Origin of the sequence: Endozoicomonas sp. (genome assembly GCF_965196975.1) — a bacterium.
In the GTDB taxonomy this organism is placed as follows: Bacteria; Pseudomonadota; Gammaproteobacteria; order Pseudomonadales; family Endozoicomonadaceae; genus Endozoicomonas.
In genome coordinates this window covers 2,476,160-2,533,830 of the sequence record NZ_OZ239981.1, presented here as the reverse complement: position 1 = coordinate 2,533,830, position 57,671 = coordinate 2,476,160, and the positions used below count along the sequence as shown (strand labels likewise).

Here is a 57,671-nt window from a genome sequence, read left to right as displayed (position 1 = left end):
TTAAAGCTGAGGCTGGTTATGGTTACTGCGCTTCCAAGGACAAGAAGTTCTATGGCTTTCAGGGGCATTTGCTGGTTGAAGCACGAGGGATTCCTGTGGGTTTTACTCTGACCGCAGCGAACGTAGATGAGCGTGATGCAGCCTATGACATGCTCGAGACCATTTCTGGCCTCTTGCTTGGCGATAAGGGCTATATAAGGCCTGAGTTTAAAGCTGATTGTCAGGAATTAGGTATTGGTCTTCAGACGCCACTGAGAAAAAACATGCAAGATGAACGTCCGAAGTCGTTTGTAAAGCTGGTATTACGGGTACGACGGAGAATAGAAACAGTGATAGGTCAATTGACAGAGCGCTTTGAAATAGAAAAGTGCCATTGTCGAGATAGATGGCATATGACATCACGTATCGCTCGGAAGTTACTGGCACATAATATTGGTTCTTATCTGAATATAATTGCTGGTCGTCCTGCAATACAGTTTGAGAACCTTATTTCCGAAGATTAAAAAACGGAAAGCAAATAATTGCGTGATTTTGAAGATACAACTTGGACTTACCATCATGCTAGCCCGGATATTTCATAAACGTGCTCCCGTTCTCGCTTGTCCTTTGCCGCCCTAAGGGAGTTTTGCTCGGTCGACCGTACTCCCCGGTACGGCACTCCCTCACAAAATCCCTTAGGGCGACAAAGTCCTGCCCGAGATTCGGGGCAGTTTATGAAATATCCGGGCTAGTAATTTGAGATAGTTTCAGACAAAGTCGCACATCGCGTATTTTTTTAAAGTATATAGAGCTTTCTGGATTTTTTTATGATGCCATATATCATCCTGATCACTAAAAGCAAAGTAGTTATAAGGCTCATTAATTTCACTTAATGCATTTAAGAAGTTTTTTGCAAAACCAATATTTCTTTCTCTTACACCTATGCTTATTTTTGTAAAATCTACCTGACTGGTTTTTAAAACGTCTAAATTAACTGTTGAATTGGAAGCATCATCAAAAATGAATACGTGAATAAAGGGATGCGTTTGATTAAATATTGATTCAAGCTGATCGGAAATATAGTCTTCACCATTATAGTACCCAAGGATGATCGCCAGTTGATCCTCACTCTCATTACCAATGGTTTTACTATAGTCGTTATCATGTTTGGTAGGACTATTTCTGCTTTGATTGCACGAAACTTCTTTCAAATTTAAATCAGAAATGAGGTTGCTACTATGGCTCTGTTTAAAATATGGGATAATAGAATCCTTATAGGGCATAATGTGCTCACTCCAAAGTACAGGCCGCACTTTCGGTGATATTTCTACTTTGGCTGTATAGCTCTTTTAAAATTGATTTAACTGCCAGTGCTCTTAATATAGAGGATATTAAAATAGATAGGCATGACCTTCGATAGCGCTAACTAATGACCAGCGCATCTGTCGTATGTGCTTTGCTAAGATACTTCAAGCGGAAGATCTTCCCCGTTAACATGGGTTGTAGCTTAGAATGAGTTTTAAATTTTCGCTAGCAAACATGATTTAATTTTCAGAACTTTCTATTATATACAGTAAAGGTGTTTGTAATCAGGATTGAGGTGTGCCCATCCTTTGGTTATGAAGTCAGGATGAGCAATTATACGTCACATATTTTATGTTAATGTGCGCTGGCTAAAGGCATCTTTTTCTGTAGCTGCTGCCCCAGTCGGGCCAGCTTTTGCACAGGAATCGGCAGCTGCTCTAACTCAAGGCTATCCAGCAGGTTTTTTACCCCAAGCCCCAGTTCAGTATCACCCTCAATCATCAGGCTGCGCTGGAAGAACAGAGTGTCCGGGTCTTCCTGTCGGCTGGCCAGCTTCAGGAAGGCTTTGCTGTCACCCTGAAACTCAACATCATGCATTTGAACATCAAAGCGTCGTGGACTGGTAGCGGTCAGCTGACTGCCATCAAAACTGATATAGAAGCTGACGTCTATGTCGGTAATGTGAATTTTCAGGCAGCGATCTTCCAGAAAGTCAAAATCGCCTTCTTCTATTGGCGTATGGAAGATATGGTTGATGGCTCTGGTCAGTGGCTTGTTGACCAAGGTGGCTGGCAACAGCTTTACCGGCAGTCCAAGTAACTCAATACCTGGCTTTTTGAATCTCTCCCGACCATTAATACCTGGAAGAGGAAGTCTAAAAGATGGCAGCAGACTCAATGACAGCTCCTTCTCATATTGCTCACTTTTTCGAATTTTTGAATGGAGGCCTGATCAAGGCGGTATAGCTCATCCAGCAAGCGCAGTTGCAGAGAACCAGGGCCCGGGCAATCCATGCTGGCCAGTTCGCCAGCAATGCCAAGACAGGTAAGGCCTGATACGGCCGCCGTCAGTGGTGTATCGCATATGGCAAGAAAGGCGCCAATGATGGCGGTTGCTGTACAACCGGTGCCGGTTACTTTTGCCATCATAGGATGACCGTTATTGATTTTGTAAACTTCGTAGCCATCGGTGACATAATCGGTAGCCCCGGTGACGGCAATGATCAGCTGATGTTCACGGGCCTTTTCCTGAATAAAGTGCAGAGTAGACTCACTGCTACTGCTGCTGTCGACTCCTTTCCCCTCATTGGCGCCAGTAAACAGGGCTTTTATCTCGGAGGCGTTGCCCCGTACTACCGATGGCTTGTTTTCAAGGAGCTGTTTATTACTAGTCAGTCGGAAGGCGGTTGCACCTGCACCTACCGGGTCGAGAATCCAGGGTTTACCGAGTTGAGATGCAGTTTCTGTTGCCAGCATCATGCTTTTCAGACTGGAGCTGGTCAGCGTTCCACTGTTGATCACCAGACTGCTGGTAATGCCTACCATGTCTGCAACTTCTTCAATGGCGTGGGCCATGATCGGGGATGCACCAATGGCCAGAAGGGCATTGGCCGTTGTGTTGGTGACCACATCGTTGGTGATGTTGTGAACCAGCGGCTGATTTTCTCTCAGTTCATTGAGTGAATGAATAATGTGTTCTTGCATAGGAAAGGCCTTTTTATCCATGTTCAATAATAATGATGTCGGGTGAACAGTGAATTGACATTGGTCACTGTTAAGAGCTGCTTAAGTTTTATTCTGAGGCAGATCTGGGTGTTCAGTCTGGTTCAGAAAAACGTTATATGCCTGGGAGGCTGTTGTACTCAGCTCATAGGATTGTCCTGTTTCACAAAGGGGGCAGAGCTCCATCAACGGGGCTTTACCAGTGACAAATGATTTCAATAGTAGATCACTTGTTATCATGGTTTTTATTTCCAGTGACTATTTCTGTTTATAGTAATTATGCTGAAGTTATACCCTGTAACTGTTCTAAATATGGATTTATAAGCTATTGTATTTTGCTATATCTAGCGATATTTTTTATCACGAAACTACTGCTGTTTTTATTCAGTTTTCTGCTCATCAGTTATCCAGTCAGACCTCAGATTTTACCTGCGGAAAGGTCTTCAGAACCTTTTCCTGAACGTAACTATTCAGCACCCAGCAAAGGCGTATTGTTGTAATTTCGAACCGCTTTAAGAAGCGCCTGAAATATGTTCAACCCCTGCTTTTTAGCAGATGATAAATAGCTTCGGATTCGGGTAAACATGGTACCTCCGTCTTCGCTTCTGAAGCAGCCTGAGATCTTCTGCTTAAGTTTGGCCATCCTGGCATCACGTTCACTGCCATTGTTATCGAAGGGAATTGAAAAGTCCGACATGAAGCGCAACGTTTCAACCTTAAACTCAATAAGCCTTTTGAACAGGTTGTAGGCCTTGGTATTCCTGACCTTCTTACGTCCAAGCACCTGTCGTTGTTTTTCCATATAAGCGGTTTCCTTCGTGAGAGCCCTTTGAAGGATTTGGTCGTATATCGTCTCAATGCGAAGCTGTATTGCACCAGGCATTTGAGTCAGACCGGCTGCTTTGTATTTCTTGCAGAAGTGCCAGGAGAGCGTAAGCAATTTCATCAGCCGCAGAGCCAGCTTATTCGCATCCCTATCGACAACTCCCTGAAGCTCTCTCAGATGATGGGCATTACAAAGCACATGCACTGCCGCATAGGCAAAGTAGGACTTCCAATGATCGTGAACCAGAATGCCTGCAAAAGTCAGCAGGATGCCCATTGCATCCATTGCTTCACAACCTCGCCTTTCTGAGAGGTAGTAAAGCGTCCATTGGTCATCTCGCATAATGTGTAACCACCACAGTGAACCGTCAACCCGCATGCCAGTTTCATCCGCTCCTGCAACCGGACTTTCTTGTAAAGCATCGCGGATACTCTGCTCAGTAGAGGCCAGGTTCTCATGGGTATAGGCAACAAAATTGGCAACAGAGCCTGCGCTGACACTCATGCAATAAATAGTATTGAAATACTCAGACACCCGGTGATATGGGATGAAGTGATACTGGTTTAAATGAACAGCCATTGCCTGAGTCACTTCTCCGTATTGAGCAGCGGCTTTCACTCCTTGGGGAAACTCAGCGGTGTTCCGTTTACCACAAGGACATACTTTAACGTCTGCCCAGTACGCGGTAACTTCAAATTCTCCGGGTCTACCTGGATCAAAAACCTGTCGCTCAATGTATTTGGTGGGTTTAATATCGATAAGCGAAGACTGGCAACAGCAACATTTTTCAACCTTCAGATGCCTGACATAATCGGGTAAGGCGACACGTCTCAAACAAGAGCCTTGATGACCTTTCTGGCCACCTGGTTTATTGCCTGAAGATGGTCTAAGGCTTTTGGGGTTCGGTGTTTCCTGTGAGGAGCAGGGGGCTTCTTTGGAAGATGTATCACCTTTATCACTCCCTTTTTTACTGGGCTTTTGATAACCATCTGACGATGGTGGCTTACTACTGTTTTGACTGTTTTTATTAACCCTTTCTTCCAGTTCGCTGCAACGTTCCCGTAAAAGCGCATTCTCGGTCCGAAGCTCTTCATTCTCTTTAAGGAGAGCTTCGGTAAACGGAGTAGCTGGGAAGTCTGGTTCCATACTGGAGATTTGTTAGAAAAATTGAGTATAAGATGATGGTCGAAAAATCAGAAAATTCCAGATTTATATGAAGGGTGCTGAATAGTTACTTATTTTTTTTTCCTGACTGTATAGTTATTTTCCGAAACGAGTCGGCATAAGCTTATGTATATGTCGACGTATGCCCGATGGAGATGTACGGGCGCTGCCGCATTCGGCTGCACAACCTGTTTCAGGGCTTTCGCCCTGCGTCTTCTCTGGAGTATCAGTCCATTCCGCCTACCCGGTGGTCTGGTCTGAAAGGAAATTACTGCCTGGTTTGGATACCCTCCACCAGTGAGAGTGTGTTGACTTTTTGAATGAATTGTCAACGCACCCGGCATTAAGAACAAAATCTCCATGCGCTCATGTCACCCATGAGCCTGGCCTGAACATTCTATTCAATTTGTGACGGCTGTTATGGGGTATAACAAGCTGTATCACGTATCGACCGTATCTGTCGTAAGTCAAGCTGTATCACGTATCGACCGTATCTGTCGTAAGTCAAGCTGCTCTGCGCTGCCCTTCGTGGGTGGGCCATCGTTATCCGGTGTCCGACTGCGTCTTTGAATCATGACTTGCGAGTTTCAGAAGTACCTTCTGAAGCTATCACCGATAAGGATCAGGACTGAGCATCACAAGGGGGAGGCATGTCCTTACTGGAAGTAGAAGGGCTGCGCATCGAGTTTCCATCTCGTCATGGCACCGCTGTAGCTGTCAAAGGGGTTTCATTTACCCTCGAAAAAGGGGAAATACTGGGTCTTGTCGGTGAGTCCGGCGCCGGAAAATCCACCGTTGGAAATGCGGTCATTGACTTGCTGAGCCCTCCTGGCGTGGTCGCTGGTGGCAACATTAAGCTGGATGGTCAGGCCATCAGTGGTCTCAGTGGAGAAGCCATTCGCCGGATCCGTGGTCGTCGTATCGGGTTTATTTTTCAGGACCCAATGACTTCTCTTAACCCACTTTTGACCATTGAAACTCAGATGGTGGAAACCATCATGGTCAATCTGGGGCTTGACAAAGCTACGGCCTATGAAAAATCAATTGAATTGCTGGCCTCTGTTGGAATTTCAGAGCCAGAGGTACGTATCAAGCAGTACCCTCACCAGTTTTCTGGAGGTATGCGACAGCGCGTAGTTATTGCAATTGCTCTGTCCGGCGATCCTGAGCTGATTATTGCCGACGAACCCACCACGGCGCTTGATGTATCTATTCAGAATCAGATCCTCGAATTGATCCGTAAGCTCTGTAAGGAAAGGGAAGTTGGCTGCCTTCTGGTCACCCACGATATGGGCGTTATTGCCAATGTGACGGATCGTGTAGCCGTTATGTACATGGGGGACCTGGTGGAACTGGGTTCTACCGAACAGATTCTATGTCGCCCCGAACACCCTTATACCAAAAGCCTGATCAGTGCAGTGCCCAGAACCGATATCAAACTGCACCGTTTTCCCAGGGTTGAGTACATTGAAAAAGAGCAGGGCCGCCATATTGATGTGAAGAATCACTGGCTGGGCCAGAAAGAGAGTCTTTCTGAGTTTAATGCAGAGATCAGCGGCAACGCTCTGTTGAAAGTGAAAGACGTTAACCTTCGTTTTGAAACCCAGTCGGCGTTCTTTGAAAAAAACCGCCGTTATGTTCAGGCATCCAACCAGGTGTCATTTGAGGTGCGCCCTGGTGAAACCTTTGGTCTGGTAGGAGAGTCCGGATCCGGTAAGTCGACGATTGCACGGGTTATTGCCGGCCTTTATCCACCGGATTCTGGATTGATTGAGTTTGCTGGTCAGGATATTACCCGACTGACAGAAAAACAGCGTAAGCCATTTCGCCGTCAGATCCAGATGGTGTTTCAAAACCCCTATTCCAGTATGAATGCTCGGATGACGGTGCAGGACATCATTGCCGAGCCCATTCGTTTTCATAAGCTGGCTGAATCAGAGCGCCAGATCAATAGTATTGTGGCCGATCTTCTGGATCACGTTGGCCTGGGACGTGCGGCAGGGGTCAAGTATCCCCATGAATTTTCCGGTGGTCAGCGTCAGCGAATCTCTATTGCCAGAGCTTTGGCAACGCGCCCCAGGTTTCTGATCTGTGATGAGCCAACCTCGGCGTTGGACGTATCGGTACAGGCCCAGATACTCAACCTGTTAAAAGACCTTCAGGAAGAGCTTGGTCTGACCATGCTGTTCATCAGTCACGATCTGCCGGTGATTCTTCAGATGTGTGACCGGATTGGTGTGATGAAGATGGGGACACTGGTTGAAGTGGGGGATACCGACCGGATCTTCAGTGATCCACACCATGAATACACTCAGCATCTGATCAATATGATGCCAAGAGTTGAGAGTCTGTCCCGCAGTGGGCTGGATATTGAATCCAGCGTTGCAGCGCATTCTTAAAAGCATGGATTGTTGTTGACATGGAGTTGTATGTCACCTTTCTGGATGGAAGGTGGCAATAATTTTAAACAGTGAAACACCTGTAATGGGGGAACGATGAAAAAAACCATGAAAAAGCTTGCTGGTGCGATTCTGGCAGCATCACTGGCGGTAGGAGCCCAGGCCGCCACGCTGAAAATGGCATACGACTCGGATCCGGTATCTCTGGATCCACATGAGCAGCTGTCTGGTGCAACGTTGCAGTTGTCTCACCTGGTGTTTGATCCACTGGTCCGCTGGGATGACAACCTTCAGTTTGAGCCGCGTCTGGCTGAAAAGTGGGAGCGTATTGACGACAAGACCATGCGCTTTACCCTGCGTAAAGGCGTTAAATTTCACAGCGGTAATGCGTTGACGTCTGCCGATGTCAAATGGACTTTTGAGCGACTGGTCAGCAGTCCGGACTTCAAAGCGGTGTTCGAGCCTTTTGAAACCGTGAAGGTTGTTGACGACTATACCTTTGATCTGGTGACAAAAGAGGCGTTCCCTCTGGTATTGAACTCTGCTACCTACATCTTCCCGATGGACAGCAAGTTCTATGCGGGTCTGGATAGTAAAGGTCAGGAGAAGTCTCTGCTGAAGAAGCACGGTGACACCTATGCCTCCAAAAATGCTTCTGGTACCGGCCCGTTCATCGTAACCGAGCGTCAGCAGGGTGTTCGTGTTGATTTCGAACGTTTTGATGGTTACTGGGATAAGAAATCTCCGGGTAATGTGGACGAGATTGTTCTTACACCCATTAAAGAAGGCCCAACTCGTGTAGCTGCTCTGCTGTCAGGTGACGTGGACTTTATCTTCCCTGTACCGCCTAACGATCATAACCGCATCAAGAAGTCTGCCAATACGGACCTGGTTACACTGGGTGGTACCCGTATCATCAGTTTCCAGCTGAATCAGGAGCGTGTTGAAGCGTTCAAGGACAAGCGTGTTCGTCAGGCCATTAACTATGCCATCAATAATGACGGCATCGTTAAGAAAATCATGAAAGGCTTTGCGACACCTGCCGGTCAGCAGGGACCAAAAGGTTACGCAGGCTACGTTGACGACCTGCAGCCACGCTATGACCTGAAAAAGGCCAAGCAGCTGATGAAAGAAGCCGGTTATGAAAATGGCTTCTCTATCACCATGATGGCGCCAAACAACCGTTATGTGAACGATGCCAAGATCGCTCAGGCGGTGGCTTCCATGCTGTCAAAAATCAACATCAAGGTGGATCTGAAAACGCTGCCGAAAGCTCAATACTGGCCTGAGTTTGATGAGCGTTCTGCTGACATGATGATGATTGGCTGGCACTCCGACACTGAAGATTCCGCCAACTTTACTGAGTACCTGACTGCCTGTGCCGATTCGGTTTCCGGCTGGGGACAGTACAACTCCGGTAACTACTGCAACGAAGCGGTAGATACTCTGGTTAAGAAGGCTGGTTCTGAAACGGATCCAACAGTGCGAGCACAGATCCTGCAGGACGTTGAACGCACCCTTTATGAAGAAGCTGCCTTTGTTCCTCTGCACTGGCAGAACCTTGCCTGGGGTGCCAGCAAGAACGTAGCCGTCAAGGACGTGGTTAACGTGATGAACTTCCCTTACCTGGGAGACCTGGTGATCAAGGAGTAAGCCTTAGTATTACTCTTTGATTAGCCTTCGCAGCTCGGTGATCTTGAAGACATTGCCGGCCTGCGAAGGCAGGCAATTATAAGTGCATTGTTCGCTATTGCTTTTGTAGGCTATGGGCATCTGAAGGTTATTTATGCTGTTATTTTTAATGCGTAGGCTTATGCAAGGGCTGATAGTGATGTTTGTCATCAGCATTATCAGCTTTTCCATACAGGACAATCTGGGGGATCCACTCCGGGAGCTGGTAGGGCAATCGGTTTCGGAAGCCGAGCGTGAAAGGTTGCGTGATGAAATGGGGCTTAACGATCCGTTCCTCACTCAATACACAAGATTTATGGGCAAAGCGTTACAGGGCGATCTGGGGCAATCTTATTTTTTCAAAGAACCTGCGCTTGACGTTATCTTTGCCAAAATGCCAGCCACTCTTGAGCTGGTGTTTGCAGCGAGTTTAATCATTATTCTGGTTTCCATTCCAGCGGGTGTGTATTGTGCCATCAGACCAAACAGCTGGTTTACAAAACTTATTCTCGGGTTCAGTATTCTTGGTATTTCTGTCCCTGTCTTTCTTACCGCTATCTTCAGTATTTACCTTTTCTCTATTGAGCTGGGCTGGCTGCCATCTTATGGCCGGGGTGAGCTGGTACCGGTTATTGGTGGCTGGGAGAGTGGCCTGTTTACCAAAGATGGCCTGTTGCACCTGATACTGCCTGCCATCTCACTGGCCAGCATTATGCTGCCACTGTTTATTCGACTGATTCGCTCTGAAATGTCAGAAGTCCTGCATACCGAGTATGTAAAGTTTGCCAAAGCGAAAGGTTTGAAAAAGGCGCGTATCTACTTCCTCCATGCCCTGAAGAACACCATGTTGCCCGTTATTACCGTGGGCGGTGTTCAGATCGGAACCATGGTCGCTTATACCATTCTCACTGAGACGGTCTTCCAGTGGCCTGGCATGGGCTTCCTGTTTCTGGAAGCGGTCAATCGTGTGGATACTCCGCTGATTGTTGCCTACCTGATCGTTGTGGGTGCCATATTCGTGGTAGTGAATACACTGGTAGACCTGCTTTATGGCCTGATTAATCCGACCGTTAGACTGGCGAGGAGTGCCCAATGAGTGAATTGATATCAAACGCGCCGGTTGATCAGGGATTAGCTGAGGTGAGGGAAAGAACGCGCTGGGAGCGTTTCAAAAACTCTACCTTCTGGTACAGCTTCACCCGTGACAAGGTGGCGATGATCTGTGCCCTGATTTTCGCACTCTTTGTTGGGGCTGCGCTGCTGGCTCCAATCCTGGCACCAACGAATCCATACGATCTTTCGACCATCGATATCATGGATTCTGAGCTGCCTCCTTCCTGGGCAGAAGAGGGTGATGAGCGTTTTCTGCTGGGTACTGATGACCAGGGGCGGGACCTGTTCAGTACGATTCTCTATGGTATGAGAATCTCGCTGGCCATTGGGCTTTTTGCTGTGATGTTGCAGGCTTTTCTTGGCATTGTTCTGGGGCTTGCTGCTGGTTACTTTGGTGGACGTTTGGACAGCTTCTTGATGCGGGTGGCCGATATTCAGCTTTCGTTCTCAACCATGATGGTGGCCATTATTGTTCTGGCGGTTTTCCAGGCATCGTTTGGATCGGAGCTCTACAGCAAGCTGGCCATGTTGATGCTGATACTGGTCATCGGTATTGCTGAGTGGCCGCAGTATGCCCGTACTGTGAGGGCCTCTGTGCTGGCAGAAAAGAAGAAGGAGTATGTAGAGGCGGCCCGGGTAATGGGGTTTGGATCCGGACGTATTATGTTCCGGCATATTCTGCCGAATACACTGTCGCCTATCCTGGTGATCTCTACGGTGCAGATTGCTAATGCGATCATCAGTGAGGCAGCATTGTCGTTCCTGGGGCTTGGTATGCCGGTATCGCAACCTTCACTGGGATCGCTGATTTCCAGTGGTTTTGAGTATATCTTCTCTGGCAGCTGGTGGATTACGGTCATTCCAGGGGTTGTACTGGTGGTTCTGGTGCTGGTACTCAATCTTCTGGGTGACTGGCTGAGAGATGTGCTGAATCCAAAGCTATATAAGGGTTAGTTACTTATATGAGTTGTTCGTTATCGTGCTAAAAGGATGCAGCCACAACGACATTGAGGCACAAAGAAATAATGGCTCTGCTTGTTACTTATATCAGTAGAGCGCAAAAGTCTTTGTGCCTTTGTATTTTTATGGATTAGGGACGATTACTTTTTCTGCGGCAGGTGTGACTCCACCAGCCACGTTAGCTTATCAATCTCCCGTGTTCTAGCAGTTAGAAGATCTACAGATATAGGGTCTCCATTCTCTTCCATATTGGCCATGGCCTGCAGTGCCTGGCTGGTCACAAAGGCCAGGCGTTGACCAATTACTTCAATGTGTTCATCAATTGAACTGAATGATTTTGGGTATGTGGGCAGCGAACTTTTTTCCGCTACCTTCTGCAGAGTGCCTTCCGGTTTATGCCCGAGCTGGGCGATTCGCTCGGCAATATCATCAACGGTATCTTCGATGACCTCTGCAACTTCATCAAACAATCGGTGAACAGAAAGAAACTCACGGCCTGCCATGGTCCAGTGAGACTCTTTGATCTGCATGTTCAGATCAATGGCACTGTAGAGGAGCTTCTGAAGCTCCTGTGCGGAATATTGCTTAACATTTTCAGGCAAGGTTTCGTAAGTATGGGACATGGTGTGACTCCAGTTACTACTTTTCCCCGGGGAATTCATGACAATGGATAGGGGCGCTGCCAGCAACAGTTGATAAATTTCTGATCCATAAGACAGTGGACAGATAGCCTGGCAAACTATTATAGAACTTACGCATTGACAGCTCTGATAAAAGATGGTCTCAGCCAGTCTTTACCATCAGAGAAGCTCTTAATGAAGTCCCAAATAGCATCCTTGAGCGCATCATTCTTAACGCGATAGATGCTACTGAGAGATTCAGATACTTTCTTGGCCTGAAGGCAGGCATACCCAAAGATAGAGGCAAAAATATGGTTCCTGACCTGCTGCTTTCCTCTCACCTGAAAGCGCTCAATACTGCAGAGTTGTTTCAGCGCCCGGTGATACTCTTCGATCGCCCAATGGTGCAGGTGAAGTTCATTAAAGCCTACCTGTGGTGATACCTCTGATCCAGCATGGGGTGTGTAGACGACGTAATGGCGCAGCTCGTTTTTTAGCCGCGTCCGGTACAAACGCACAGAACCAAAATTACGTAGCCAAACGGTTATTCCCTCTTCAGGAATCTCCAGGCTCTGCACTTGTTGGTAGTCACCCTTTTGGATAGAAACAGTACGGTTGCTTTTAACGGCAAACATAAAACCCAGACCGTTGTTTTTCACAGTCTTCAGGTTTGCGGCACTGCTATACCAGGAATCCCCCGTAACAAATGCAGGTCGTAAGCCCCATACAAGTACTTCTTTCAGCATCTCGAGAAAATAATCATTTTTGGACTTTCCGTCCGCAGAGTCATAGATACGGAAATTGACAGGAAGGCTATAGCCTTTGATATCGGTGTAATAGAGCGTTATGAGATTAATGCCCTTGACGGCTTTATGATGCTTGCCCGAGTAATGATAGCCGATGAATGCCGTGTAGTTACTGTACGGCTTATCCAGCACCGTATCATCAACCGATAGCGTGCCCCCATCAAGAATCAGCCTTGCGGCTACTTCCATGAAAAGGTCATTGGGAGCAAAGTCTTCACGTTGTAGAAAACGGTTAACGCTGTGGTGTGACATATCTCCGATCTCACTAAGGCGAGTACAGGTTGCTGATTTCGGCTCACACAATAGAAACCCTGTATATTTCGGCAAATCACACCCAGATGTTGTAGGTCTTGTTATCTTTCTACGCACGACGACATCCGCTATTTTTTGCTGATCTAGCAATTTTTACAGCTGCCTGTCAATGCGAAAGTCCTATATTAGAAGAAAATAGGAGAGAAATATCAGTTTGTACAAAAATGGGAGTAAGTCACAGCAATGAAGCTCCAGGCTGGTTTTTATTGTCTTATGTCTACCTATGCGTCATTTTTGTAAATCTTTCTTTGTTTCTCATTTATTGCTTTCATAACCTTGTGATACTCTTGTCTTTCTCTAAATTTGTTACCGTTTTCTTTCGTATAGGTAGAAGAGAAAAATCATGATCAAAGAAGTAGCGATGAGCAAGCGTGTTGCTGTTTTGCTGGCAGATGGGTTCGAAGAGGCAGAAGCCGTTGCCTTTATTGATATCATGCGTCGTCTGGATATCAATGTGGATGTTCTGGCCTGCAAAGATGAAGTAAAGCTCAATAGTTACTTTAAAGTGAACATCACTGCAGACTTCACCCTGAGCGAGAAGTTTGAAGAGAATTACGACGCTGTGATGATGCCAGGTGGTCCTGAGGGGACCGCCAACCTGACCAGCAATACAATGGTGATCGATTTCCTGAAGCGCCACATTGAAATGGGTAAGTACATCTGCCCACTCTGCTCTTCAGGCGCTAAAGTCGTTGCTGCGAATGGTCTGTTTGGTAAGCACAAGTACGTTTCTGGTCCAAACCTTTATAAGAACTTTGATGACGGCGTTCATGTTGATCAGAAAGTCGTTGTGGATGGCCAGTTTATCAGCGGCAAGGGGCTGGGCGTAGTGTTTGATTTTGCCTTTATTGTGGCAGAGCACTTGATTGGTCAGGGTACGGAAAAAGGCTCTGCCCGCTGGCAGGCTCTGCATATTGATTACGATGGCTGGCCTTACGCAGAATAAGCCTGATTCCTTCAGGGCATTAAGAAAGGACCACTTGGTTATAGATACAAGTGGTCTTTTTATTTCATAAGTAACTGTACAAAGAAGTGCTTTCTATTCGCTGCTTTGTTGATCTGTGTTAACAATACTGACTTATAAATTGGTTATTATCTGCTCAAATAATGGCTTTATGATGATCAACTTATTCAGATATGTCCCGTATAGCGTTGTTGTACCAGGGGTGTGAAGGTCAGACCCGAAAAATTGCTGAAAGAATTAGTTACTGCCTGACTCAGGCTGGTCATGAGACGTTTGTCAGCTCTATTGCTGATCTGAACAACGGCTTTTCTCTTGAGTCCTATGACGGTGTCATTCTTGGTTGTTCAATTCGCTATGGCAAGCACCATAACGAATGCTACCAGTTTATTAAGAAATACAGTGACCTGCTGGCAGCCATTCCGAGCTATTTCTTTTCCGTTAACCTGACAGCTCGAAAGCCTGCACGACGGGATCCTCATAACAACCGTTATCTGCAGAAATTCCTGAAACAGATTTCATGGACTCCTGATCGGGTAGAGGTGTTTGCTGGTGCGCTGTTGTACACGCAATACCGTTGGGTGGATAAGCAGATGATCCGGTTAATTATGAAACTGACTGATGGTCCTACCGACATTACTCAGAATACTGAGTTTACAGACTGGAAGCGGGTTAAGACTTTTGCAGAACAGTTAGGACAGGATTTTCAGAACATAAGCCGCCCGATGGCGACTTATGAAAGAGTGGTGGTTAAAGAGACTTCAGTCACTAGTATCTGATAAACAGGGTTCACTATCTGTGACTAGTGACAAGAGGATGCTAAAGCCATAGATTATAGGCATGGTGAGGGCTGTTCCCAGAATTATAAAATCCATAATGACGTCCTGTTCTTGTTATGATGATGCAGTTTGATTTTTTTGGAGTTGGGCGCTGATTTGTGCATATTATCCCTCCAAAAAATAGGTTATTGATAGTTAGTATAGTCTTAAGTGGTCGGTCACGACCTGCTGTTTCTTTTTCTTCTCTTTTCAGTTGATTTTCATAGCCTACGTGACTGTTTTATTAAAAGTCAAAATGCCGATACTTATTGCTGGGCAGGATGATAAAAGGAGAAAGTTTCAATGCATCTCGCTACCGGTTTTTTTCTTCTGGCGTTTTCTTTGATGGTGAATGCAGAAGGTTTGCAGAGCCAGCTGACACCCGGAGGTATTTTTGTCGGTCATGCATCACCGGGGAGTCGGATAGTTTACGACGACCAGGAAGTCAGAGTAGCGAAAGATGGGCGCTTTATTCTTGGCTTTGGTCGTGATGCGAAACTTGAGCAGTTCTATACAGAACATTTTGCCAGTGGCGAGCTGAAGAGATTTTATTTAACCCTGAAACCGAGGGAGTATAATATTCAGCGGTTAACAGGGGTTGCCAAAAAATACGTATCACCGGATGAAAGGGTGCTATCACGTATCCGCAAAGAAGCTGAACAGGTACGTGAAGCCAGAGTTCCAGATACGGACCAGGAAGATTTTTTTAACGGCTTTGGCTGGCCGGTAAAAGGACGCATCAGTGGTGTCTACGGCAGTCAACGGGTTTATAACGGTAAACCGGGACGTCCCCACTATGGTCTGGATATTGCCGTACCCACCGGCACACCGGTCGCGGCACCAGCGGATGGTATCGTGCGGCTGGTGGACTCAGACCTCTACTATTCCGGTGGTACGATCATTATTGATCATGGTCATGGCCTTTTCTCCAGTTTTCTCCACCTCAGTAAAGTTTCTGTGAAAGGCGGTACAACTATTAAACGAGGGCAGGTTATCGGTGAAGTGGGGGCTACTGGCCGGGTTACCGGGGCACATCTTGACTGGCGTTATAACTGGTTTGATAAGCGGCTTGATCCTGCGTTGCTCACTCATGGGGATCCATAGAATGCAGAAGCTTAGTTCTTTTGTCCACCAGCCAGGGCAATAATTTTTTCACGGATTTTCCGGTGGGTCGTGCTGCTTTCCCAGTAGGATGGCCAGCAAATCCCTCCCTTCGCCGTAGGAGGTGTTCCAGGTAGTCTACGAGCAACAATCGACTTGCTGATAGAGTACCATCTTGCGGCCTCAAGGCTGGCAATCAGCAATGTATTTGTTTCATTTATCAGCGCCAGGGCAGGTTCAAGCTCTTGAAAGAAAAAATGATAATCTGGAGCGATTCCAGCTTGTTGAAAGTATTGCTGGCACTGAACAGAAGCGCTGAACCCCGTACTGATAGAGACCATTGGGTAAGATTGCAGCTCTTCAACAGTAAGTGCTTCACTGGTTTGTCTGGCCAGTGGGTGGCTTTCTGACATCAGGCACTCAATTTGAACTGACCTTAATGGAACTTCCGTAACCTGAATATTACTTAGCAGCGGTAATAGGCCCAGATAAAGATCAATTTCCCCCATGTCCATCTTCTCTTGAACCTGATCATCAATGGGTAGGAACGTAAAAGATATTTTCTGATCCACAGTGTCTGAACTGCTAATAATTTTGGTGAGATGGGTGTTCAGAATCTGATTGCTACTGGCAATTCGAAGATTCAATGTGGGCAGATCATTACTCTCAGCTGTGTTACTGAACAAAGAGTAGACTCTGGCCAGGGTGTCGGATGCTTCTTTGCTGAGTATTTCTGCCCTGGGCGTCAGCCGTGTGCTGCCACCACTTCGTATCAGTAATGGATCGCGAAAGTGTTCTCTGAGATTTGCCAGATGTTTACTGACCGCCGGTTGTGATATGTGTAACTCTCGGGCCGCTGCGGCAGAGCTTCGTGTTTTAAGCAGTGTGTCCAGTATTTTCAGCAGATTGATGTTTAATTGCGATGGTTTCATTAACTGCCTTGGTGAGAATATCTCTTATGCAAGGGTTGTCACTTAAGTTTATTCGGTGATTCCCTATCAAAAAGACAGCTTCTTAACTGCAGGTTAAGGAGCTATAAGAACAAGTGACTTTATCTGTTTTTGGTTTTCTATACCATTACTTTCACTGGTTTATAGAGATGGGTATGCATTGTGAAAGTGGCTGATTAAATCTGCCCTGCCATTGGTGTATACACAATTTCTGATTAGAAGGGTGCTCTCTCTGAATGATTGAAACAATAGTGCTCTATTTTCACAGCTACTATGGGAACACCACTCATAATAGTTAACTGTCATGCCCGCTTCTGTTATTTCCAGCTCTACCAAAAGCATCGTTTTGCAAATTGAAGTTTCTATAGATTCAGGCAACATGCTGAATCTTGAAGATAGTTTACAGCGTGCACTCAATGAAGCCGGGCAGCTTGGAACAAAAGAGTTATTGGGGCTATTTGAATCACCCAATAAAGAACCTATCGTCGTTAATCAGCAGAAGTGGAACTACAAAGGAAAGGTTCTTAAGCACTATGAAACCTTATACGGTCGTATACCTTTGGAGCGCTCCGTATATCAGGGTGTCAGAGGTGGCAGTACTCTGGCAGCACTTGATCTTCGTGCCGGTATTATTGGTTCAGCTACCCCCAAATTTGCCAAGTCTATCGCCTGGAAATACAGCCAGATGCCAGCGCCTGCGGTAAAAGAAGATTTTGAGACCAACCATCAAAGGACGCTTTCAAATTCTTATATCAAGCATTTATCGGACAGAGTAGGTGCATTAATTGAAGACCAGCAAGACACTCACTACCACCTTCCTCCACTAAAAGAGCCTGTTGAAACAATAGCCATTGGTCTGGATGGAACCTGCATGCTGCTTTGTGAAGAAGGCTGGAGGGAAGCCATGTGTGGGACATTGAGCCTATATTCTGCAGATGGAGACAGGCTCCACACGATATATACAGCCAGTTCGCCAGAGTATGGTAAACAAAGCTTTATGAGCAAGCTCGACGAGGAGATTGCAGATCTAAAACGACTCTACCCAAATGCCACATACATCGGGGTAGCTGACGGGGCTAGAGAAAACTGGAGTTATTTGAAACAACATACCTCTGGGCAGATACTCGATTTTTATCATGCATCTGAATATTTAGCTGGAGCAGCGGAAGCACTGTTTCCAACCAGTAAGGCGAAGCGACACCAGTGGCTTGAAGACAGGCTACATAGTTTGAAAAACAAGCGTGGAGCAGCCAAAAAAATCCTTCAGGAAATTGAATCAGCCGAGCTCCCGAAAAAGACAATCGCACTGACAGAGAAGCGCTACAAAGCTGTGAGCTATTTTACAAACAATCACCAGTTAATGAATTATCATCAGGCGCTTAAACGCCATTGGCCAATAGGTTCAGGAGTTACTGAAGCGGCTTGTAAGACTCTGGTAAAGCAACGATTATGTGGTTCTGGAATGAGGTGGAAAGCAACAGGAGCGGAAGTGCTTTTGACAACAAGAGCACTGATCCAGAGTAAGGGGCGCTGGGAACAACTTTGGTCTGAGTTCATGACTGGAAAGGTTGAAGCTAACCTATGAGTCAGTTATCAAATTGAGAGAGCACCCGATTAGAAAATAATCATTAAAAAGTAAGTGCTCTCAAAATATGCACAGGCTAACACCTGCTTTGCATAACAATTTTTAAAGTTGAGTGATTGATTCTCATAGGGGTTCATATGAAAAAGAGTATTCTGACCGTTGTTGTTGCTGCTGCCCTGACTACTGGTTGTGCAACTTCAGGAAGCTCTGAGGCAGTTTCTTATAATGCGTTACAAACAAAAGGTCAGGAACTGTATACACAGTCAATTGTGGATGGTGGAACTTATGAACCATCACTTATTGAGGATGTTGAAATCATTCGTACGGCTGTTAATACAGCATTTCTGGCAGCCAGACCGGCTTATGAAAACTATATTAATCAATTAATTAATGAGCCAGTGCTCGGTAATTACTTTTCAGCAGTAGAAGCTGCAGAGTCCGATGAAGATAAGCGTGCAGTGTACGATGCTCTGACCATGGAGGACCGTAAAGTGATTGATGATTTCAATAGTTCAACAATGGGCAATGAAATCATGGGCAGTCTTGGTGACGCCGCTAAAGTGGCATTGAAAAATATTGCCATGTTTAAGTCCATGAATACTTCAGACATGGTCAGCGGTGTTGGTTTTAAGGAAATGATGAGTGAGAAAAACAAACTGGCTTTGACCATAGAGCAGATTGATTATCTGAATGACACGATCATCTCTGCTTATACCAATTACAAAGTGGTTTCTGCTTTTAGAAGTGCACAATAAGTTTATGCATCACATCTATGGTCACAACATTCTCTCATATTGTGACCATAGATGCCTTCCACTTTTCTCAAGATCAGAAAAATGAAAAAGTCATTTCTCACTATAATGTTGGCGGTTACTCTGGTGGGCTGTAAAACCACTGGAGGCCTGAAAATAAATACAGAAGCTGATATAGAGTCCAATTCGAAAATCGAAAAGGTAGATAGCTCTGCATTGATGGATAGCCGTAATATCGAGTTGCCGGGAAACTACGATGTGCGTGCATTTAACCGAATTCGTATTTCTGCCTACATTGATCGCCTGAATTTTGAAAAAGATGCACTGATTACTGAAATTGATAATGGCATTATTGCTAAGTTATTAGAAAATGAATTAGCCCGTACCAAACGTTTTGAAGTGTTGACCAGAAACTGTGATGCCTGCGATTATGAAGTGGCTTTTCAGGCAGAAAATACCCGTATGGAAGGTGCAATTGAAATAGGGAATCAGTTAAACCCAGAATTTTTGCTTCAGTCTTCTATTTCTCTGGGGTCAGTTATTAAGAAAAAAAGTGATCACAATGAAATTGTTTTTAGAAGTCTGGTCACCACAAAAATAGTCGATCCTTCTACGGGACAGATTATTCACTCATTCGAGCCCATTCGGCATAACATGCCAGCCAAGCGATTCTTTGCAATCGAGGGTAAATACCTCGGTGGTTTTGATTATCGAAAACAGAATGAATTGCAGGAAGCCTATAAAGAAGCGGCGCAGAAAGCCATTCAGGTGCTGGTAAATAGAACGATGGATTACTACCCCGTGGGTGGGCGTGTCACCAACTACCGTAATGGTCGATTTGCTATTGATGCCGGTATCAACCAGGGGTTCGCCATCAAACAGCCAGTTGTTCTGTTCCTCAGTGACGATGGCCTGGATATCCCTATTGCTTCTGGTGAGGTAACGCCTAAGCAGGAAGGTGGTTCCGGTGTCATGTATATCTGGAAGAAAGGTGACCCGGACGCCGAAGGCGTTAAGAAAAAGCTGGAAGCGATGGGGAAAGAATACCTCAAGCGCAATAAGGTATATGCCGTTTCAGTAGGCACTCCCGACAGTTGGAAGTTCTGATCTATGAGAAAAGCTCTGCTTCCAGTGTTGCGTCAGCTCATCATGATGGTGCTGTTTCTACACCCCTCATGGGGGTACTCCGCCCCGATGGATGATGTTTTTACACTTCTCGACTCTGGTGGCGGTGTGAGAAGTGGCCACGAAAAAGACGGTGGCTATTACATCGCTGCTCTGGGCTTTTCCAATCGTTCTTCAAAAGCGAAAGCTTACGAAGATGCTCGGCTGGAGGCTTTGCGCTACCTGAATGACATGGTGAATGGGATCACGATGTCAGGCAGTACTTACACTTCCACGGAATATATATCCGAAAGCAGTCGGGCGGGAGCCAGTGAGTATTCCAGTGACGTATTTCGAGATGTTGTTGATGTGGTGTTCAAAGGTCATTTGTCCGCCGCAAAAACCTTGAAAAAAGGAATGTATGATGGTCAGTACTTTGTTGCTATCAGTATTTCTGAAAAGGATTTGGCGCATCTAGCCAGACTGCGCGCTGGCTCCAATGGAGGCGCTGCAGGCGGAACGACGGTCGTGATTGCTACTGACCAGATAGGAACTGTTGCCGATTTCAGTCAAAAGGCTCAGGAGGTAGAGGCCAAAGGTTTGGCTCCTATGAAACATGGGGAGCAACAGGCAAGAGCATTAGCTTTGCAGGATGCAATGAGGAATGCTGTTCAACAGGCGCAGGGAGTGATGCTACAGGGCAAGTCTGGGGCATTTAACGAAGCTCTGGCATTTGCCATCTCCACCAAAACTGAAGGCTATGTCGGGGGGGATGAGATTCTGGATGAAGATATCAGCCGTGGTAATTATTACGTAGTCTTACTTGCCCAGGTCAATGCCGGGCAACTGCTCAATGATGTTAACTTTTATCTTGATATTCTCGGGCAACCTGTTTTTTCTGTCGATTCCGGGGCAGAAGGAAAAATTGACTGGCTGGTAAATGAGCTTGAACGTCTTGGTTTCTCTATTCATGCCAGAGAGGCAGGCTCAACGCATACGTTTTACTTGAAGCAAACACAGAAAGAGGTCAGAAACCATAACGGTAAAACCGGCATTGAAACTTCTCTGTCCTTAAGCCTGAAAGACCGCAGCACTGGTGAAATTCTTTTTACCATTGTTAATGACCCGTTAAAAGCGCGTATTTATGTGTCGCCTCTTGAGAGAGCACAGCAGGTTTCCCAGGTTTCCGCTTATCGTCGATTGCAAAAGCAGCTGGGGCCTGAAGTCATCCAGTCTCTGGCAAGGTATGCAGAGCGGGGACAGGTCTACCCGATTGAAATTCACAATGCCCGACGCTCTGACTGGCAGTTGTTCAAATTCACGCTCGAGAATGGTACTGGGGGGACAGTCGAGGGCTGGGAATGGCAGAAAGAAGGCAAGGTGATGGTGCTTAACTACCGTTATTCCGGGCCATTGAGTGAAGCGATGGATCAAGGGTTGGAGCAGCTCTATAAAACCTACCGAACAGAAGGTAAAGGTCGACGGCCGATAGCTCTGGAAATTAATGATCGCAGGGCTTCATTCAGGATGGTGCAGTAATGAAATCGGGAATAAAAAGTCGATTGTCACAGGCATGTCTTCTGCTGTTCTTCATCTCTGTACAGGTTGATGCCGACCGTTTTGATGCGGAAAAAGCGTTGACCATTTATAAAGAACTGGTTGCCAGTGAGCCTTCGGGCAGTTATGTCCGGCAAGGATGGCTTTTCTTTGTCAGTGATCAGGCCTGTTTTAAAGAAAAGCAGAAATATGCGGGGTCTAAAGAGTCAAAGGCTGCCACAGCACAGGCAATGGTCATGATGTCTGAATACTACCTCGCTCTGGAGTCGTCACTGTCCAGAGAGAATATGGGAGGGGAAGGGCGTCTTTGGGATGATCTTTATCTTCAGTATCAGAAGCAGCTGCAGGCAAGAAGTCAATCACTCTCCATTGCCGGTCATCGTATTCTTGATAAAGACATGGGTGGATGTACAAGACGTGTTGTTTACGCGCTTCCAGAGGTGGCACTGAATAGAGTACAAAGCAGTGCTCATGCTCCCGTTGATCTAAAGAAACTGGAGGTTGGGCTATTTCAAACGGCGTTTGAACAGCAGGATTCTGCTCGACTGGCAGAATACTTTCATAACCTGGAACTGTATGAACTTGCTATTGCGTTTACAGCCACTCAGCAGCAAGCACAGGACTGGCTTTATCCCTCCAGTATCAGTTGGTATGACGATGGTTTGATGATGTCCGATCGGCTGGATCAGTGTCAGCTGGAAAAAAATGACTCACCACTGACTTTAAACCGGCAGTTACTCGCTTTTCTCAAAGCATCATACTGTGGTCGTGAGATTGATTGGGCGCAGAGTGATTTAACGTATTTGGCTAATATCAAGATGGATTCAGGCCGGTTCTCAAATGTGCTGAATACTCACGACCAACAGCATTTGATCAAGCTGGTTATAGAGCAGAGAGGCTTTGTGCTCTTCAAAAAGCCAGCGTTATTAACCGAGGGCACTGTCTCTTTGAATCTTAAAGCTGATGCGTTATTTAAGACTGGAGTAGAGCCGGAAAATATTATTAGCTTGTATGGCCTTTCGCTAAATGCCAATCCTTTACAGCCAGAGGTCTGGGCACGTGCAGGGGCTGTGATGCTCGCTTATCAATATGATGAGGTTGCCTACGCCATGTTTGTGCAGGCACTTCTTCAATCCCCCGGAAACAGTGACTACTGGATTTATCTGATTAAAGCCATGAAAGCACTGGGGTATCAGAACCAGGCCGACAGGCTAAGTAAAACCATAAATCATTTATCCGTCGTTTTTCCTCCCAGCCACTGGGGAAGAGCGCAGCTGAAGAAAATAAGCAGTTAGGGTGACTGTTTCTTAATGACTGTTGATGTTTGTAGTGCCTTTTGTTCTTGGGCTACAACATCAACAGATTCTATGTATCCATTAAATGAATATCTTTTTAATTGGGGTTGGGGGGAGTCAATGAAAATAAAAGCGCTTGCTGCTGTATTAATGTTTTCTACTACGGTAGTTGGGGTTCCATCTTTTGCGCAGGATTTTGTGCCGGCAGGCGAGACTTCACTGAAGACAGAGCAGGGGGCTCCAGCCATGGTTGCCGATGCCGGTGTTCAGGCGGTTGCTGATGCTGGTGCAAATCCCTATGTGCAGGGAGTCACTGAAGAATTTGTCAGTGCGGAAGAACAGCTGCAGATCTACATGGACCAACGTGGCTGGAGTGGGGAATGGGATCCGGCAAAAAAACGTATGTTTGTTGTTGCAGCCGAATCATTCGATGTTGAAGATCCCGGCTATGATACGGACTTTATCGCCAAGCGAAGCATGTATGCAACGCTTGCTTCAATGAGTGCAAAGGCTCAGGTCATTGAGTTTATGCGAACCCAGATGTCGGCTACTGATCAGCTGACAGCACCAGGTACCGATGTCCATAAGCAGCTGAATACCCAGTATCGCCAATTATCGGCAAAAATTACCAGGCAGCAGGAGCAGTTGATCAAGCTCCTTCGTGAGGTCGATGCTGCAGAAGCAAATAAGCTGGCCGGTGTGGCATGGCAGGATCTGAGTAAAGAGGGGCTGGCTGCGGCCATAAAAAAACTGGACAGCTCGTTCGATGCAGGCCAGATAGAGGAAAAGAAGAGAAAGGCCTATGAAAAAGCCAAGGCTCGGTATCAGGAAGCTCGTGATGGGTTAGCAGAGCTGGAGAAAGAAGCCCAGGCCATTCGTGGAGAGGTAAAACTGGAAGCCACAAGCTCGGTAGAAACGCTGGCTAAAGCGCCGTTAATGGGGGCAACCCTGCTGGCTCAGGCAGAATCATGGGATGCAGAGGAGGAGGAGTATCAGGTTGCTGTTTTGCTGGTATGGAGCGAAAAGCTCGAGCAGGCAGCGAGTACTATTTTGTCTGGTAACCCGGTGAAGGCGAAACCCCGCCAGGGCAAAAGTATTGGTGAATGGGCGAGGGGGCAGGACTTGTCAACCATGGTCGGTTCCCGGCAGTTTATTGATGATCAGGGCAGTCGCTGGTATGTAGGCGCTTATGGAAGTTTGCTTGATGGATCTTCTTCCGCCAAAAGAGCCGCGAAAGGGCGTGCAGATCTTTATGCAAAAAAAGAATTGGCTGTAGCCCTTTTTGCTGACCTGGAAACACAAAAGCAGGCTCAAACGGCTCTGCAAACCCGAAATGCCGGGCTGGGTGAAAAAGATCATACGGCGGTGGCAGAAAGCTTCGCAGAAAGTACACGTCAGTCTATTGAAAATCGGCAAATCAGTGGTACTAGTAAGATATTGTCAAAAACGGTAAGGCATCCTGTTTCCGGACATAAGTTATATGTATCTCTCTATGCAATATCTGCTGACAGTGCAGCTAATGCTATTGCTGCTGAAGCTCGCAGTTATGCAAAAGCGATTGATGCGGCGAAAAATAATGCATACCAGCAAGGCTTAAAACATGGCTATGATCAGCAGATGGATACAGCCAGAAATGATCAGGCATCTTTTAATAAAGGGGTAAGTGATTCAACCTCCATGGTAGCTTCTCAGCCAAGAGCGTCTGAAAAAGTATCTATACACTCCTCTACATCTGAGGTTGACAAAGCAAGAGGACAGTCTTTGGGGAGTCAGACTGTATTTTCAGTGCCCGATTTACATGATGATGACTTCTAATTAGGCCTTCAGGTTGATGTTAAGGCCGGGCTCACTACTGTCCCGGTTTTCTTATGGCTTAAATATTGTAAAACCTGCTTAAGTCTACACTTCTGTTATGATCTCTGTCAGGGAGGACAGTATCATGACATTCTTTCGTAAAGACCCCGATAAACAGCAGCTTCCATCTGTCAATAACGCCTTGCCTGGTCGTTCGGAGAGCATGCCAGTACCTGAGAAGCATTTTGTTAACGGGCATCCACTGAAGCCTCCTTTTCCTGAGCACTTGCAGACCCTCTATTTTGGTCTTGGCTGTTTCTGGGGAGCAGAGCGAATGTTCTGGCAACTGCCTGGTATTTATACAACGGCTGTTGGCTATGCAGGTGGTTACACACCCAACCCTACCTACGAAGAAGTCTGCTCTGGAGAAACCGGGCATACAGAAATTGTGATGGTGGTTTATGATCCTGAAAAGATAACAACGCAGGCATTATTAAAACATTTCTGGGAATCTCATGATCCAACCCAGGGAATGCGACAGGGTAATGATGTGGGTACCCAATATCGCTCAGCAATTTATACAACCACGGATGAGCAGGCCGGATTGGCAGAAAGCTCAAGAGATGAATTCTCCAGATCTTTGCGACAGCAGGGGTATCCTGATATCACAACAGAGATAGCTAAGGCACCGCCATTTTATTACGCAGAAGAGTACCATCAGCAGTATTTGGCCAAAAATCCTGGTGGGTACTGTGGCCTGAAAGGTACAGGGGTTTGCTTGGGGGGGTAACTGGTATTTTCCAGGCAAAAAAACGGGCAACCAAGAGAAAGATCAGGTTGCCCGGACGCAGTTTGCTGAATGGATTGAAACAGGAGCTTCATGAGCAGGTAACAGTGCGTTACCTAATTCATGCATATCAAAATAGACAGCCGCAACTGATTTCTCCTTGAGTATTGCTACCTGTTTTTTTGCGATTTTTACCTAGATCGCCTGTTGGGTATAGACAGCATTCTTACTTCTGGTGACAGTTGGTAACGCCCCTAGATCTTATTTCTGATCAGATCCCTGATAAGGAAGCGGGAAGGGTGAATGGCTTCCAGTAGTTTATCAGGCACCGATAGGCCGGCAGTGTTATCGGTTTCACCCGTGATCATGTTAGCTAGTATCTCACCAGCAACAGGGCAGGAAAGCATGCCTCTGGAACCATGTCCGGCGGTCACGTAAAGTCCATCGAGGTATTCAGGGGGGGGGGCAATGGGAAGTTTGCTGTTCTTTCTAAGTGGTGCATAAGCTTCAAGGAAGTGCTGAAGATCAACGATAGGACCCACTACGGGTAGGTAATCCGGCGTTGTACACCGAAACCCTGTTCGACCTCCAGTAACTTGCGCATTACTTCCATCGAGTGCTTGGTACATAGTAGGGAAGTACTTAGCCTGCATGGACAGGTTTTCCAGGTGGTCAGCTTCTCGAACTTCTGTACCTTCATCTTTAAAACTGAACGTTGCCCCCATGGTATGATTGCCATTGACTGCCGGTGCTATATAGCCTTCTCCGCATACACAGGAGGAAAGCTTCTGGCTTTCGGAGGTTGCCTTCGCTTGAGTAATCTGGCCGCGGATCGCCTTCAGGGGTAGATAGTTTAGCTGTGAAAACTGATGACTGGCCGTTCCCTGAGCGATGATAACGGTTTTACTGCGTAACTCGTTGTCACCGGTTTTAATCAGCCAGCCCTGCTCAAGTGGTTCGATGCTATTTACAGCCGTGCTGGTCATCACCCGGATGTTCGGATGATCGGCCAACGCCCGGCAGAGTGCTGGTGGATGCACCCAGCCTGCCTGTGGAAAGTAGAGGCCCGGATAGTTAATGCTCAGTCCGGCTATATCCGACAGTTGTTCTTCCTTCAGGTACTGTAGAAGTGAGTCAGGGTGTTGGCTGTCCAGTGCCTGATATCGTTGATCGGTTTTACCGTCAATGGCTAACTGAATAACACCGCACTGCTGCCACTCTTTCACCTCAAGCGCTTTCAGCGTATCGAGAGTGAATTGATAACCCTTGAGAATGAACTGACTGAGCGGGGTATTGTCTGCAGAGAGTTTGGCGTAGAGAACGCCTTGCGGATTGCCCGATGCTTCACTGGCCAGTGCTTGATGTTGTTCTAGGATAGTAACCTTCCAACCCCGGCGAGCCAGTGACCAGGCAGTACTGCAGCCTGCCAGCCCTCCACCCACGACAATGGCCGTTTTTTCAGGATTTTTGTGATCAGCAGGAGCGAACCAGGGTTTGGAGGCAGGTAAACCGGATGAGGGAATGAAGCGGCCGGCAATCATATCCCGCTTGCGACCAAAGCCCGGTTGCTTGGTCACTGAGAAGCCAGCCTCCGTCAGTCCATCCCGAACCAGCCTGGCAGCAGTAAAGGTGGCATAGGTCGATTCTTCATGACTTTTGTCTTTAAGCGTCCGGAACAGATTGGGTTGCCACATATCGGGGTTTTTGGCCGGAGCAAAGCCGTCAAGAAACCAGGCATCAATTTTCTCATTGATATGAGGCAATGTGTCGAGCACATCGCCAATCAAAATGTGTAGGCTGACGTGTTTGCCTGAAGCGCTGTCTGAAAATTGCAGATCGATAGTTTCTTCACTCAGTTGATAGGCGCTGATCATTCTGTTGGCCAGAGGAGTCAACTCATCAAACACTCTGAGTGCTTTTTGCAGGTCGTCCGGTTGGAGCGGGTATTTCTCTGTACTGATAAAGACCAGCGAGCTGTTATCAGGCGCATTATCCTGAAAGAGCTGCCAGGTGCAGAGGAAGTTCAGGCCTGTACCAAAGCCGGTTTCGCCAATGGTGAATGTTGTTCCGGGTATCAGCTCACGAAAGCGCCGTGGGAGATGATTATGCTCCAGAAAAACATGTCGGGTTTCGGCAATGCCCGAGGCTCGGGAAAAGTAGATATCATTGAATTGAGTAGAAATTGGCAGGCCATTATCCCACTGGATGTTAGCGGTGCTGGTCTGAAACTTATCTGAGGGGAGGGGATGGTCGGACACGGCTTTCTGTTTCAAGATTCAGTATAAGGCGAAAAAGCTGCAAGCATAGTGAGTGCTGGCTATTGGGTAAAGTGTCTATTTCATTGACAGGCCCGGTAACGCTAGAATTGCCCTCTCATATTTATCACTCAAGAGGCATGCCATGCGGTTGATACTGGCGCCGATGGAAGGCGTTATGGATCACGATATGCGTGATCTGCTGACCGGCATCAATACCTTTGATCTCTGTGTTACCGAGTTTGTCAGGGTGACCGAAACCCTATTACCAAACCGGGTGTTTTATCGCACCTGCCCAGAACTGCTGCAGGGTGCCAGAACTTCCAATGGGACCCCCGTTCGTCTTCAACTGCTTGGTAGTAGCCCGGAGTATATGGCGTTAAATGCGGCCCGGGCGGTTAAGTTAGGTTCACCGGGGGTGGACATCAATTTTGGCTGTCCGGCGAAAGGGGTAAATAAGAACCGTGGTGGTGCTGTGTTGCTGCGTGATCCCGATGAACTCTATAGCATTGTAAAGGCTGTGCGTGATGCAGTGCCTGATGAGTTTCCAGTGACCGCCAAAATTCGCTTGGGCTATGAAGATAAGTCTTTATTTCTGGAAAATGCCAGAGCCATCGAGCAGGCTGGTGCTTCAGAGCTGGCTGTCCATGCCCGTACTAAGGTGGAAGGCTATCGTCCGCCCGCGTACTGGGAGTACATCGGTAAAATTCATGAGAACCTGGCGATACCGGTGATTGCCAATGGTGAAATCTGGAGTCATGACGATGCCATGCGCTGCCAGAGTGTTTCTGGCTGTACTGACTTGATGGTAGGGCGTCCCTCACTGGTGACACCAAATATTACGGCTATGATTCGTGAGGCTGTTGGCCCGATGAGCTGGCCATCAGTATTGCAGTTGATTTTGCAATTAAGTGACCGTGATCGCAAAAATGGAAAATGGCAATACCATCCTTCCCGATTGAAGCAGTGGCTCAATTATCTGCGTAAAGCGTATCCGGAAGCGCAGAACCTGTTTGAGCGAATCCGTTCCCTCCGTGAGGCTGATGCCATTCTGGAAATTCTCTGTTCCGATCTGGCAAAAGCCGCCTAGGGGGTGTTACCAACTGGTTGAATGGCCAGTTGGTAACACCCCCTAGCATCCCAAGGCCAATCTTTATGGTTGGCTGGCTTTCATTGATTTACGTCGGTGAATTTTTTCCAAGTCTGAGGCAACCTTCATTTTATGCGCAATGCTGTCGAAGGTGGTCTGGGGCTTCTGGTTCGGCTTATATGACAACATAGTCTGGATGACTGATTGCTTATTACACACTGTTCAGTAGAATACTGACGCGGCCACGGGAAGGCATAAGACAGCCATGAGCTAGAAAAGAGCCATGAGCCTGTTCATGGAAATAATAATCAAGAATGGTTCCGGTAGGGCAAATTTGCCTGAGGAGATTTACCGGACCTTCAAGCCTGAAAAAACAAAGGACTTACTTGATGAATCCATCGGACCTTATTTCAGAAGGTTCCAGCCTGATGCTCTTTGGAATGGGCTTTGTTTTCCTGTTTCTGACGCTATTGGTGCTGGTAACCAGCCTGATGTCAAAAATCATCGATCGATATTTCCAGGAACCGGCACCATCAGGTGCATCCAATCGCATTACAGTGAATAGCCAGCCATCTTCATCCAATGATCAGGGTGAACTGGTAGCTGCCATCAGTGCAGCCATCAAGATGCACAGAACAAAAAAAGCTCAAGCAGAAAAACGCCAATAACCGGGGGATAAATAAGGGTTATGTCTGACGTACTAAAGCCGCTGGGTATTACCGATGTGGTGTTGAGGGATGCTCATCAGTCGCTATTTGCTACCCGCCTTCGCATTGAAGATATGTTACCGATTGCTGAACAGTTGGATCAGATCGGTTACTGGTCGCTCGAAACCTGGGGGGGGGCTACCTTTGATGCTTGTATCCGCTTTCTCGGTGAAGACCCCTGGGAAAGGCTGCGTGAGCTGAAAAAAGCCATGCCGAAGACCCGTCAGCAGATGCTATTAAGAGGACAGAATCTGCTGGGATATCGTCACTATGCTGACGATGTCGTTGATAAGTTTGTTGAGCGTGCCGTTGCCAATGGTATGGATGTGTTCCGGGTATTTGATGCCATGAACGATCCCCGTAACCTGATGCAGGCAATGAAGGCAGTGAAGAAGCAGGGTGCCCATGCTCAGGGTACGATCTCTTATACGACCAGTCCTGTTCATACGATGGATAGCTGGGTCTCTCTGGCCAAGGAGGTAGAGGATCTGGGGGCAGACTCTCTCTGTATTAAGGATATGTCAGGCATTATTACGCCGACTGACGTGTATGAACTGGTTTCCAGACTTAAGAAAGAAACCGATCTGGAAGTTCAGCTGCATTGTCATGCAACCTCCGGCCTTTCTTCCATGTCTTTGCTCAAAGCGGTTGAAGCCGGTGTGGATCGGGTCGATACGGCCATCTCTTCCATGTCCATGACCTATGGACATTCTCCAACTGAGGCAATCGTTGCAGCACTGCAGGGCACTGAGCGTGATACGGGCCTTGATCTGCATAAGCTGGAGGAAGTGGCTGCTTACTTCCGTGTAGTGCGGAAAAAGTACGCGAAATTTGAAGGTCAACTGCGTGGTGTTGACTCAAGAATCCTTATTGCCCAGGTACCTGGTGGCATGCTGACCAATATGGAAAGTCAGCTGAAAGAGCAGGGGGCCAGTGATAAGTTCGATGAAGTACTGCAGGAGATTCCCAGAGTTCGTGAAGATCTGGGCATGATTCCATTGGTAACGCCCACTTCCCAGATTGTTGGTACCCAGGCGGTTCTCAATGTATTGACTGGTGAGCGCTATAAAACCATCTCCAAAGAGACTCAGGGGATTTTGAAAGGTGAGTACGGTGCTGCGCCCGCACCTTTCAACAAAAAACTTCAGGACAGAGTTCTGGATGGTAAGGAAGCGATCACCTGTCGTCCGGCTGACCTGCTGGAATCGGAGTTCGAAAAACTGACTGCTGAACTGAATGGCCTTGCGCAGGAGAAAGGCATCAAGCTGGCAGACCAGCCCGTGGATGATGTTCTGACCTATGCCCTGTTCCCGCAGGTTGGTCTGAAGTTCCTGCAGAATCGCGGTAACCCCGATGCTTTCGAACCTGCTCCTGGAACAGAGCCGGAAGTTAAGCCCGCTCCTGTTCAGGCAGCATCCGCGGACAATTCTGTTTATACCGTTCGGGTGAATGGCAATGCCTATACCGTCCAGGTTTCAGTAGGCGGTGATGTTACTCAGCTGGCTCCTGTTTCAGCCCCAGCTGCTCAGCCGGAAACCGCCGGTGTACCTGCGTCTGTTGGTGAGCCAATGCCCGCACCACTGGCCGGTAATATCTGGAAGGTGAATGTGACACCGGGTCAGAATATCCAGGAGGGTGATGTTCTGCTTATCCTCGAAGCCATGAAAATGGAAACGGAAGTTCGTGCCCCACGTTCCGGACAAGTGACGTCGGTTGATGTACGTGAAGGTGACAGTGTAGCGGTGGGTGATACCCTGCTTGCCCTGGCTTAATAAAAAGCGTTAAGGACGCCTCTTTAATAGAGGCTCCTTATCAAGAGCTCTTATAAATAACTCTTATAAAGAGAACGTCTTGTAGAGAAAGAATGCCATGGAAAAGCTATTAACGCTCTGGGAGGGCTCCGGGTTATACAACCTCACCGCCGGAGAGTTTGTCATGATTCTGGTGGGCTTTGGGTTGCTGTATCTGGCCATCCGGAAGCAGTTCGAGCCTTTACTGCTGGTACCTATTGGTTTTGGTGGGATTCTGGCCAATATTCCCCAGGCCGGTCTGGCATTTTCGGCCATTGAACAGGCACTTCATATGGCCAACCCTATGGTCATGCAGGCGGTAGCCGAAGCGCTGGGCAGTGCTTCGGCTGCTCCGGATGAGCTGTATGTTTTATACAATGAGGCAAATGCAGCAACCCGGACCGTCGTAGGTAACATTATTGCCGATGCAGGATACTCGAACGGTGTCCTTTATCAGTTTTACAGTGTTGCCATTGGTAGTGGTGTTGCTCCACTGGTGATCTTTATGGGGGTGGGTGCCATGACGGACTTTGGTCCGCTGCTGGCGAATCCGAAAACCCTGTTCCTTGGCGCTGCCGCTCAGTTTGGTATTTTTGCCACAGTATTTGGCGCTATTGTTTTGAGCTCCATGGGGATCATGAATTTCAGTCTGGCTGATGCTGCTGCTATTGGTATCATTGGTGGTGCGGATGGTCCAACGGCTATCTATGTTTCCAGTGTGCTGGCTCCTCATCTTCTGGGCGCTATTGCGGTTGCAGCATACTCCTATATGGCGCTGGTTCCCCTGATTCAGCCACCGATTATGAAAGCGCTGACGACGGCAGAAGAGCGGAAGATTGTGATGACGCAGCTCCGGTCAGTGAGCAAGACGGAAAAAATCGTTTTCCCAATCTTGTTGCTGGTGTTGGTGGCCCTGTTGTTACCTGATGCAGCACCTCTGTTGGGGATGTTCTGTTTTGGTAACCTGATGAAAGAGTGTGGTGTGGTTGAGCGCCTTTCGGATACGGCGCAAAATGCACTGATTAACATCACGACCATTTTCCTTGGACTGTCTGTTGGTTCAAAGCTGAGTGCTGACAAGTTTCTGCAGATGGAAACCCTGGGGATTCTGGGGTTGGGGATTGTGGCATTCTGCATTGGTACCGCCGGTGGTGTCCTGATGGCAAAACTGATGAATCGGATGTCGTCTACCAAAGTTAACCCATTGATTGGTTCAGCTGGAGTATCAGCGGTGCCTATGGCTGCCAGAGTTTCCAACAAAATGGGGCTTGAGGCCAACCCACAGAACTTCCTGCTGATGCACGCTATGGGACCGAATGTAGCAGGTGTTATTGGCTCTGCAGTTGCAGCCGGTGTCATGATTAAGTATCTGTCGTGAATGCCCTTGGTGAATTGAAATATTAATTGACCTTGACCAATGCTGTTGCTTTTCCACAGGCAGCAGCATTTTTTTTGTTGTAGCCATACTTGTTTTTCAGCGAGAATAAAAATATTTAGAAATTAGCTGTTTTAATGTTTAAAAAGTCGTATGGGTATTTATTCATTTAAACCAGTTTTTATATTGTTTTTTGCTGAAAAAAGAGTAGAAGTACTTCATGATTTATAAAGCATACAATGTTTCATCTAAAAAGAGCATTGCCCTGGTAGCCCACGATAATAAGAAAGGGGAGTTGGTGCAGTGGAGTCTGCGCCATAAAGAAAAGCTACTCGGTCATGATTTGTTTGCTACAGGGACTACAGGAAGTCTTCTTGAAAAAGAACTGTCCATGCCGGTCACGAAATTTATCAGTGGTCCGTTGGGTGGTGATCAGCAGATTGGTGCCTTAATTTCTGAATGCAAGCTGGATCTGCTGGTATTTTTCTGGGATCCGTTTGAGCCAATGCCTCATGATCCGGATGTGAAGGCGTTGTTGCGAATTGCTGCGGTATGGAATATTCCGGTGGCCTGTAACCAGAGTTCTGCGGATTACATATTCTCGTCAGATATGCTTGGACAGTCCCATAATCGGCAGATCCCGGATTATGACAGTTATCTGCAGCAAAGAATGCTTTGATTTAATGCGTTTAAAGAAAGCACAGAGGCCCTGAGATAAGGGCCTTTGGCAAAAGCAATCTGGGAAAGTGGTGAATGAGCGCGGTTGGTAGTGTCAGTATTCAAAAACAATCAATAAAAAACGGGGATTCAATAATCGTCGTTTCCATCTCTGCTCATTGAGCCAATACCAAAGCTGGAAGGCCCGTATTGGCGGCGCTTCTTGTAGGTTACCTTAGGTTCAGCGCTGCTATGACGGTCTTCAGGTGAAGCGGGCCTGCAGTTCATAGTGCCACTCATGGAACTATTGCTGTTACCGCTGCGATAGCTCTGACCTCCGGATGAAAATCTTCGTACAGGCTTGGTCACAGATGGCTGGAAAACGGAAGCAGGAGTCTGTTCATACATGTCTCTTTCTGAGTCTCGGTCAGAAAGCAGCTCGCTGCTCTGAACCGAACCTTCCTGCATATTCAGTCGCATGCGATAAGGATGACCATAACCTCTGCGGCGACGCGGTTTGTGGTCCTTTGGTTCGGGTGGCTTCAAGCCTGTGAATTGTTCGTAAATGGTTGTGTAAATATATTTGCTCATAACTACCTCCTGTTCATCCTCTCCCAGAAACGGATAAATGTCTTTATTTGGTTGACGATGTTAGACAAACCCATTTTCGGTATGAATAGGTAACACTACTTAAAACTCTCTTAATAAACGACAACATATGTCAACAATATAATGTGGGTGTCGTTAATTGTTATGAAAAACGAAATCGAAATAGAATTAACAGAAACAAAGAATAGCATTCATAAAAATAGATCGTTGATTGATTTCATAATTTTTTTGAATGTTGGACTATTGGTAATAACTATTTTTTGCTAATCGATGGAAAATTAATAAAATTAAGAGGCTATTCTTTTTTGTTAATTCTTGTTGAAGTTTGTTTTTCGTTTTTTATGATGAATAGGTATTAGCACTGATAGTGGAATTGCCGTACATACGATACTTTGACTGCAATTATTTCTTATTTACCGGGTTGGCCAGCTTTACACGTGCGGTATGACCATATAGGGCGAAAGGCTTTTGTGATGATGTAGTATCACCATGTCTTCGTCCCCTCGAGATAGGCAAACAATACGCCGACAATGATTTTCTTACATTGATGCAGATCAAGTTGGTGTCACCGCTATATCCATATGCAGTCTGACTGACCCGGGAGCAGCATTCCCAAAGAATTCTCCAACTTATCAGGAGCCTCTTAGTATGACTACGCGATGTGCGACTTTGTCTGAAACTATCTCAAATTACTAGCCCGGATATTTCATAAACTGCCCCGAATCTCGGGCAGGACTTTGTCGCCCTAAGGGATTTTGTGAGGGAGTGCCGTACCGGGGAGTACGGTCGACCGAGCAAAACTCCCTTAGGGCGGCAAAGGACAAGCGAGAACGGGAGCACGTTTATGAAATATCCGGGCTAGCATGATGGTAAGTCCAAGTTGTATCTTCAAAATCACGCAATTATTTGCTTTCCGTTTTTTAATCTTCGGAAATAAGGTTCTCAAACTGTATTGCAGGACGACCAGCAATTATATTCAGATAAGAACCAATATTATGTGCCAGTAACTTCCGAGCGATACGTGATGTCATATGCCATCTATCTCGACAATGGCACTTTTCTATTTCAAAGCGCTCTGTCAATTGACCTATCACTGTTTCTATTCTCCGTCGTACCCGTAATACCAGCTTTACAAACGACTTCGGACGTTCATCTTGCATGTTTTTTTCTCAGTGGCGTCTGAAGATCAATACCTAATTCCTGACAATCAGCTTTAAACTCAGGCCTTATATAGCCCTTATCGCCAAGCAAGAGGCCAGAAATGGTCTCGAGCATGTCATAGGCTGCATCACGCTCATCTACGTTCGCTGCGGTCAGAGTAAAACCCACAGGAATCCCTCGTGCTTCAACCAGCAAATGCCCCTGAAAGCCATAGAACTTCTTGTCCTTGGAAGCGCAGTAACCATAACCAGCCTCAGCTTTAAAGATACGGCTCTGTGGTGCACGGGTTCTGACGACAACATCAATCGGAAAACCATCGATTAAATGGATATCTGCATTATCTGCATGCATCATCTGGACTATACGAATTTGCAGTCGTTGTTTCACATGCCATAAGTTGGCGGCCTGTTTGACAAATGCCGAGCGTGAAGGAATGTCAGGAAACAGGTGTCGCCAGTGTCGGGTAAAATACTTCCAAATCTCAGTGTCCTTATGATGCCCAAGCCATTCACCGACAACTTCCATGGTGATCGCTTCACTATCAGTGAGCTTTGGTGGAAACCCTCGAAGTCGCAGTGGTACAGGAAAAAGCTCTTTTACCAAATCGTCGATCAAGCAGTAGACTGTAGTGATAAACTCTTCAACGGGCATGACTGAAACCTTCTTTGCTTTCTACTGCTTTTAATAGCAGAAAGCAGGATCAGTCATGTCTCCTTATGCAAACCTAAAAGTCGCACATGGCGTTATGACTGTAACCACCAGCGAACTGCCAGCAGCATGGGAAGGATTCACTTCCGGCGACTGGTCAGAAAGCATCAATGTTCGTGACTTTATCCAGAAAAACTACACCCCTTACGAGGCTGACAGTTCTTTCCTGGCCGGTTCTACTGAAGCGACAGATCGTCTGTGGGCTGATGTTATGGAAGGTATCAAGGAAGAGAACCGCACCCACGCGCCTCTTGATTTTGATACTGACCTGCCATCCACCATTACTTCTCACGATGCTGGCTATATCAACAAAGATCTGGAGACCATCGTAGGTCTGCAGACCGAGAAGCCGCTGAAGCGAGCTATCATTGCTAACGGTGGCATCCGTATGGTTGAAACTTCCTGCGAAGTTTATGGCCGTAAGCTGGATGATACCGTCAATAAAATCTTCACAGACTATCGTAAGACCCATAATGCGGGTGTTTTTGATGTCTATACTGCAGACATTCGTAATTGCCGAAAGTCTGGTGTAATCACTGGTCTTCCAGACGCTTATGGTCGTGGCCGTATCATTGGTGACTATCGTCGTATCGCGTTATACGGTATTGATCGTCTGGTTGTTGATAAGAAAGCTCAGCATAAGTCTCTGGATGCTGTTCTGGAGTCTGGTGAAAATCTTGACCGTACCATTCAGCTGCGTGAAGAGATCATGGAGCAGATCAAGGCGCTGATGCAGATCAAAGAGATGGCGGCCAAATACGGTTGCGATGTCAGTGGTCCTGCTACCTCCGCCCGTGAAGCTGTTCAGTGGACCTACTTCGGTTATCTGGCCGCAGTTAAATCCCAGAATGGCGCAGCCATGTCGCTGGGCCGTACTGCTACCTTCCTGGATGTTTACATCCAGCGTGATCTCGAAGCGGGTAAGATCACTGAAACTGATGCTCAGGAAATGATCGACCACTTCGTCATGAAATTGCGTATGGTTCGCTTCCTGCGTACGCCTGAATACGATCAGCTGTTCTCTGGTGATCCAATCTGGGCGACTGAATCCATCGGTGGCATGGGTCTTGACGGTCGCACTCTGGTGACCAAGAACGCATTCCGTTTCCTGAACACCATGTACACCATGGGGCCATCTCCAGAGCCAAACATCACGGTTCTGTGGTCTGAGCAGTTGCCAATGGGCTTCAAAGAGTACTGTGCCAAGGTTTCTATTGATACCAGCTCCATCCAGTACGAAAACGATGATCTGATGCGTCCGGATATGGACAGCGACGATTACGCGATTGCCTGCTGCGTATCGCCAATGATCGTAGGTAAGCAGATGCAGTTCTTTGGTGCTCGCGCCAACCTGGGTAAAACGCTGCTGTACGCCATCAATGGTGGTATTGATGAGAAGCTGAAAATTCAGATCGGTCCAAAGGCTGACAAGATCACGTCTGAGTATCTGGATTACGATGAAGTTTATGCAAGCTTTGACAAGCTGATGGACTGGCTGGCTACTCAGTATGTCACTGCGCTGAACTGCATTCACTATATGCACGACAAATACTCTTATGAAGCTGCCCAGCTGGCACTTCATGACCGTGATGTCATTCGTACCATGGCTTGTGGTATTGCGGGTCTGTCTGTTGCTGCTGACTCCCTGTCTGCTATCAAGTATGCGAAGGTTAAGCCGGTTCGCGACGAAGACGGTATTGCCATTGACTTCGAGATCGAAGGTGATTTTCCGAAGTTTGGTAACAACGAAGAGCGCGTGGACACGATTGCTTGTGAGCTGGTAGAAACTTTCATGAAGAAAGTGGCTTCTCACAAAATGTACCGCGATGCGATTCCGACCCAGTCTGTTCTGACCATCACCTCTAATGTGGTGTATGGTAAGAAGACCGGTACTACACCAGACGGACGTCGTGCAGGTCAGCCATTTGGCCCGGGTGCCAACCCAATGCACGGTCGTGACACCAGCGGTGCGGTTGCTTCCCTGAGCTCTGTTGCCAAGCTGCCATTTGCCTATGCGAAGGACGGTATTTCCTACACCTTCTCTATTGTACCGAAGGCGCTGGGTAAGGATGAAGATGGTCGTCGCAAGAACCTGGTGGGCCTGATGGATGGTTACTTCCATCACGAGAAAGGTCACGAGGGTGGTCAGCATCTGAACGTGAACGTCATGAACCGTGAAATGCTGGAAGATGCCATGGAGAACCCTGAGAAGTATCCTTCTCTGACCATCCGTGTTTCCGGCTATGCGGTGCGCTTCAACTCTCTGACGCCAGAGCAGCAGCGCGACGTTATCACTCGTACCTTTACAGGCTCGCTGTAACTGTAAGCACGAGTATTCATATCTAAAAGGCCAGCTTTGCTGGCCTTTTTTTGCTCATGGCATTCAGGGTTGCTGGGAAAGGGAGTGCCTTTTTTAGCAGCTCTTTTGGGTTAATAGGAGAGTCGCCATGTCCCTTGGTCGTGTCCATTCCATGGACTCATTTGGAACGGTAGACGGACCGGGTATCCGTTTTGTTGTGTTTATGCAGGGCTGCCACATGCGCTGTCGTTACTGCCACAACCGGGATACCTGGGACCTGCGTGACGGTGGTGAGGTACTCAGTCATGAAGAGGTTCTGGAGAAGATCCTCAAGGTGAAGAACTTCCTGACCGGTGGTGTTACGGTGACGGGGGGGGAGCCACTGCTTCAAGCGGAATTTGTTGCAGACCTTTTCAAGGCACTGAAAGAGCACGGCATCCATACCTGCCTGGATACGAATGGATTCACCAAACATATCACTCCGGATGTTGAACGCCTGCTGTCATACACTGACCTTGTGCTGCTGGATATCAAGCACATGGATGAAGAGATGCATCAGAAGCTGACTTATGTCACCAGCAAATACACTCGTAATTTTGCCATGTATCTGCAGGAGCTGAAAAAGCCAACTTGGATCCGCTATGTAGTGGTGGAAGGGTATACCGTCGATCCACTGTATGCCGCAATGCTGGCAGATATGGTCGAGAAGATGGATTGTGTTGAAAAGGTGGAGATCCTGCCTTACCACAGTCTGGGTGTTCACAAGTGGGATGCCTTCAAGGAGAGCTACGAGCTGGAAACGGTGCGACCACCGTCAACTGAACAGTTGGATGCGATTAAGGCGGAGTTTGATCAGCGGGGAATTTCTGCGGCTTACTGATGGCTTGAGCCAAAAAGGCCGATGATGTTAGAGCATTCATCGGCCTTTTTGGTTAAACGCGTATTTAGTTGAAAATACGGTTTTCCTGTTCCTGAACCCGAATAAATGTGGTTCGCTTGGACAGTTCTTTCAGCTGAGCCGCGCCCACGTAGGTGCAGGTTGAGCGTACGCCACCCAGGATGTCCTGAACGGTTTCAACGATTGGGCCACGGTAAGGTACTTTTACGGTCTTACCTTCAGAGGCGCGGTAGTTGGCAACACCGCCAGCGTGCTGATCCATGGCAGTTGTCGAGCTCATGCCGTAGAACAGGCGGAACTGTTTGCCGTCTTCTTCGACCATTTCACCGCCAGACTCATCGTGACCAGCAAACATGCCGCCGATCATGACGAAATCAGCGCCACCGCCGAATGCTTTGGAAACGTCACCCGCACAGGTGCAGCCACCGTCGGAAATTACCTGGCCGCCAACACCATGGGCAGCATCGGCGCATTCAATAACCGCGGACAGCTGTGGGTAGCCAACACCGGTTTTAACGCGGGTTGTGCAGACGGAGCCTGGGCCGATACCCACTTTAACAATGTCGGCGCCTTTCAGGATCAGCTCTTCGACCATTTCTCCGGTAACCACGTTACCCGCAATGATCACTTTGTTTGGGTGGCGCTGGCGAACACGGGACACGTACTCAACAAAATGCTCAGAGTAACCGTTGGCTACGTCGATACAGATAAAACGAAGCTTCTCGTTTTGGGACAGGATTTCAGACATCTTGTCGAAATCGTTGTCGGAAGTACCGCTGCTGACCATGATGTGGTTTTCAATGCCTTCGGGCGCGTTGTCGAGGAAGGATTTCCACTCTTCAACGGTGTAATGCTTGTGAACGGCAGTCAGCATTTTGTGTTCAGCCAGGGCGAGAGCCATGGCGAAAGTGCCGACGGTGTCCATGTTGGCAGCAATGACTGGCACGCCGGTCCATTCCTGGTCAGTGTGAACAAATCGGAAGGTGCGCTCCAGGCTTACCTGTGAACGGCTTTTCAGGGTGGAACGCTTTGGGCGGAACAAAACGTCTTTGAAACCCAGCTTGATATCAGCTTCTACACGCATAGTCATCTCGCAGTGCTCTGGGCATGGTGATCCGGGGATCAATGCAGCAGAAAACACTTACATCTACTTTGGTTTGGGGAAGTTTGATGTACAAGCGGCCGGACAGCCTGGATGATCAGGGGAGACCCATCTTCGGATACGCGAAGATTGCGCCGGACCCAACATCTTTTTTAAGGACGAAAAAAATGGGCGTATTTGACGCTTATACGGCTGAAGTATACCTAGGCGCGTTTTGAAATAAAAGGGGTAAAGGGAAAGGCAGCTTTTGGAATGTTGAAAGTGCCTGTCCATCACAGTGTATTGCTGCATAGATGAACAGGCTATCAGGATCAGTCAATCAAATTACGGATCTGGGTTTTGATCAGATCGATGGCAATCCTGTTTTTCCCGCCATGTGGAATGATCAGGTCAGCATGCTGGCGTGCAGGTTCAATGAACTGCATGTACATTGGACGAACGGTTTCCAGGTATTGCTTAATAACGGAATCAACATCCCGACCACGACTGAGAATGTCTCGCTTCATACGACGGATCAGGCAGATATCCAGTGGCGTATCCATAAAGAAACGCAGGTCAAAGGCTTCCCGGATTTCCGGGTTGGTAAAGAGCAGGATTCCCTCATAAATAACCACGCGGGCGGGATTAACCTTGCGGGTATCCGTACGACGATTGTGCTGGGTATAGTCGTAAAGTGGGACGTCGATTTCCTGACCATTTTTCAGTTTGATCATCTGCTCCAGCATCAGGTCATGATCCATGGACTCCGGATGATCATAATTGGTACGAACCCGCTCATCCATGCTCAGGTGCGTCTGGTCTTTGTAGTAGGAGTCTTCTGAAATCACACACAGGTGTTCTGACTGGAGCTCTTCAACCAGAGTTTCTGCCAGCAGGCTTTTGCCGGATGCGGAGGCGCCGGCAATGCCGACGAGAATGGTTTTCTGTTTCATGGGTGGAGTCCAGTTGTCAGCTTCTGTCTACAGGAATAGGGTTTCCGTTGTCGTCTATCGCAACGTAGGTGAAGAAGCCTTCAGTAACCTTATGACGTTCTTCTGATTTGAAGGGGTGGGACAGTATCCACACCTCGAGTTTAATGCGCATGGAAGTGTTGCCGACGCGTATGATATCAGCATAACAGCAAACCACGTCGCCAACCTTAACCGGATGGATAAAGCTCATGGATTCAACGGCAACGGTAGAAACCCGGCTGTTGCAACGATTTTTGGCTGCCAGGCCGCCGGCAATATCCATCTGGGACATGATCCAGCCCCCGAAAATATCGCCATTCGGGTTGGTGTCGGCAGGCATCGCCAGTGTGCGCAGAACCAGATCACCCTGTGGTTCGGTCATCAGAAAACTCCATACGGATCGTAACTGGCGGCGAATGCTATGCCTGTGGAATAACCTTGTAAATCCGTATTTCCATGAAGCGGTTGATGGAAAGCAGTGGGCATGGAAAACAGCGTGCTATTCCTGTATAAGTTTCCGCTTTGAGAGCAGTGTAACCAGCGTTGATACCTATGACATCCGTTCCTTTAAGCAATCCCGGCCAGTTGATTGTTCGTAACCAGGAGCTCTTTGAGCTTGAGCATCTTGTGGTGGTTGGCTTGCCGGCAGATGATCTTGTATCTCATTTATTGAGTGATGGGGTTGACTATATCTCGGCACTGACCCGTGATTTCAGTGCTTATCGACGTTTGATACCTCTTGAGGCCCGTCTGAAAGATCAATTGTCCCTGAGTTTTGCACCGATCCTGTCGGTAGATTTTACCCGTCCTGTCGATGGTGTTTTGCTTTTTCTCCAGAAAAGCAAGCCATTAATGGACTTCTGGCTGGAGATGGTATTGAGCTTTTTGCCAGATGATGCCCCCATTTGGCTGGTGGGAGAGAACGATGAAGGGATCAAATCATGGAAAAAGCGGCTGAAGAACAGTTTCGGTTATGTTAAGAGTGTGGATAATGCCCGCCACTGTGTACTGCTGGAAGCATCTGAACCGTTGAAAAAAACGGAAAATTTTACCCTTGAGCCATGGTTTGAGACATTTTCTGTCACTGCAGGCTCGACCAATATGGACATTACCTCTTTGCCTGGTGTTTTCAGTCATGGTCGGCTGGATAAGGGGACTCAGGTTCTGCTGGAAACACTGGATGCAGTGCCTTCAGGCAAGGTGCTGGATTTTGGCTGTGGTGCTGGTGTGATCTCTGCTTATATTAATACCCTGCAGGGTGAACATGATTTTACCCTTGTGGATTGCGATGCTCTGGCACTGGCCAGCAGTCACAAAACCATGAGTGCGACAGGGAGCAAGTCTTTTACGGTACTTCCCAGCGATGGACTCTCAGAAGTGACAGGGCAGTTTGACCTGATTATCTCCAACCCACCGTTTCACCAGGGGGTGAAAACCCACTATGAGGTGACAGAACAGTTTCTTGCCCAGTCGCGCCAGAGGCTTCGCCCGGGTGGCGAACTTCGCATTGTTGCCAATAGTTTCCTGCGTTATCCGCCAATCATTCAGAAGGCTTTTGGCCGCTGTGAGACGCTGCTGACCAGAGATGGCTTTTCGATCTACAGAGCTATCAGAAAAGCTTGAGGGGCAGACGTTATACTAAATCCAGATCCGCTCATGATGCCAGTCATTCTAACCCTATCGTTAGTGTCTTAAGCCATTAATAGGGATAGGGGTATTCATAAATTATCTGGTCATGTTGATGGTGGTGCGACAGTTAATATGGCCTTGTGATTGAATCAAGCGGTGCACATTGATAGACCAATTGATTCTAGGTGAACTTGATGGCTGCTAAATTGTCTATAGGTAATTAGAAAGTTCATAAAATATGACTCTCTATTTATTCAAAGGGTCCACGGGAGGCCGGTATGGATAGTCTGTTAGCAGGAAGCAATGATCTTTATTCAGGTGTTACTGGTATGGGGGGGGCATCTACCGAGATTGCGGATTCAGCCAGTGCTCCTGAATTATACCTTCCCCGTTCTGCAGCTAGGCAGTCCCCTCCCAACGAAAGTCTGATCAATCGTAGAGTGGATAAGTTGACGGCTTTTCAGCAGTTCAAGTGCTCCCTGCTGTCCATTGGGTTGCGTTTCATTCCCACAAAAATGCTGCACGAAGCAGTCTATCAATTGACACTCGGCATGTACGTTCGGGCAGACAGTACAGAAGTCGATTTAAGGAATGAATTACGTGAAATGCTGGACTCTCATAGAGACAGCCAGAGTAAAAAGACCAAAGACGTTTTCGATAATTTTGTTCAGAACGAAAAACGCTCACCATTCCATAGCTCCCGGCAGGAAAGACGTTCCTCTGTTGCTCCAGGTAAGTCGGAAAATTTCAGGTTGGATTACTGTATTGGTGGAGTAATGGTTTCACCCGAACAACAGGCACAAACCCTTTTGGATGAGTTGAAGCAAAGGTTAACAGTCAACCCTGAATCCGTTGTCGCGTTCACCTATTCCGCCAATTTAGCGCAAGCTCAACATATTGAGCAGTGCTATCAGGATGGATCATGGAAAATTAATATTCATGGTTCGAATCAGGCTCGAATCGTAATGGCTCTGATTGAACTACTAAAAAAACCTGAAAACGTTGCTTATCGTGGACGAATCATACCCGCTGCCATTCCTACCATAAAATATAGGGCGTTATATGGAATGGAACATACAAAACCTGAAGAGCTTGATCCGTCGTTTGAGCACATAAAGCGTCTGTTAGATAATGGTGTTACACTGCTTTTACTCCAGAATCAGGACACAGCTCAAAATGCTTCCTTTCCATATGCTATTGGTGGTGGTGTCGCAAAAAAGGCCGGAGGTGAGCCTAACGAAGATCATATTCGAACAAAGATTGAAGAGCTAAAGCGATATTAAAAAACCTTTACAAGTGACGAGTCTGCAAAGAACGCATGAATGCTTGAGCCTCTTCACTTATCCTACTTCCAGAATCTATAAAATAGGCTGCATGAGCTGTTTAAAGTAACTGAATCATGCACCATTTGCATCAATCGATTATTATCTAAAGCCTATTTTTTAATCTGTTGGAATTGTTGTTTTTCCTTTTTTAAATCACTAGCCCATATGAACCTATTCACTCAGGTATCAGCTGTATTACTATAGATTTGGGATTTACCTTTTTATCGAGCCTATGGAAAGGGTGGGGGAGAGGAAATCATGAATAATAATACGTAACTATTCAGCACCCAGCAAAGGCGTATTGTTGTAATTTCGAACCGCTTTAAGAAGCGCCTGAAATATGTTCAACCCCTGCTTTTTAGCAGATGATAAATAGCTTCGGATTCGGGTAAACATGGTACCTCCGTCTTCGCTTCTGAAACAGCCTGAGATCTTCTGCTTAAGTTTGGCCATCCTGGCATCACGTTCACTGCCATTGTTATCGAAGGGAATTGAAAAGTCCGACATGAAGCGCAACGTTTCAACCTTAAACTCAATAAGCCTTTTGAACAGGTTGTAGGCCTTGGTATTCCTGACCTTCTTACGTCCAAGCACCTGTCGTTGTTTTTCCATATAAGCGGTTTCCTTCGTGAGAGCCCTTTGAAGGATTTGGTCGTATATCGTCTCAATGCGAAGCTGTATTGCACCAGGCATTTGAGTCAGACCGGCTGCTTTGTATTTCTTGCAGAAGTGCCAGGAGAGCGTAAGCAATTTCATCAGCCGCAGAGCCAGCTTATTCGCATCCCTATCGACAACTCCCTGAAGCTCTCTCAGATGATGGGCATTACAAAGCACATGCACTGCCGCATAGGCAAAGTAGGACTTCCAATGATCGTGAACCAGAATGCCTGCAAAAGTCAGCAGGATGCCCATTGCATCCATTGCTTCACAACCTCGCCTTTCTGAGAGGTAGTAAAGCGTCCATTGGTCATCTCGCATAATGTGTAACCACCACAGTGAACCGTCAACCCGCATGCCAGTTTCATCCGCTCCTGCAACCGGACTTTCTTGTAAAGCATCGCGGATACTCTGCTCAGTAGAGGCCAGGTTCTCATGGGTATAGGCAACAAAATTGGCAACAGAGCCTGCGCTGACACTCATGCAATAAATAGTATTGAAATACTCAGACACCCGGTGATATGGGATGAAGTGATACTGGTTTAAATGAACAGCCATTGCCTGAGTCACTTCTCCGTATTGAGCAGCGGCTTTCACTCCTTGGGGAAACTCAGCGGTGTTCCGTTTACCACAAGGACATACTTTAACGTCTGCCCAGTACGCGGTAACTTCAAATTCTCCGGGTCTACCTGGATCAAAAACCTGTCGCTCAATGTATTTGGTGGGTTTAATATCGATAAGCGAAGACTGGCAACAGCAACATTTTTCAACCTTCAGATGCCTGACATAATCGGGTAAGGCGACACGTCTCAAACAAGAGCCTTGATGACCTTTCTGGCCACCTGGTTTATTGCCTGAAGATGGTCTAAGGCTTTTGGGGTTCGGTGTTTCCTGTGAGGAGCAGGGGGCTTCTTTGGAAGATGTATCACCTTTATCACTCCCTTTTTTACTGGGCTTTTGATAACCATCTGACGATGGTGGCTTACTACTGTTTTGACTGTTTTTATTAACCCTTTCTTCCAGTTCGCTGCAACGTTCCCGTAAAAGCGCATTCTCGGTCCGAAGCTCTTCATTCTCTTTAAGGAGAGCTTCGGTAAACGGAGTAGCTGGGAAGTCTGGTTCCATACTGGAGATTTGTTAGAAAAATTGAGTATAAGATGATGGTCGAAAAATCAGAAAATTCCAGATTTATATGAAGGGTGCTGAATAGTTACAATAATACTAAGCCAGTGTGGATGTTTTGTGGGGTTTTTCTGGTCACACTGCTGTGGGCTTTGGAGTTTGATAACCGGCCTAGAACCCGGTTGGCGATTCCCTACTCATCCAACCATCTCAATTCATCAACGATTGAACAGACCGTTACGCAAGGTGATCGAGGCAATGAGTTGGTGTCTAAGAAGTTTCCAGCAAACCTTGGGCAGCCGTTACAGACTGCCCAGCCCCACCGAGACAGTTTGCTGAGTGACTCTTCACGTAACCTGCTGGTCGATTCTGCCAATCGGCAGTTGCCTGCACAGGAGCAGGTTTTTGCTTCTAAAGGCGCTGAGCCAGTAGAGCCACTCCGTGATAATAACCCGCTTCATGCCGCAGACCGTCTGTACAGTTGCTTCGGTAACAGTTGCCTGAACGTCATTGCGGATCATTAGGCCTAAAGAGCGAGATAATACGGAGACATCAGCTGTCTGGTTTCATCCGTATAGTGAGGAACTTGGTCATATATGGTGACAGTCTTCTCTTGAGTTTCCTGTGGTTTATCCGGATTTAGGTGTTTTAAAACCAGGATATAACGGTGGTTTGGATGAAGGCTTGAAGAACGCAGTCCCATTTTTTTAATCAATTCAAGCCTCTCCTGGGCAGCTGTTTCCAAAAAACGCGGAGTGGATTCTACGGGCAGTAGAATCCAGGCTTCTCCACTGTTTGCCAAATGCCTGGAAATCGCCTTGATAAGATCAGTAAAACTCAGGCTATCAGTATGCCGGGCCATGTTTCGTCGCTGATCATCCCCTTTGAAGGATTGCTGAAAAAAAGGGGGGTTCGAAATGACACAGTCAAAGCGCTGGGTATTGTTTGCAGAGAACGTTTGGATAGCGCTATTAACCAGCTGGCACTGATCAGCCCACGGGCTGGCGGCAAAGTTACTGATAGCTTGCTGTGATGCTTCTTCATCCAGCTCCACGGCTGTGATTTTCGCCTGACTGTTCTGAGCGGCCATCAGGCTGAGCAGGCCGGTTCCTGCGCCAATATCCAGAATGGACTGGCTTTGTCGCAATTGCGATGACTCCGCCAGAAGGGCACCAAAGATGCAGGCATCCGTGGTGACTTTCATGGCGCATTCACCTTGTTCAATTCGGAACTGTTTAAAAGCAAAGTAGCTGTTTCTGGCCATGATGTTTACTTTCTACTGAGATGCTGCTGAGCCAGGACTGCAACAATAATCATAATCAAACCAGCATAGGTGGCTGGATAGATAGACTCGCCAAGAATATTGGCAATGAAGATCAAAGATAGAAATGGGCTCAAATAACTGATATTGCTGATCATCGCGGTATTGTCTGCCAGCTTAAGGGCTTTCAACCACAGGATATAGGCAAAGCCCATTTCAACCAGTCCAACATAGGCAGCTGCAGCCAGACCTTCAGTGGAAATTGGCCAGAAGCTGGAAAAGAGGGCGGTGGCACCAATAATCCAGGGCAGTCCACAAAGGAAGCAGATCAGCAGCCCAACCACTGGATCCCCTTCGCGTCGGGTATTAAAAATCCAATATAGCGCCCAGATAATGGTACTTGAAAGCGCCAGAAGGACTCCTGTGGGACTGGAGAAATTGAGGTTCTGAAACTCCCCACGGGTACAGATAATCAATACACCAGCGTAGGCCAGCAGGCAGCAGAGCAGACTTTTAAAAGACAGCTTTCTGCCCAGCAAAGGAACGGCAAGCAGGGTTAGCGCCATTGGCCAGCTGTAGTTTAATGCCTGCGCCTGCTGGGCTGGAAGAAGGTCATAAGCGCCGAACAGGGCAACGTGATAGAGAAAAGGGTTTAACAGTCCCAGGACAATGAATAATCCCGGTGATTGTTTGAATTGGGAAACGATTAAACCAGCCTTGCCCTGAATCATGACAATGATGATAAGCAGAATGGTGGAGGTTGCCACAGACCAGAATACCAGCTGCCATGGGTCAAGATGTTGAAGGGCTATTTTAAAGGCGGTGGCAATGGTTGACCACAATAAGGCCGTGGCCAGGGCGTAGAAACAGGCTCTGCTATTGTCTGTCATGAATACTGCTTGGAGACGTTAAGTGAGTAGGTTTGAGGTAACTATTCAGCACCCAGCAAAGGCGTATTGTTGTAATTTCGAACCGCTTTAAGAAGCGCCTGAAATATGTTCAACCCCTGCTTTTTAGCAGATGATAAATAGCTTCGGATTCGGGTAAACATGGTACCTCCGTCTTCGCTTCTGAAGCAGCCTGAGATCTTCTGCTTAAGTTTGGCCATCCTGGCATCACGTTCACTGCCATTGTTATCGAAGGGAATTGAAAAGTCCGACATGAAGCGCAACGTTTCAACCTTAAACTCAATAAGCCTTTTGAACAGGTTGTAGGCCTTGGTATTCCTGACCTTCTTACGTCCAAGCACCTGTCGTTGTTTTTCCATATAAGCGGTTTCCTTCGTGAGAGCCCTTTGAAGGATTTGGTCGTATATCGTCTCAATGCGAAGCTGTATTGCACCAGGCATTTGAGTCAGACCGGCTGCTTTGTATTTCTTGCAGAAGTGCCAGGAGAGCGTAAGCAATTTCATCAGCCGCAGAGCCAGCTTATTCGCATCCCTATCGACAACTCCCTGAAGCTCTCTCAGATGATGGGCATTACAAAGCACATGCACTGCCGCATAGGCAAAGTAGGACTTCCAATGATCGTGAACCAGAATGCCTGCAAAAGTCAGCAGGATGCCCATTGCATCCATTGCTTCACAACCTCGCCTTTCTGAGAGGTAGTAAAGCGTCCATTGGTCATCTCGCATAATGTGTAACCACCACAGTGAACCGTCAACCCGCATGCCAGTTTCATCCGCTCCTGCAACCGGACTTTCTTGTAAAGCATCGCGGATACTCTGCTCAGTAGAGGCCAGGTTCTCATGGGTATAGGCAACAAAATTGGCAACAGAGCCTGCGCTGACACTCATGCAATAAATAGTATTGAAATACTCAGACACCCGGTGATATGGGATGAAGTGATACTGGTTTAAATGAACAGCCATTGCCTGAGTCACTTCTCCGTATTGAGCAGCGGCTTTCACTCCTTGGGGAAACTCAGCGGTGTTCCGTTTACCACAAGGACATACTTTAACGTCTGCCCAGTACGCGGTAACTTCAAATTCTCCGGGTCTACCTGGATCAAAAACCTGTCGCTCAATGTATTTGGTGGGTTTAATATCGATAAGCGAAGACTGGCAACAGCAACATTTTTCAACCTTCAGATGCCTGACATAATCGGGTAAGGCGACACGTCTCAAACAAGAGCCTTGATGACCTTTCTGGCCACCTGGTTTATTGCCTGAAGATGGTCTAAGGCTTTTGGGGTTCGGTGTTTCCTGTGAGGAGCAGGGGGCTTCTTTGGAAGATGTATCACCTTTATCACTCCCTTTTTTACTGGGCTTTTGATAACCATCTGACGATGGTGGCTTACTACTGTTTTGACTGTTTTTATTAACCCTTTCTTCCAGTTCGCTGCAACGTTCCCGTAAAAGCGCATTCTCGGTCCGAAGCTCTTCATTCTCTTTAAGGAGAGCTTCGGTAAACGGAGTAGCTGGGAAGTCTGGTTCCATACTGGAGATTTGTTAGAAAAATTGAGTATAAGATGATGGTCGAAAAATCAGAAAATTCCAGATTTATATGAAGGGTGCTGAATAGTTACGGTTTGAGTTTTATCAATACTATCCCACAGGCTCAAAAAGAAACAGGCAAAACCATTGACGGGAGTCGATGTTTTAAAAAATGAAAGGGATAAAGCGTCCTTGCTTAGAACCAGTGATACTCCTTCGGGTGGTGTTAACAAGAGAATAGGGCTAGGAGTAACTCTGCAATTACCGTTCGATAGTAAGGGTTACATGGCGGTTGTGACGTCGACCGGTCTTAGTTTGATCGCCAAACTCAAGCTCACCACCGGTAACCGTTTTGATTTGGCTACTGCTTACTCCCTTGTCTACCAGGTATTTCTTCACACTTTCAGCGCGACGAAGAGCCAAGCTTCTGTTGTACTCAAGAGGTCCGGTTGAATCAGTATACCCAACAGCGGTGAGGCGAATGCCAGGTTGTTTTTTAGCCGCTTCAGCAATTTGATTCAGCTCCTGGCGACCCTCTTGGTCAATATCTGTTTTGTCAAAGCCGAAATAAATAATACCCAGCTCTCTCTGCAGAGGGCATCCATCAGCATCAACGGGGGTTCCTTTAGGGGTGTTGGGGCATTTATCGATGGCATTAGGGACACCATCGCCGTCACTGTCTGTTGGGCAGCCATAGCGATCAACGGGAGTTCCTGCAGGGGTGTTGGGGCAGCGATCCATATTATCCGGGACTCCATCTCCATCAGAATCCGGACAGCCTTCTGAATTCACTGCTGCACCGTAAGGTGTATTCGGACATTTATCCATATAATCAGGAACGCCATCTTTGTCTGAATCGAGAGGGCAGCCCTTTATATCGACTTTGACACCGGCTGGCGTGTTAGTACAGCGGTCTTTTTTATCGAAAATGCCATCTTTATCATGGTCTCCACCAGTAAGGGCACAGATAGCTGCGCCGACAACCGCACCTCCGATTGCACCATATGCAGCAGACTTTCCACTGTCAGATGAGCTGGACTTACTATTTGCAGCAGCACCAAAAAGACCACCGGTGCCTGCGCCAATCAGTGCACATTTACTCCAGCGGTTCATGTTGCCATCACTGGCACAACCATTTAGAAACAAAGTGATCATTATTAGAGGTAATGATTTACAGGATATGAGGAAACGCATGGAATGGCTCCAAGTATGCCGGGTTAAGGGAGTGTTGACGTTTATTGGATAAAATGCCCCATTGTTTGCTCAAAACACTGGAACTTGAATTGATTGGCTGAAGACCTTCACCTGAGTGTGTTCAAAATTAAGATCGGGCTCTAGGATCAGAGATACCCTCACACCTATTGTTCATCATGCGTGCAACAGAGCTTGAGCTATTTGATGGGGGCTAGTGGTTGACATTAGTCAGTGTAGGCCAAAATGCCTTTTGAAAAGAAAAATATTTATATAAAACATAAGGTTGAGAGGTTGTTGTTTGAAGGAAAAGAAGCAGTCAAGCCTTATCTGCTCGTGCCAGTACTCAGTATGGACGACAAATAGCGGAAACTCTTATTTTTATCTGTAATTGACCGATAACTTTGTGCATGCGCACAACGAGTTCAGCACTATTACTGAGTATTTTAGCTTTGCTCCTGTATTTCCTGCGGCAGAAGCACGTGAAATGCTTCCTGCTATTTCTGTTTGTTGTATCAGGAACGGGAAGCCGGGCTGAAATAATGCTTCACAGAGCTGTGGAACCAGCACGTATGGGGTTGGATATCAGTATTTCAGGTGAAAACCTGACGCTTTATATTGCCCTAAAGGAAGAGTCTCTATCCGTACTTAAGAAAAAAATGGATTTGAAGCTTTTGTATGAACAGCTAAAGCGCTTGTCGCACTTTGCTTTGCCATCTACTGCTGCCCGTTGCCGTATAGTTGAAGTAAAGGTCGATCAGAGCATGGATCGAATAAACGGATTTCAAACCTTTCATTGTGAAAGACCGGGGCAGTTGAAATATATTGATGTGAAATTATATGAAGCATTGCCCGACTTGAAAGCCATTGATGTCTGGCTGACCACCGAGAATTGGCAAAGTAAGACCGTTGTATATCCTGGTAAATTACAAGTCACCATTAAGTCGGGGATATTAAGATGATACGTTCTCGTGATGTTTCTATTCATGGTCTTGAACAGCATATTGGTGAAACAGAGGTTTTGAATATTCCTGAGCTTGTAATTACTGCCGGCGAGACAGTTTGTATTCAGGGTGGGAATGGTAGTGGTAAAACAGCACTTTTGAGGGCCATGATGGGGCTCACTTCATTTAGTAAGGGAGAGGTGGTTGTTCTGGGCGAAGATATGGGAAAGATTGGTGCGTTGGCGCTCGAACGGCTTCGTGCTGATGCCATTGGCTTTGTCTTTCAGCATTACCGTCTTGTTCCCTATCTGAGTGCTTTTGATAATATTTTGCTGCCTTGTTATTTCTCATCAAAACGGAAAGAGGATGCCGAAAAACGCTCTGAGACGGTCGCCAATGATGCCTTTCGCCTCATCCGTAAGCTCAGCTTGAAAGACCCGTCACGACTATCAAAAAATGCTGAAAATTACAGTGCTGGTCAGCAACAGCGTTTTGCTATAGCTCGTGCATTGATTGGCAAGCCCGAGATGGTGTTGGCTGATGAGCCAGCTTCTGCCATGGACTGTAAGGGCAAGAAGGCGGTTTACAGGCTCTTACAGGATGAATGTCGAGCCAGTGGCGCAACATTAATCTGCACAACCCATGATGAAAGCGGCATTGATGGTTTTGACCGATATATCAATATGGAGACCATAAACCTGGCCAAAGAGCGAGAAAACCGATGGTCATGATGACGATTATGCGCAAAAGTCTTGGGCAGCGATCAGGGCGCTCAATAATATCCATATTTGCCTTGGCTTTGAGTGTCGCGCTTCTTCTGGTCATCAGTCACATTCACGAAGCAGCAAGATCCTATGCAAGACAGGTGTCCTCCGAGGCTGATCTGATTGTCGGTGCCCCCTCGCAGCCTGTACATCTGGTGCTTTACAGTCTTTTTCGTATTGGTCCCCCTCCACCCGTTATTCCCTGGGAAGTATATGAAGACCTTGTTGCTCTTCAGGAAGCTGAGTGGGTTACACCGGTGTCTACAAATGAAAGCCACCGTGGACATACCGTGACGGGTAGCACTACGCGTTATATGGATACCCTACAACTTAAAGCGGTTAACTTCATTGGTAGCAGTGGCAATGGTACGACTTTCAGGAATGAGCTTTCTGCGTTTATAGGTGCTGAGCTTGCCGAAGAATACCAATATCACCCGGGAGAAACACTGACCATTGCGAATGGCTTTTCACCGTCATTAAAGGATGAGTATCAAACCCCCTTTGTTATTCAGGGAGTACTAGTGGAGACAGGAACGTCACTGGATAATAATATTTTGATTCCAATCGAAGGGCTAAGAAAAACCCGTAAAACCCATGGAATAAAGACAGACTATATCAATTTTGTCTTGATCAAGCTAAAGCACCGGCAGTCGCTGTTTGCAGTTCAGCAGGCTCTGAAGTCGAAATACAAAATCCCACTGGAAGTTGTTATTCCTGCATTGGAGCTGGAGAAGCTCGGGCATTATGAGCGCATATTGAATAATGTTTTTATGGCCATGAGCTTTATCATAGGTGTGCTTTCACTAATGATGATTTTTTTTAATTTGTCTGCTGGGTTTGCAGAACGAAAACAGGAAGTCGAATTGCTGCGAATGGTTGGAGCAAGACCCTGGCAGCTGGCAGGGTTGACATTGGCTGAACCCGTTCTTCAGATTGTTTTTGCACTGTTTTCCGGGGTTGTTATCTATAAGTTATCCACGCTATTCCTTGGTAACTGGATTCCGGTTGTAAGTAGTATTCGGTTGCCAGTAGAGCATCTTTTCTGGTTGCTTCTTTTATTCTTGCTTGGCTTTTTGACGGCCTGTCTGCCTGCATGGAAAATGTATGGCTTTTCTAAAAGAACCTAGACCTATGAGTGGTTAGAGCTTTCTTTCAGCATTGTATTGACTGAGGATAATTTTCTAAGTGGTTAAGGTGTAACTTATGAAGGCTGAGCAATAAACAAGTATGGGTCAAAGTAAACAACGATTGCTTTTTACTGCTATATAGGAAGGAACATGTATCAAAATAGTGGTCTCGAGTTTGATCAGTAATTATTTCGTAACTATTCAGCACCCTTCATATAAATCTGGAATTTTCTGATTTTTCGACCATCATCTTATACTCAATTTTTCTAACAAATCTCCAGTATGGAACCAGACTTCCAAGCTACTCCGTTTACCGAAGCTCTCCTTAAAGAGAATGAAGAGCTTCGGACCGAGAATGCGCTTTTACGGGAACGTTGCAGCGAACTGGAAGAAAGGGTTAATAAAAACAGTCAAAACAGTAGTAAGCCACCATCGTCAGATGGTTATCAAAAGCCCAGTAAAAAAGGGAGTGATAAAGGTGATACATCTTCCAAAGAAGCCCCCTGCTCCTCACAGGAAACACCGAACCCCAAAAGCCTTAGACCATCTTCAGGCAATAAACCAGGTGGCCAGAAAGGTCATCAAGGCTCTTGTTTGAGACGTGTCGCCTTACCCGATTATGTCAGGCATCTGAAGGTTGAAAAATGTTGCTGTTGCCAGTCTTCGCTTATCGATATTAAACCCACCAAATACATTGAGCGACAGGTTTTTGATCCAGGTAGACCCGGAGAATTTGAAGTTACCGCGTACTGGGCAGACGTTAAAGTATGTCCTTGTGGTAAACGGAACACCGCTGAGTTTCCCCAAGGAGTGAAAGCCGCTGCTCAATACGGAGAAGTGACTCAGGCAATGGCTGTTCATTTAAACCAGTATCACTTCATCCCATATCACCGGGTGTCTGAGTATTTCAATACTATTTATTGCATGAGTGTCAGCGCAGGCTCTGTTGCCAATTTTGTTGCCTATACCCATGAGAACCTGGCCTCTACTGAGCAGAGTATCCGCGATGCTTTACAAGAAAGTCCGGTTGCAGGAGCGGATGAAACTGGCATGCGGGTTGACGGTTCACTGTGGTGGTTACACATTATGCGAGATGACCAATGGACGCTTTACTACCTCTCAGAAAGGCGAGGTTGTGAAGCAATGGATGCAATGGGCATCCTGCTGACTTTTGCAGGCATTCTGGTTCACGATCATTGGAAGTCCTACTTTGCCTATGCGGCAGTGCATGTGCTTTGTAATGCCCATCATCTGAGAGAGCTTCAGGGAGTTGTCGATAGGGATGCGAATAAGCTGGCTCTGCGGCTGATGAAATTGCTTACGCTCTCCTGGCACTTCTGCAAGAAATACAAAGCAGCCGGTCTGACTCAAATGCCTGGTGCAATACAGCTTCGCATTGAGACGATATACGACCAAATCCTTCAAAGGGCTCTCACGAAGGAAACCGCTTATATGGAAAAACAACGACAGGTGCTTGGACGTAAGAAGGTCAGGAATACCAAGGCCTACAACCTGTTCAAAAGGCTTATTGAGTTTAAGGTTGAAACGTTGCGCTTCATGTCGGACTTTTCAATTCCCTTCGATAACAATGGCAGTGAACGTGATGCCAGGATGGCCAAACTTAAGCAGAAGATCTCAGGCTGCTTCAGAAGCGAAGACGGAGGTACCATGTTTACCCGAATCCGAAGCTATTTATCATCTGCTAAAAAGCAGGGGTTGAACATATTTCAGGCGCTTCTTAAAGCGGTTCGAAATTACAACAATACGCCTTTGCTGGGTGCTGAATAGTTACATTATTTCTTTATATTTAAGCTTGATGTTGTCTAGGGCCGTTTATGGCGGCATCCATGGATGGGGCTGCCACCACATTGCTTTATTTTTGTAGATATTTTTAGTGCCAGTCTTTTATTTTTACGCTCATAACAGCAGTAAATGAATTTCTGTCATAAAAATGGGTGCTCTCTCAATTTGATAACTGACTCATAGGTTAGCTTCAACCTTTCCAGTCATGAACTCAGACCAAAGTTGTTCCCAGCGCCCCTTACTCTGGATCAGTGCTCTTGTTGTCAAAAGCACTTCCGCTCCTGTTGCTTTCCACCTCATTCCAGAACCACATAATCGTTGCTTTACCAGAGTCTTACAAGCCGCTTCAGTAACTCCTGAACCTATTGGCCAATGGCGTTTAAGCGCCTGATGATAATTCATTAACTGGTGATTGTTTGTAAAATAGCTCACAGCTTTGTAGCGCTTCTCTGTCAGTGCGATTGTCTTTTTCGGGAGCTCGGCTGATTCAATTTCCTGAAGGATTTTTTTGGCTGCTCCACGCTTGTTTTTCAAACTATGTAGCCTGTCTTCAAGCCACTGGTGTCGCTTCGCCTTATTGGTTGGAAACAGTGCTTCCGCTGCTCCAGCTAAATATTCAGATGCATGATAAAAATCGAGTATCTGCCCAGAGGTATGTTGTTTCAAATAACTCCAGTTTTCTCTAGCCCCGTCAGCTACCCCGATGTATGTGGCATTTGGGTAGAGTCGTTTTAGATCTGCAATCTCCTCGTCGAGCTTGCTCATAAAGCTTTGTTTACCATACTCTGGCGAACTGGCTGTATATATCGTGTGGAGCCTGTCTCCATCTGCAGAATATAGGCTCAATGTCCCACACATGGCTTCCCTCCAGCCTTCTTCACAAAGCAGCATGCAGGTTCCATCCAGACCAATGGCTATTGTTTCAACAGGCTCTTTTAGTGGAGGAAGGTGGTAGTGAGTGTCTTGCTGGTCTTCAATTAATGCACCTACTCTGTCCGATAAATGCTTGATATAAGAATTTGAAAGCGTCCTTTGATGGTTGGTCTCAAAATCTTCTTTTACCGCAGGCGCTGGCATCTGGCTGTATTTCCAGGCGATAGACTTGGCAAATTTGGGGGTAGCTGAACCAATAATACCGGCACGAAGATCAAGTGCTGCCAGAGTACTGCCACCTCTGACACCCTGATATACGGAGCGCTCCAAAGGTATACGACCGTATAAGGTTTCATAGTGCTTAAGAACCTTTCCTTTGTAGTTCCACTTCTGCTGATTAACGACGATAGGTTCTTTATTGGGTGATTCAAATAGCCCCAATAACTCTTTTGTTCCAAGCTGCCCGGCTTCATTGAGTGCACGCTGTAAACTATCTTCAAGATTCAGCATGTTGCCTGAATCTATAGAAACTTCAATTTGCAAAACGATGCTTTTGGTAGAGCTGGAAATAACAGAAGCGGGCATGACAGTTAACTATTATGAGTGGTGTTCCCATAGTAGCTGTGAAAATAGAGCACTATTGTTTCAATCATTCAGAGAGAGCACCCATAAAAATACAATAGATATTGATTATTTGAATTCGTTGGAGAACTTATTATAAATCTTCGATAGATGACTAATCAGAATATAATTCAATCATCAAAGAATATTAATAAATAATTAGTTAGGCTTTCAATTTAGAAACTCATCCAAAGAGGTAGGAATACTTCCTATAAAAATTATAGGAATAATGCCTGTTGGCTAATGGGAAAAATACTCTAAATGGCAAAGAAACCAATTTAAGGGTGATTAAGTCTATTAAGGACCAACCAACGAAACAGAGGTCATATTATGGACGCTGCGTCGATTAGTTCTTCAGGAATGACTCTAGTAAACGCTGATGACAAAACAGCAACTTCTAACATAGACAACCCTTCAGATCCCGTTCCCTCCCCGATACGGGGTACAGATAAATTGAGTTCTGCTGAAGGTAGGGAAACTGAAGCCTTGAAAAGTGGTGATAACACTGAGGGAGAGGCGTTAGAAAAAAAGGAAATACAGTTAGAAGACAATGTTAAAACGCAGATAACAAAAGAAGAAGGAAGTGAAGAAGACGGAAGGGAAGTAAAAGGACAACAACTGGATATAGCGCCGAAAGATACTGAAGATCCGGTAAATGCTGTTGCTGATCAAGTTGAAGCATTGAGTACAGGTACAGAGCCTGAGTTGGCAGAGGTTGAAGCTGATCAGAAAGAGAGCG

At 46.8% G+C, this 57,671-nt stretch carries 50 protein-coding genes (2 of these 50 running past the window's edge); 30 read left to right on the top strand and 20 right to left on the bottom strand.

Annotation, left to right across the window (positions count from 1 at the left end):
• Nucleotides 1-503: the 3' portion of an IS982 family transposase gene (locus tag ACOCLE_RS11300; protein WP_419536779.1), read on the top strand. The gene continues 388 nt to the left of window position 1, outside the view; only the last 503 of its 891 coding nucleotides appear in the window; the start codon falls outside the window, past its left edge; the stop codon is at nt 501-503.
• A gap of 243 nt (nt 504-746) precedes the next feature.
• Here ACOCLE_RS11300 and ACOCLE_RS11295 read toward each other — a convergent pair whose 3' ends face one another.
• The 4 genes from ACOCLE_RS11295 to tnpC (ACOCLE_RS11280) form a co-directional block, all read right to left on the bottom strand.
• Nucleotides 747-1,262, bottom strand: coding sequence for a glycosyltransferase (locus ACOCLE_RS11295; protein WP_419536778.1), 516 nt, complete (start codon nt 1,260-1,262; stop codon nt 747-749).
• 376 nt (nt 1,263-1,638) lie between these two features.
• Nucleotides 1,639-2,181 (bottom strand): ubiquinone anaerobic biosynthesis accessory factor UbiT, encoded by a 543-nt coding sequence (ubiT, locus tag ACOCLE_RS11290; protein WP_419536777.1) that lies wholly within the window; start codon nt 2,179-2,181, stop codon nt 1,639-1,641.
• Nucleotides 2,178-2,987: a hydroxyethylthiazole kinase gene (thiM, locus tag ACOCLE_RS11285; RefSeq protein WP_419536776.1), complete on the bottom strand. Its 810-nt coding sequence runs from the start codon at nt 2,985-2,987 to the stop codon at nt 2,178-2,180. Before thiM ends, ubiT begins: the two co-directional genes overlap by 4 nt.
• 484 nt (nt 2,988-3,471) lie before the next feature.
• Nucleotides 3,472-4,977: an IS66 family transposase gene (gene tnpC, locus ACOCLE_RS11280; protein ID WP_419532963.1), complete on the bottom strand. Its 1,506-nt coding sequence runs from the start codon at nt 4,975-4,977 to the stop codon at nt 3,472-3,474.
• 668 nt (nt 4,978-5,645) lie between these two features.
• On the opposite strand from tnpC (ACOCLE_RS11280), the gene ACOCLE_RS11275 reads away from it, so the two are divergent.
• The 4 genes from ACOCLE_RS11275 (at nt 5,646) to ACOCLE_RS11260 (ending at nt 11,132) form a co-directional block, all read left to right on the top strand.
• Nucleotides 5,646-7,394, top strand: coding sequence for a dipeptide ABC transporter ATP-binding protein (locus ACOCLE_RS11275; protein WP_419536775.1), 1,749 nt, complete (start codon nt 5,646-5,648; stop codon nt 7,392-7,394).
• A gap of 96 nt (nt 7,395-7,490) precedes the next feature.
• Entirely contained in the window at nt 7,491-9,047 is a 1,557-nt protein-coding gene (locus ACOCLE_RS11270; RefSeq protein ID WP_066017298.1) for an ABC transporter substrate-binding protein, read from the top strand.
• A 133-nt stretch (nt 9,048-9,180) separates the two neighbouring features.
• Nucleotides 9,181-10,161 carry an ABC transporter permease gene (locus ACOCLE_RS11265; RefSeq protein ID WP_419536774.1) on the top strand — a complete coding sequence of 327 codons (981 nt, stop codon included), beginning with the start codon at nt 9,181-9,183 and terminating at the stop codon, nt 10,159-10,161.
• Nucleotides 10,158-11,132, top strand: a complete 975-nt coding sequence (locus ACOCLE_RS11260; protein ID WP_066017299.1) for an ABC transporter permease — start codon at nt 10,158-10,160, stop codon at nt 11,130-11,132. The genes ACOCLE_RS11265 and ACOCLE_RS11260 overlap by 4 nt, the downstream gene beginning before the upstream one ends.
• 146 nt (nt 11,133-11,278) lie before the next feature.
• Here ACOCLE_RS11260 and dps read toward each other — a convergent pair whose 3' ends face one another.
• Complete coding sequence (gene dps / locus ACOCLE_RS11255) at nt 11,279-11,761, bottom strand: DNA starvation/stationary phase protection protein Dps (protein WP_419536773.1); 483 nt, start codon at nt 11,759-11,761, stop codon at nt 11,279-11,281.
• Nucleotides 11,762-11,889: 128 nt separating this feature from the next.
• The gene (locus ACOCLE_RS11250; RefSeq protein WP_419536772.1) at nt 11,890-12,933 is read right to left on the bottom strand and encodes a transposase; all 1,044 of its coding nucleotides are present in this window, start codon (nt 12,931-12,933) and stop codon (nt 11,890-11,892) included.
• Nucleotides 12,934-13,219: 286 nt separating this feature from the next.
• Between ACOCLE_RS11250 and ACOCLE_RS11245 the strand changes: the two genes are divergently transcribed.
• The 3 genes from ACOCLE_RS11245 (at nt 13,220) to ACOCLE_RS11235 (ending at nt 15,759) form a co-directional block, all read left to right on the top strand.
• Nucleotides 13,220-13,822, top strand: coding sequence for a DJ-1/PfpI family protein (locus ACOCLE_RS11245; protein WP_066017301.1), 603 nt, complete (start codon nt 13,220-13,222; stop codon nt 13,820-13,822).
• A gap of 191 nt (nt 13,823-14,013) precedes the next feature.
• Nucleotides 14,014-14,616 (top strand): menaquinone-dependent protoporphyrinogen IX dehydrogenase, encoded by a 603-nt coding sequence (gene hemG, locus ACOCLE_RS11240; protein ID WP_419536771.1) that lies wholly within the window; start codon nt 14,014-14,016, stop codon nt 14,614-14,616.
• Between the two features lie 342 nt (nt 14,617-14,958).
• The gene (locus tag ACOCLE_RS11235) at nt 14,959-15,759 is read left to right on the top strand and encodes a M23 family metallopeptidase (RefSeq protein WP_419536770.1); all 801 of its coding nucleotides are present in this window, start codon (nt 14,959-14,961) and stop codon (nt 15,757-15,759) included.
• An 11-nt stretch (nt 15,760-15,770) separates the two neighbouring features.
• Here ACOCLE_RS11235 and ACOCLE_RS11230 read toward each other — a convergent pair whose 3' ends face one another.
• Complete coding sequence (locus ACOCLE_RS11230; RefSeq protein WP_419536769.1) at nt 15,771-16,688, bottom strand: LysR family transcriptional regulator; 918 nt, start codon at nt 16,686-16,688, stop codon at nt 15,771-15,773.
• Nucleotides 16,689-17,010: 322 nt separating this feature from the next.
• On the opposite strand from ACOCLE_RS11230, the gene ACOCLE_RS11225 reads away from it, so the two are divergent.
• From ACOCLE_RS11225 to msrA, 7 genes are all read left to right on the top strand, one after another.
• Entirely contained in the window at nt 17,011-18,291 is a 1,281-nt protein-coding gene (locus ACOCLE_RS11225) for an ISKra4 family transposase (RefSeq protein ID WP_419532972.1), read from the top strand.
• Nucleotides 18,292-18,428: 137 nt separating this feature from the next.
• Entirely contained in the window at nt 18,429-19,046 is a 618-nt protein-coding gene (locus ACOCLE_RS11220; protein WP_419536768.1) for a hypothetical protein, read from the top strand.
• A gap of 105 nt (nt 19,047-19,151) precedes the next feature.
• Nucleotides 19,152-20,150: a hypothetical protein gene (locus ACOCLE_RS11215; protein ID WP_419536767.1), complete on the top strand. Its 999-nt coding sequence runs from the start codon at nt 19,152-19,154 to the stop codon at nt 20,148-20,150.
• 87 nt (nt 20,151-20,237) lie between these two features.
• Nucleotides 20,238-21,686, top strand: coding sequence for a hypothetical protein (locus tag ACOCLE_RS11210; RefSeq protein ID WP_419536766.1), 1,449 nt, complete (start codon nt 20,238-20,240; stop codon nt 21,684-21,686).
• Between the two features lie 23 nt (nt 21,687-21,709).
• On the top strand, nt 21,710-22,999 hold the full coding sequence (locus ACOCLE_RS11205; protein ID WP_419536765.1) for a hypothetical protein: 1,290 nt from the start codon (nt 21,710-21,712) through the stop codon (nt 22,997-22,999).
• 15 nt (nt 23,000-23,014) lie between these two features.
• Nucleotides 23,015-24,814 carry a hypothetical protein gene (locus ACOCLE_RS11200; protein WP_419536764.1) on the top strand — a complete coding sequence of 600 codons (1,800 nt, stop codon included), beginning with the start codon at nt 23,015-23,017 and terminating at the stop codon, nt 24,812-24,814.
• 124 nt (nt 24,815-24,938) lie between these two features.
• On the top strand, nt 24,939-25,583 hold the full coding sequence (gene msrA, locus ACOCLE_RS11195; protein WP_419536763.1) for a peptide-methionine (S)-S-oxide reductase MsrA: 645 nt from the start codon (nt 24,939-24,941) through the stop codon (nt 25,581-25,583).
• 251 nt (nt 25,584-25,834) lie between these two features.
• Here the strand turns inward: msrA and mnmC are convergent, their stop codons facing one another.
• Complete coding sequence (gene mnmC / locus ACOCLE_RS11190) at nt 25,835-27,838, bottom strand: bifunctional tRNA (5-methylaminomethyl-2-thiouridine)(34)-methyltransferase MnmD/FAD-dependent 5-carboxymethylaminomethyl-2-thiouridine(34) oxidoreductase MnmC (RefSeq protein ID WP_419536762.1); 2,004 nt, start codon at nt 27,836-27,838, stop codon at nt 25,835-25,837.
• A 142-nt stretch (nt 27,839-27,980) separates the two neighbouring features.
• On the opposite strand from mnmC, the gene ACOCLE_RS11185 reads away from it, so the two are divergent.
• The 5 genes from ACOCLE_RS11185 (at nt 27,981) to ACOCLE_RS11165 (ending at nt 33,476) form a co-directional block, all read left to right on the top strand.
• A complete protein-coding gene (locus ACOCLE_RS11185) occupies nt 27,981-28,925 on the top strand; it encodes a tRNA-dihydrouridine synthase (RefSeq protein WP_419536761.1) in 945 nt (314 codons plus the stop codon).
• Nucleotides 28,926-29,314: 389 nt separating this feature from the next.
• The gene (locus ACOCLE_RS11180) at nt 29,315-29,593 is read left to right on the top strand and encodes an OadG family protein (RefSeq protein ID WP_419537199.1); all 279 of its coding nucleotides are present in this window, start codon (nt 29,315-29,317) and stop codon (nt 29,591-29,593) included.
• 20 nt (nt 29,594-29,613) lie between these two features.
• A complete protein-coding gene (gene oadA / locus ACOCLE_RS11175) occupies nt 29,614-31,404 on the top strand; it encodes a sodium-extruding oxaloacetate decarboxylase subunit alpha (RefSeq protein ID WP_419536760.1) in 1,791 nt (596 codons plus the stop codon).
• 97 nt (nt 31,405-31,501) lie between these two features.
• Nucleotides 31,502-32,800: a sodium ion-translocating decarboxylase subunit beta gene (locus ACOCLE_RS11170; RefSeq protein WP_419536759.1), complete on the top strand. Its 1,299-nt coding sequence runs from the start codon at nt 31,502-31,504 to the stop codon at nt 32,798-32,800.
• A 217-nt stretch (nt 32,801-33,017) separates the two neighbouring features.
• Nucleotides 33,018-33,476, top strand: a complete 459-nt coding sequence (locus ACOCLE_RS11165) for a methylglyoxal synthase (RefSeq protein ID WP_419536758.1) — start codon at nt 33,018-33,020, stop codon at nt 33,474-33,476.
• 128 nt (nt 33,477-33,604) lie between these two features.
• Here the strand turns inward: ACOCLE_RS11165 and ACOCLE_RS11160 are convergent, their stop codons facing one another.
• The 3 genes from ACOCLE_RS11160 to ACOCLE_RS11150 form a co-directional block, all read right to left on the bottom strand.
• Nucleotides 33,605-34,045, bottom strand: a complete 441-nt coding sequence (locus tag ACOCLE_RS11160) for a hypothetical protein (protein ID WP_419536757.1) — start codon at nt 34,043-34,045, stop codon at nt 33,605-33,607.
• Between the two features lie 938 nt (nt 34,046-34,983).
• On the bottom strand, nt 34,984-35,223 hold the full coding sequence (locus ACOCLE_RS11155) for a transposase (RefSeq protein ID WP_419536756.1): 240 nt from the start codon (nt 35,221-35,223) through the stop codon (nt 34,984-34,986).
• Entirely contained in the window at nt 35,213-35,875 is a 663-nt protein-coding gene (locus ACOCLE_RS11150) for an IS982 family transposase (protein ID WP_419536755.1), read from the bottom strand. The genes ACOCLE_RS11155 and ACOCLE_RS11150 overlap by 11 nt, the downstream gene beginning before the upstream one ends.
• A 94-nt stretch (nt 35,876-35,969) precedes the next feature.
• Between ACOCLE_RS11150 and pflB the strand changes: the two genes are divergently transcribed.
• Nucleotides 35,970-38,252 carry a formate C-acetyltransferase gene (gene pflB, locus ACOCLE_RS11145; RefSeq protein ID WP_419537198.1) on the top strand — a complete coding sequence of 761 codons (2,283 nt, stop codon included), beginning with the start codon at nt 35,970-35,972 and terminating at the stop codon, nt 38,250-38,252.
• 127 nt (nt 38,253-38,379) lie between these two features.
• The gene (pflA, locus tag ACOCLE_RS11140; RefSeq protein WP_419536754.1) at nt 38,380-39,111 is read left to right on the top strand and encodes a pyruvate formate-lyase-activating protein; all 732 of its coding nucleotides are present in this window, start codon (nt 38,380-38,382) and stop codon (nt 39,109-39,111) included.
• 64 nt (nt 39,112-39,175) lie between these two features.
• Here pflA and ACOCLE_RS11135 read toward each other — a convergent pair whose 3' ends face one another.
• The 3 genes from ACOCLE_RS11135 to yciA form a co-directional block, all read right to left on the bottom strand.
• A complete protein-coding gene (locus ACOCLE_RS11135; protein ID WP_066016537.1) occupies nt 39,176-40,213 on the bottom strand; it encodes a GMP reductase in 1,038 nt (345 codons plus the stop codon).
• A gap of 329 nt (nt 40,214-40,542) precedes the next feature.
• Nucleotides 40,543-41,163, bottom strand: a complete 621-nt coding sequence (gene udk / locus ACOCLE_RS11130; protein WP_066016538.1) for a uridine kinase — start codon at nt 41,161-41,163, stop codon at nt 40,543-40,545.
• A 16-nt stretch (nt 41,164-41,179) separates the two neighbouring features.
• Entirely contained in the window at nt 41,180-41,563 is a 384-nt protein-coding gene (gene yciA, locus ACOCLE_RS11125) for an acyl-CoA thioester hydrolase YciA (RefSeq protein ID WP_419536753.1), read from the bottom strand.
• 170 nt (nt 41,564-41,733) lie between these two features.
• Here yciA and ACOCLE_RS11120 point away from each other — a divergent pair, with 170 nt between their 5' ends.
• Both ACOCLE_RS11120 and ACOCLE_RS11115 read left to right on the top strand, forming a co-directional pair.
• Nucleotides 41,734-42,804, top strand: a complete 1,071-nt coding sequence (locus ACOCLE_RS11120; protein WP_419536752.1) for a methyltransferase — start codon at nt 41,734-41,736, stop codon at nt 42,802-42,804.
• Between the two features lie 284 nt (nt 42,805-43,088).
• Nucleotides 43,089-44,093, top strand: coding sequence for a hypothetical protein (locus ACOCLE_RS11115; protein ID WP_419536751.1), 1,005 nt, complete (start codon nt 43,089-43,091; stop codon nt 44,091-44,093).
• A gap of 318 nt (nt 44,094-44,411) precedes the next feature.
• Here the strand turns inward: ACOCLE_RS11115 and tnpC (ACOCLE_RS11110) are convergent, their stop codons facing one another.
• Nucleotides 44,412-45,917, bottom strand: coding sequence for an IS66 family transposase (gene tnpC / locus ACOCLE_RS11110; RefSeq protein WP_419532963.1), 1,506 nt, complete (start codon nt 45,915-45,917; stop codon nt 44,412-44,414).
• A 74-nt stretch (nt 45,918-45,991) separates the two neighbouring features.
• On the opposite strand from tnpC (ACOCLE_RS11110), the gene ACOCLE_RS11105 reads away from it, so the two are divergent.
• Nucleotides 45,992-46,438, top strand: coding sequence for a hypothetical protein (locus ACOCLE_RS11105; protein WP_419536750.1), 447 nt, complete (start codon nt 45,992-45,994; stop codon nt 46,436-46,438).
• 2 nt (nt 46,439-46,440) lie between these two features.
• Here ACOCLE_RS11105 and ACOCLE_RS11100 read toward each other — a convergent pair whose 3' ends face one another.
• The 4 genes from ACOCLE_RS11100 to ACOCLE_RS11085 all read right to left on the bottom strand — a co-directional run bounded on the left by ACOCLE_RS11100 (nt 46,441) and on the right by ACOCLE_RS11085 (nt 50,764).
• Complete coding sequence (locus tag ACOCLE_RS11100; RefSeq protein WP_419536749.1) at nt 46,441-47,118, bottom strand: tRNA1(Val) (adenine(37)-N6)-methyltransferase; 678 nt, start codon at nt 47,116-47,118, stop codon at nt 46,441-46,443.
• A gap of 65 nt (nt 47,119-47,183) precedes the next feature.
• Nucleotides 47,184-48,065 carry a DMT family transporter gene (locus ACOCLE_RS11095; RefSeq protein WP_419536748.1) on the bottom strand — a complete coding sequence of 294 codons (882 nt, stop codon included), beginning with the start codon at nt 48,063-48,065 and terminating at the stop codon, nt 47,184-47,186.
• Between the two features lie 41 nt (nt 48,066-48,106).
• Nucleotides 48,107-49,612, bottom strand: a complete 1,506-nt coding sequence (gene tnpC / locus ACOCLE_RS11090; protein ID WP_419532963.1) for an IS66 family transposase — start codon at nt 49,610-49,612, stop codon at nt 48,107-48,109.
• A 258-nt stretch (nt 49,613-49,870) separates the two neighbouring features.
• Nucleotides 49,871-50,764, bottom strand: a complete 894-nt coding sequence (locus ACOCLE_RS11085) for an OmpA family protein (protein ID WP_419536747.1) — start codon at nt 50,762-50,764, stop codon at nt 49,871-49,873.
• A gap of 593 nt (nt 50,765-51,357) precedes the next feature.
• Here ACOCLE_RS11085 and ACOCLE_RS11080 point away from each other — a divergent pair.
• The 4 genes from ACOCLE_RS11080 to tnpC (ACOCLE_RS11065) all read left to right on the top strand — a co-directional run bounded on the left by ACOCLE_RS11080 (nt 51,358) and on the right by tnpC (ACOCLE_RS11065) (nt 55,423).
• On the top strand, nt 51,358-51,762 hold the full coding sequence (locus ACOCLE_RS11080) for a ZrgA family zinc uptake protein (protein WP_419536746.1): 405 nt from the start codon (nt 51,358-51,360) through the stop codon (nt 51,760-51,762).
• Between the two features lie 59 nt (nt 51,763-51,821).
• Nucleotides 51,822-52,475, top strand: a complete 654-nt coding sequence (locus ACOCLE_RS11075) for an ATP-binding cassette domain-containing protein (RefSeq protein WP_419536745.1) — start codon at nt 51,822-51,824, stop codon at nt 52,473-52,475.
• The gene (locus tag ACOCLE_RS11070; protein ID WP_419536744.1) at nt 52,472-53,635 is read left to right on the top strand and encodes an ABC transporter permease; all 1,164 of its coding nucleotides are present in this window, start codon (nt 52,472-52,474) and stop codon (nt 53,633-53,635) included. The genes ACOCLE_RS11075 and ACOCLE_RS11070 overlap by 4 nt, the downstream gene beginning before the upstream one ends.
• A gap of 282 nt (nt 53,636-53,917) precedes the next feature.
• Complete coding sequence (tnpC, locus tag ACOCLE_RS11065) at nt 53,918-55,423, top strand: IS66 family transposase (protein ID WP_419536743.1); 1,506 nt, start codon at nt 53,918-53,920, stop codon at nt 55,421-55,423.
• Between the two features lie 192 nt (nt 55,424-55,615).
• On the opposite strand, the gene ACOCLE_RS11060 is transcribed toward tnpC (ACOCLE_RS11065), so the two are convergent.
• Nucleotides 55,616-56,896, bottom strand: a complete 1,281-nt coding sequence (locus ACOCLE_RS11060; protein WP_419536742.1) for an ISKra4 family transposase — start codon at nt 56,894-56,896, stop codon at nt 55,616-55,618.
• A gap of 366 nt (nt 56,897-57,262) precedes the next feature.
• Here ACOCLE_RS11060 and ACOCLE_RS11055 point away from each other — a divergent pair, with 366 nt between their 5' ends.
• Nucleotides 57,263-57,671: the 5' portion of a hypothetical protein gene (locus tag ACOCLE_RS11055; RefSeq protein WP_419536741.1), read on the top strand. Its footprint extends 101 nt past the window's final position; the window shows 409 of its 510 coding nt (coding positions 1-409); its start codon is at nt 57,263-57,265; the stop codon falls past the right edge of the window.

Coding starts and splice junctions, on each gene's coding strand:
- ACOCLE_RS11295 (WP_419536778.1), bottom strand. CDS start 1,262: ATGCCCTATAAGGATTCTATTATCCCATATTTTAAACAGAGCCATAGT.
- thiM (WP_419536776.1), bottom strand. CDS start 2,987: ATGCAAGAACACATTATTCATTCACTCAATGAACTGAGAGAAAATCAG.
- tnpC (WP_419532963.1), bottom strand. CDS start 4,977: ATGGAACCAGACTTCCCAGCTACTCCGTTTACCGAAGCTCTCCTTAAA.
- ACOCLE_RS11275 (WP_419536775.1), top strand. CDS start 5,646: ATGTCCTTACTGGAAGTAGAAGGGCTGCGCATCGAGTTTCCATCTCGT.
- ACOCLE_RS11270 (WP_066017298.1), top strand. CDS start 7,491: ATGAAAAAAACCATGAAAAAGCTTGCTGGTGCGATTCTGGCAGCATCA.
- ACOCLE_RS11265 (WP_419536774.1), top strand. CDS start 9,181: ATGCTGTTATTTTTAATGCGTAGGCTTATGCAAGGGCTGATAGTGATG.
- ACOCLE_RS11260 (WP_066017299.1), top strand. CDS start 10,158: ATGAGTGAATTGATATCAAACGCGCCGGTTGATCAGGGATTAGCTGAG.
- dps (WP_419536773.1), bottom strand. CDS start 11,761: ATGTCCCATACTTACGAAACCTTGCCTGAAAATGTTAAGCAATATTCC.
- ACOCLE_RS11245 (WP_066017301.1), top strand. CDS start 13,220: ATGATCAAAGAAGTAGCGATGAGCAAGCGTGTTGCTGTTTTGCTGGCA.
- hemG (WP_419536771.1), top strand. CDS start 14,014: ATGTCCCGTATAGCGTTGTTGTACCAGGGGTGTGAAGGTCAGACCCGA.
- ACOCLE_RS11235 (WP_419536770.1), top strand. CDS start 14,959: ATGCATCTCGCTACCGGTTTTTTTCTTCTGGCGTTTTCTTTGATGGTG.
- ACOCLE_RS11230 (WP_419536769.1), bottom strand. CDS start 16,688: ATGAAACCATCGCAATTAAACATCAATCTGCTGAAAATACTGGACACA.
- ACOCLE_RS11225 (WP_419532972.1), top strand. CDS start 17,011: ATGCCCGCTTCTGTTATTTCCAGCTCTACCAAAAGCATCGTTTTGCAA.
- ACOCLE_RS11220 (WP_419536768.1), top strand. CDS start 18,429: ATGAAAAAGAGTATTCTGACCGTTGTTGTTGCTGCTGCCCTGACTACT.
- ACOCLE_RS11215 (WP_419536767.1), top strand. CDS start 19,152: ATGTTGGCGGTTACTCTGGTGGGCTGTAAAACCACTGGAGGCCTGAAA.
- ACOCLE_RS11210 (WP_419536766.1), top strand. CDS start 20,238: ATGGATGATGTTTTTACACTTCTCGACTCTGGTGGCGGTGTGAGAAGT.
- ACOCLE_RS11200 (WP_419536764.1), top strand. CDS start 23,015: ATGACTGTTGATGTTTGTAGTGCCTTTTGTTCTTGGGCTACAACATCA.
- msrA (WP_419536763.1), top strand. CDS start 24,939: ATGACATTCTTTCGTAAAGACCCCGATAAACAGCAGCTTCCATCTGTC.
- ACOCLE_RS11185 (WP_419536761.1), top strand. CDS start 27,981: ATGCGGTTGATACTGGCGCCGATGGAAGGCGTTATGGATCACGATATG.
- ACOCLE_RS11180 (WP_419537199.1), top strand. CDS start 29,315: ATGAATCCATCGGACCTTATTTCAGAAGGTTCCAGCCTGATGCTCTTT.
- oadA (WP_419536760.1), top strand. CDS start 29,614: ATGTCTGACGTACTAAAGCCGCTGGGTATTACCGATGTGGTGTTGAGG.
- ACOCLE_RS11170 (WP_419536759.1), top strand. CDS start 31,502: ATGGAAAAGCTATTAACGCTCTGGGAGGGCTCCGGGTTATACAACCTC.
- ACOCLE_RS11165 (WP_419536758.1), top strand. CDS start 33,018: ATGATTTATAAAGCATACAATGTTTCATCTAAAAAGAGCATTGCCCTG.
- ACOCLE_RS11160 (WP_419536757.1), bottom strand. CDS start 34,045: ATGAGCAAATATATTTACACAACCATTTACGAACAATTCACAGGCTTG.
- ACOCLE_RS11155 (WP_419536756.1), bottom strand. CDS start 35,223: ATGCAAGATGAACGTCCGAAGTCGTTTGTAAAGCTGGTATTACGGGTA.
- ACOCLE_RS11150 (WP_419536755.1), bottom strand. CDS start 35,875: ATGCCCGTTGAAGAGTTTATCACTACAGTCTACTGCTTGATCGACGAT.
- pflB (WP_419537198.1), top strand. CDS start 35,970: ATGACTGTAACCACCAGCGAACTGCCAGCAGCATGGGAAGGATTCACT.
- pflA (WP_419536754.1), top strand. CDS start 38,380: ATGTCCCTTGGTCGTGTCCATTCCATGGACTCATTTGGAACGGTAGAC.
- ACOCLE_RS11135 (WP_066016537.1), bottom strand. CDS start 40,213: ATGCGTGTAGAAGCTGATATCAAGCTGGGTTTCAAAGACGTTTTGTTC.
- udk (WP_066016538.1), bottom strand. CDS start 41,163: ATGAAACAGAAAACCATTCTCGTCGGCATTGCCGGCGCCTCCGCATCC.
- yciA (WP_419536753.1), bottom strand. CDS start 41,563: ATGACCGAACCACAGGGTGATCTGGTTCTGCGCACACTGGCGATGCCT.
- ACOCLE_RS11120 (WP_419536752.1), top strand. CDS start 41,734: ATGACATCCGTTCCTTTAAGCAATCCCGGCCAGTTGATTGTTCGTAAC.
- ACOCLE_RS11115 (WP_419536751.1), top strand. CDS start 43,089: ATGGATAGTCTGTTAGCAGGAAGCAATGATCTTTATTCAGGTGTTACT.
- tnpC (WP_419532963.1), bottom strand. CDS start 45,917: ATGGAACCAGACTTCCCAGCTACTCCGTTTACCGAAGCTCTCCTTAAA.
- ACOCLE_RS11100 (WP_419536749.1), bottom strand. CDS start 47,118: ATGAAAGTCACCACGGATGCCTGCATCTTTGGTGCCCTTCTGGCGGAG.
- ACOCLE_RS11095 (WP_419536748.1), bottom strand. CDS start 48,065: ATGACAGACAATAGCAGAGCCTGTTTCTACGCCCTGGCCACGGCCTTA.
- tnpC (WP_419532963.1), bottom strand. CDS start 49,612: ATGGAACCAGACTTCCCAGCTACTCCGTTTACCGAAGCTCTCCTTAAA.
- ACOCLE_RS11085 (WP_419536747.1), bottom strand. CDS start 50,764: ATGATCACTTTGTTTCTAAATGGTTGTGCCAGTGATGGCAACATGAAC.
- ACOCLE_RS11070 (WP_419536744.1), top strand. CDS start 52,472: ATGATGACGATTATGCGCAAAAGTCTTGGGCAGCGATCAGGGCGCTCA.
- tnpC (WP_419536743.1), top strand. CDS start 53,918: ATGGAACCAGACTTCCAAGCTACTCCGTTTACCGAAGCTCTCCTTAAA.
- ACOCLE_RS11060 (WP_419536742.1), bottom strand. CDS start 56,896: ATGCCCGCTTCTGTTATTTCCAGCTCTACCAAAAGCATCGTTTTGCAA.